This window comes from Aggregatibacter valvarum (assembly GCF_980468985.1).
Window position 1 is genome coordinate 230687 of record NZ_OZ413141.1, and the last position, 57671, is coordinate 288357.

The window sequence follows — 57671 nt, forward strand, 5'->3', positions numbered from 1 at the left end:
TGCGGTGAAAAACAACGCATTTTTTCACCGCACTTTAATTGGAGTCAACGATAAGTTGAGCTTATAAAATCACGTCCAATTTATCATAAGCACGACGGGCTTTTTCTAAGGCTTTTTCAACGCTGATGTCGCGCGCCAAAATCACGCCTAAACGGCGATGGCCGTTCACTTCACCTTTACCAAAAAGGCGTAAGTTGGTTTGCGGTTCGGCAAGTACTTGCTCTAAATTGGCAAATTGTACTTGGTTGGATTTGCCTTCTACCACAATGGCTTTGGAGGCGGAGGGGCTGATAAAATCGATGCTTGGAATCGGCAAGCCTAAAATGGCGCGAGCGTGCAAGGCAAACTGAGATAATTCTTGTGAGATCATGGTCACCATGCCGGTATCATGTGGACGCGGGGAGACTTCGTTAAAAATCACGTCGTCGCCACGCACAAACATTTCCACACCAAAAATCCCACGACCACCCAATGCAGCGGTGATTTTCTCCGCGATTTCTTGCGCTTTTTTCAATGCGGTTTCTGACATGGCTTGAGGTTGCCAAGATTCACGGTAATCGCCATCCACTTGAATGTGTCCGATTGGCGCAAGGAATGAGGTGCCATTCACATGGCGCACCGTGAGCTGGGTAATTTCATAATCAAATTGAATGAACCCTTCCACAATGACGCGCCCTGCGCCGGCACGTCCGCCTTCTTGGGCGTAATCCCATGCCGATTGGATTTGATCGAGGGTACGAATGACGCTTTGTCCATGACCGGAGGAGGACATAATCGGTTTGACCACGCACGGAACGCCGATTTTTTCAACCGCACTTTTGAAGTCGTCAAAGTTATCTACGAATTCATAAGGCGAGGTTGGTAAACCCAATTCTTCCGAAGCTAAACGACGAATGCCTTCGCGGTTCATGGTTAGCTTCGTGGCTTTGGCGGTCGGGATCACGGTGAACCCTTCTTGTTCCAGTTCAAGTAAGGTATCGGTGGCGATCGCTTCCACTTCCGGTACGATAAAATCAGGACATTCCTTTTCCACAACGGCGCGTAATGCCGCGCCATCCAACATGGAAATGGTGTAAGCACGGTGTGCCACTTGCTGTGCAGGCGCGTTTTCATAGCGATCTACCGCAATCACTTCAACACCTAAACGTTGTAATTCAATGACAACTTCTTTGCCCAATTCCCCTGCACCAAGCATCATCACTTTCAGTGCTTTTGGGGTTAATGGCGTGCCGATGGTGGTCATGGGGGCTCCTTATTGTTTGAGTAAACTTTCGTCTAAGGTTAAATCTTCGTTTTTATTCACACCGATACCGCGCGCTAATACGTTTTGCGCGATTTGATGGGCTTCCTCTAAAGAATGTTCGGTGTATGTTCCGCATTGGTATTCATTCAGTTCAGGAATTTCACGTTGATTTTTCACATTGAGAATATCTTGCATGGAGGCTGCCCAAGCTTGTGCAACTTGGGTTTCGTTTGGAGTGCCGATTAAGGACATATAAAAACCGGTGCGGCAACCCATCGGCGAAATATCAATAATTTCGACATCTTGACTATTGAGATGATCACGCATGAAACCGGCAAATAAATGCTCTACGGTGTGAATACCCTTGGGTGGTAGATTTTCTTTATTAGGAATGGTAAAACGCAAGTCAAAAACAGTGATGTTATCGCCTTTTGGCGTTTGCATTATTTTGGCAATTCGCACTGCTGGCGCATTCATACGGGTATGATCCACTTTGAAGCTATCAAGTAATGGCATAATCTCTCCTTAATTGGTGTCATTTGGGGCTAAAAAACAGCGGTTATAAAAAATTTATAAAATTTTTTAAATTTCTGCGAACTTTTTCCGTTATACTGCAGTCTTAGATAGCGAGCAACTTGCAGTTGTTTTAATAAAATTGGTTCCTTAGGTTATTCGCCTCTCCTTGTGAGAGGCATTTTTTTCGCCATTCTACAGGAAAATCCTAGCGTTACAGAATAGCGAGTCCAAAAAATAGCAAAAAAACATACCGCACTATTTTGCCCAGTGTCATAAAGATCAAACAGCGTAGCCAATTTAATCTCAACCAGCCTGCCACGGCACAAAATAGATCACCGACGATCGGTAACCAGCTAAAAAATAACATCACACTACCGTAACGTTGTGTTTTTGCTAATACCCACGAGAGTTTGGCATTTTGTGGTGGCGGATTAAACGTCGGAAGCCAACGCCCAAGTGCATAGGTAGTCAGGCTGCCCAGCGTGTTTCCGGCGATTGCCGTCCACAATAGGCTTTGAATATCCAAAGAAAAATAAGGGGAACCCGTCCATAAGCGCGGTGTGACGAGGGTGAGAAAAACAATTTCGGAATTGCCGGGAAGTACAGTGGCACTGAGAAAAGCGCTGGCGAACATAATCCACAATCGATGCTCGCCAAATAAGGCGAACCATCCATCCCAGCTAAAAAGATCAAACATGATGTAATAGGTCAAAAATCAGAGCATTAGTCATTTTTAGTATTGACGCGGAACGGGTTTCATCACGCCGGGCTACGTAATAATTTATTCACTCGCACATCAAACACATCCATGCCCGCATTTAATCCAGCCTGAATACCCAAATAGCCATCTTCAAACACTAAACAGCGTTGCGGTTTCACTTGAATCAATTCAGCACAACGCAAAAACGTATCCGGTGCCGGTTTGTGATGTTGAATATCTTCGGCAGTAACAATCGCGGAAAAATATTTCTCAAAATCAAACTTATCCAACAAAATTTGGGCGATGGGACGATAAGAGCCTGTGCCAAGGGCTAGCGGTTTTTTATTATAAAAATGACGAACAACATCCGCTGCAGGAAGCAATGTGGCGTGTTTCATGATCAGCTGTTTGCCATATTCTCTTTTTAATTCAATCACATCATCTAATTTATCTAACGGCATGGCATGACGTTTCATCATTTCTAGCGCAATGGCTTTCACCGGCGCGCCACCCATTTCATACAATAAATTGCCATCAAATGGATAACCAAAATGTTGTCCGACCATTTCCCATGCTTTGGCGTGGCTGGGCATGGTGTCGATGACCGTGCCGTCCATATCAAAAATCAAACCGTCATATTCATTAATGAAATTATTCTGTAACATCTCGCTTTCCGAATTATTTTAAATAAGAAGAGTGCGCTATTTTCCTACAAATTTGTGATCAATGCACCGTTTAATTCATACGAATTTCGTTATACTGAGATCATTTTATTGAGAGTGAACAAATGGATCTTCAACAGCGACTTGGGGCGTTTCAAGCCCGAGAATTAATTGACGAACATATTGTACAAACGGTATTGAACGTACGTTGCCACTTGCAACAAGATTGGTTGGCGGACGTAGAAACCGAGCAGGTTAAAATGATGTTAGTACATCTCGCCAGTGCCTTGGGGCGGATTCAACGTGGACATTGTGTTTCACCGTTGTATGCCGATTTTTTAGCAGAAATTCAAAGTGCGGTGGTTTTTCCGCAAGTTTTGCAAATTCACCAAAAGATATTGAAATTAATTCCGCTGGCGGTTCCCGAAGAAGAACAAACCTATTTTCTCGCCAATGTGTATGCCTTAGTGCTGGATCAGCCACAGGTGCTGGCTTTTGTGGACAAAACTGCTTGAGAAAATGACCGCACTTTAGGCAATGCGACTATCCGTTATGGCGTTATCATGTCCCTATATTAATAAAGACAGGCATAAAGCCTGTCCCTATAATGTTTATTTTAATAAGGTTTTATCCCGCACAGCGCCTTTATCTGCGGACGTGGCGAAGTGACCAAATACTTTTAAGGCGAAAGACACTTCACGTTCGCGGTTTGCCGGTTGCCAGCCTTTGGCATCTTGTTCGGCGCGGCGTTTGGCTAATTCTTCATCGCTGATCTTGAGGTTAATCGCACGATTCGGAATGTCGATTTCGATAATGTCGTTATCCTGTACTAAACCAATCGCACCACCGGAAGCCGCTTCAGGCGAAGCATGACCGATAGATAAGCCGGATGTGCCACCGGAGAAACGACCATCCGTTAATAAAGCACATTTTTTACCTAAGCCCATGGATTTTAAATAGCTGGTTGGATACAACATTTCTTGCATGCCGGGGCCGCCTTTTGGACCTTCGTAACGGATAATCACAACGTGACCTTCTTTGACTTTGCCGCCTAAAATCCCGGCAACAGCGTCTTCTTGGCTTTCAAACACGATGGCACGACCGGTGAATTTCCAGATAGATTCATCCACGCCCGCGGTTTTGACGATACAACCGTCTTCGGCAATGTTTCCGAACAAGACGGCTAAGCCCCCTTCTTGAGAAATCGCATTTTCTTTGTTGCGGATACAGCCGTTTACACGGTCATCGTCCACGCTATCCCAACGGCAATCTTGTGAGAAGGCTTGCGTGGTACGTATGCCTGCCGGGCCGGCGCGGAAGAATTTGTGTAATGCTTCGTCTTGGTTACGGATAATGTCGTATTGATTGAGCTGCTCGCCCATGGTTAAGCCCAACACGGTGTGAGTGTTTTTGTGAATTAACCCCGCACGATCTAATTCGCCCAATAAGCCCATAATGCCGCCTGCGCGGTGTACGTCTTCCATATGGTATTTATTGGTGTTCGGCGCAATTTTACTTAAGCAAGGCACGACGCGAGATAAGCGGTCGATGTCTGCCATTTTGAAATCTACGCCCGCTTCTTGAGCCGCTGCGAGTAAGTGTAAAACGGTGTTACTGGAACCGCCCATGGCGATATCTAAGCTCATGGCGTTTTCAAAGGCATCAAAGGTGCCGATGGAACGAGGCAATACGCTTTCGTCGTCTTGTTCGTAATAACGTTTGCACAATTCGACAATTTGGCGACCGGCTTTTAAGAATAAGTCTTTGCGGTCAGCGTGGGTGGCTAGCATAGAGCCGTTGCCCGGTAAAGATAACCCTAAGGCTTCTGTTAAACAGTTCATGGAGTTGGCAGTAAACATCCCTGAGCAGGAACCGCAAGTCGGGCAGGCGCTACGTTCAATAGCATCAATACGCTCATCACTGACATTAGGATCCGCCGCTTCAATCATCGCATCAACTAAGTCTAAACGAATCAGTTGATCCGATAACTTGGTTTTGCCGGCTTCCATTGGACCGCCTGATACGAAGATAGTCGGGATGTTCAAACGCATTGCCGCCATCAACATTCCCGGGGTAATTTTATCACAGTTGGAAATACACACCATGGCATCGGCGCAGTGGGCGTTGACCATATATTCCACGCTGTCGGCGATTAAGTCACGGCTTGGTAAGGAGTAAAGCATCCCGCCATGTCCCATGGCAATACCGTCATCCACCGCAATGGTGTTGAATTCTTTCGCCACGCCACCGGCTTTTTCAATTTCCGCTACGACCAGTTGTCCCATGTCTTTTAAATGCACATGCCCCGGCACGAATTGGGTGAAAGAGTTCACCACCGCAATAATGGGTTTGCCGAAGTCATTTTCTTTCATTCCTGTGGCACGCCATAAGGCACGTGCGCCTGCCATATTACGACCTTGTGTACTGGTCGCTGAACGTAGTTTTGGCATAAATAAGTTCTCCGAGTAAGTTTTCGTTAAGGTTTATATGAATTTCTTCGTTAATTGAGACTGCTAAATCTCCCCTAACCCCTCTTTGCTAAAGAGGGGGATTTCTTTAGCTGTTTAATTTATCTGGCTCATTTATGTCTCATTTTATTGATATTTTAATATTAAATTCGCGAGATAATATTCAAATTTTTCAAAATATTCCCCTCTTTAACAAAGAGAGGAATTTTCTTTAGCTATTAATTTTGACTGGCTGATTTACGTCTCATTTTATTGATATTTTAATCTTAAATTCATGAGATGATATTCAAATTTTCAAAATATTTCCCTCTTTAACAAAGAGAGGAATTTTCTTTAGCCATTAATTTTGACTGGCTGATTTACGTCTCATTTTATTGATATTTTAATCTTAAATTCATGAGATGATATTCAAATTTTCAAAATATTTCCCTCTTTAGCAAAGAGAGGAATTTTCTTTAGCCATTAATTTTGACTGGCTGATTTACGTCTCATTTTATTGATATTTTAATCTTAAATTCGTGAGACCATATTAAAATCTTCCAATGTATTCCCCTCTTTAGCAAAGAGGGGTTAGGGGAGATTTACTCGCTTTGCTCGCACTTCGTGCCGTTGCTAATGCAACGTTCAAACGCAAGCGTTTGTGGCAGAAGATAAAACGGAGAAATTATTCAATAAAATATTGTCTTATTTAATCTCCATCACATCCGGCAACTTCTCCAACTGACTAACCAACAAATCCAAAGTGCGGTCGGATTTTACGGTGAATTTTAACCGCACTTTGCCGTCAATCAGTTGCATATCCATTTGAGTCACGGTAAAACCACGGTGGCGGACAACACGGAGAATGCGCTCTAATACTTCGGGGCGGTGTTGGGCGGTGAGGTCGATTTGGTGTTCCATGTGATTACTCCATACTTTCCAACATATCTGCGTTGCACGCGCCCGGCGGCACTAGCGGCCACACGTTTTCATCGGAATGGATGCAAATATGCAATAAATAAGCCTCTTGGCTGTTGAATAAGCGTTCTAGCGCGGCATCCACTTGATGGGCGGAATCAATGCGTTCCCCTTTAATGCCGAAAGCCGAGGCGAGCACCACGAAATCCGGATTGTCGTCGAGAATCGTGCTGCTGTGACGGGCATTGAAAAAGAGGGATTGCCATTGGCGCACCATGCCGAGGCGTTGGTTATCCAATAACACGATTTTAATTGGGGCTTTGCCGCGACCAATGGAGCCGAGCTCTTGAATATTCATCATGATGGAACCATCTCCGGTGACTAAAATCACTTCATCTTCCGGGCGGGCTTTTTTCGCACCGATGGCAGCGGGCAAGCCGAAACCCATGGTGCCGAAACCGGCGGAGGTGATGAAGTTTTCCGGGGCGTGATGTTGCACGTGTAATGCAGACCACATTTGATGTTGTCCCACGTCAGTGACGACGATGGTTTCCGGTGTTTTTTTGCGTGAAATGCTGTTGAGCAACCATAACGGGTTGATGAGCTGTTCGCCGCTATGTTCGCCATAGCTGAACGCAAATTGTTGTTTATATTGTGCGACGGTTTGTTGCCAAGGGGCGATATCAAGGGGCACACTGAGGCTTTCTAGCGTGGCGATGAGATGGCCGCGTAATGCTACATCTGGTCGGCGTAATTTGCCTAATTCGGCGCCGTCGATATCCACATGAATCACTTTGGCGTGTGGCGCGAAGGTGTCGAGTTTGCCGGTCACGCGGTCATCAAAACGCGCGCCGAACACGAGCAATAAATCGGCTTCTTGGGTGGCATAGTTGGCGGCTTTGGTGCCGTGCATACCGATCATGCCGAGATAATAAGGATCGTCAGGCGATACCGCGCCAAGCCCTTTTAACGTTACGATACTTGGCATTTGAGTCGTGTGTAAGAAATAACGCAATGCCGGCACGGCGCCTGCCATGCCCACACCTCCGCCGATGTACGCCATTGGGCGTTTGGCCTGTTTTAATAGCTCAAGCGCCTGGGTTAGTTGCTTGTCGCAAAGTGCGGTCGTTTTTGGCGGCGAATTCACGATGGGTTTTGCCGTGGTTGGCGCAACTTGGACGTCTTTCGGCACATCGATCAATACCGGGCCCGGTCTGCCACTTTTGGCGATTTCAAAGGCTTTGGCAATAATTTCCGGTAATTCGTCGATATTTTGTACGATAAAGCTATGTTTGGTGCAGGCGAGGGACAAGCCAAGTACATCTGCTTCCTGAAAGGCGTCAGTACCGATAAGTGGCGAAGCTACTTGACCTGTGATCGCTACAATTGGAATAGAATCCATTAAGGCATCGCCTAGTCCGGTGATGAGGTTAGTTGCGCCGGGGCCGGAGGTGGCAATACATACGCCAACTTTGCCTGATGCACGCGCATAGCCAATAGCCGCCATGGCGGCACCTTGTTCATTACGGCAAAGTAAATGGTCTAAGCCGGAATCATAAATTGCATCATAGGTCGGCATGATGGCCCCACCGGGATAGCCGAAAATGGTATCCACGTGATGTGCTTTTAAGCACTCGATGATTAAATTTGCACCGTTCATATTCGTAGCTGTGTTCAATTGTTAGGGAAGCGATTTTTTCGTGTGAAAGGTTTAATCTTTTATTACATTTCCTGAAAAAATTCAAGAAAACCGCCAATATTTTTATATAAAATTTGCTACCATTAGCCATTATGTCATTTAAGGTGAAAAATTATGCAAAAACGTCCCTATCGCGCCATTGTGTCGGACATGGATGGAACCTTGCTGAACGAACATCATGTTATCGGTGATTTTACTGCGCAAACCTTGGAACATCTGTATGACAACAAAGTCGATATTATCCTTGCCACAGGGCGTAATTACTTTGATGTATCCAGTATTTTAAAGAAAACCGAGGTGAAAGAGGCGGTGTTAATTACGTCAAATGGCGCACAAGCGCATAACTTGCAAGGAGAGTTGTTGCTAAATAATTCCTTGCCGGAAGAGATTGCATATCAAGTGATGAATTTGCCCTTTGACGACAACCGCGTCTGTGTCAACAGCTATCAGGCTGATGGCTGGTTTATCAACAAAGACATTCCTGAGCTTTACAAGTATCACAAAGATTCCGGCTTTTTATACAATGTGGTAGATTTTAAGCAACATCACGGACGAGACACGGAAAAAGTGTTTTTTATCGCCCGTACACCCGCAGATTTGGTGGAATTGGAACAGCGTATTCATCAGGACTTCGGCGAGAAAATCAGCATGACTTATTCCACGCCGATTTGCTTGGAAGTGATGAATAAAAATGTGTCAAAAGCCACCGCACTTGCTCAAGTTGTACAGGCTAGGGATTATGGTTTACAGGATTGTATCGCCTTTGGTGATGGCATGAATGACGTCGAAATGCTGGCAGAGGTGGGCAAAGGATGTATTATGGGAAATGCCGATCCCCGTTTGATACAACGTTGTCCACAGTTGGAAACCATCGGTTGCAACACAGACGAGGCTGTCGCGTCTTACCTTCGTGCGATTTTCGGGATTTATTAATGCCGCTATTATCTTCTTTACTCTGGATTAGTGGCGGTGCCGTACTCGGTGCTTGCCTGCGTTGGAGTCTGGGCTTGTTGCTCAATCCGTGGTTTAGCGCTTTTTCTTTTGGCACCTTGTTCGCCAATTATTTAGGTAGTTTTATTATTGGCGTGTTGTTTGCCGTTTTTTGGTCTTTCCCATCACTTTCTTCGGAATGGAAGCTCTTTTTAGTCACCGGATTTCTGGGCAGCTTGACCACCTTTTCAGCATTTTCGATCGAAGTGGTGGAAAATTTGTTGAACGGCAAATTCGCTGTTGGCATTGGATTAATTGCCGCTCATGTCTTTGGCTGTCTGCTTTTTACCGCCTTTGGTGTGTGGCTTATGCGTTGTGTGTTGAAGTAAAAAATGCCTGAATCTGCTGTAACACCGGTGAGCGAATATCGTTGGTTTCAAACAGAATTTCATGTTTCGCTCTGGCAATTTTCTTTAAACTGCTATGCATAAAAAGTGCGGTGAGTTTTTCCAACGTTTTATTATTGACGATTTGTTCTTGTTCCGCCTCTAATACCAATACCGGTGTTTCGATGCGTGGCAATATTTTCGGCAAATGTTTAATGGCGATCAGACACAAATACGCCCAACGGAACGTCGGTCCACCCAAACGAATCGCTGGATTTGCCAAATTAATGTCATTCATTCTTTGCATTCGCTTACTATCATGGCTTAACAAATTTTCCTGCACATCCACCGGTTTATACGGCCCTTTACCAAACACATAACGCTTTCCTTGCCCAAATAACATCATCAGACTTAACAGCATTTCATCACGCACAGGGTGCTTTAAAGGCATGCCAAAAAACGGCGCAGAGAACACGGCACGTTGAATGCGATGATCACAATTTGCCAAATAATAGGTCGCCACTAACGCACCGAGCGAATGCGCCAAAATATATTGATTAGGATAGGGATAAAGTGCGGTCAGATTTTCAATAATTTCTGCCATGTCCTCGACATAAAAACGAAATTCATCCAAATGGCCTTTTTCGCCATCGTTTAGTAAATGCTGGGAATAACCTTGTCCGCGATGATCAAAAATCAGTACATCATAGCCTTGTTGATAAACATCGTAAGCCAATTCCGTCCATTTCAACATATTTTCCGCCCGACCATTGACCATGATCACCAACTCACGTGCTGTCGGATGATGAATAAAATGACGATATGCCAGCCGACAGCCGTTTTTTCCATGAAGATATTGTAAGGGATATTGTGCGGCGAATTGAGAAAATTGAAAGGACATCATTGTATGCAAATTCGTAGTATAATAGTCAGAGCGCAGCATTCTATCATGCGCCGCACCATCAGAACATGGACTCCAACAGAAAGGGATTGCCTTAACGTGATGAAGAATCGGAACACGGGTTGATCTAGAACAAGTTAATCATAAAATTTAGGGAAAATACCTCTTTATGGTGATGATTCTGGTGGGGCAAGTAATTATTATGCAACATTCAAAAATGGCTCATCGGACCTTATGTCAAAGATGACAATAAAATAGATTATCTGAACAATGAATAAAACTGAAATCTTATCAATGGAAGAAGCGAAAGACTGGCACGTTGTCGGTTTGGTGGTGCAAGGAAACCCCAAAAAAATACCGGCAATTCGTACCGCACTTTTAGCTATTCCACACACAGAAGTGCCAACTTTTGATGAAAAAATCGGCAAGATTGTTGCGGTAATGCAATCTCACGATCAGCATATTTTGCTTAATAACATGGAATCTGTGAAAGATATTGACGGTGTTATTACCGTCTCGCTGATTTATCATCAACAAGATGAACAGCCTGAATAACTCAAAAATCATATAGTGGGGGGAAAACACTATGAATTTAAGTCGTAGAGACTTTATGAAAGCGAATGCTGCTATGGCTGCAGCAACCGCAGCCGGACTTGCAATTCCGGTGAAAAATGTAGAAGCCGCTGAAACCGAAATCAAATGGGATAAAGCGGTATGTCGTTTCTGTGGTACCGGTTGTGCTGTATTAGTGGGAACAAAAGACGGTCGTGTTGTGGCGTCCCAAGGTGACCCGGATGCAGAAGTAAACCGTGGTTTAAACTGTATCAAAGGCTATTTCTTACCGAAAATCATGTACGGTAAAGACCGCTTAACCCAGCCGATGCTACGTATGAAAGACGGCAAATACGATAAAAACGGTGACTTCACACCGGTTAGCTGGGATGTCGCCTTTAAAACCATGGCAGAAAAATTCAAAGCTGCTGTGAAAGAATTAGGGCCAAACGGTGTGGGTATGTTCAGTTCCGGTCAAAGCACCATCTTTGAAGGTTATGCTAAATCTAAACTTTGGAAAGCCGGTTTCCGTTCTAATAATATCGACCCGAATGCTCGTCACTGTATGGCGTCTGCAGCCACTGCGTTTCTGCGTACTTTCGGTATGGATGAACCGATGGGTTGTTATAACGACATCGAAAATGCCGAAGCTTTTGTGCTTTGGGGTTCCAATATGGCGGAAATGCACCCAATTTTGTGGTCTCGTATTACCGACCGCCGTTTATCCAATCCGGATGTGAAAGTGGCGGTACTTTCCACCTATGAACACCGTAGTTTTGAATTAGCCGATTATGGTTTAATCTTCAAACCGCAAACGGACTTGGTTATTTTAAACTACATTATCAATTACTTAATTCAAAACGATGCCATTAACTGGGATTTCGTTAATAAACACACCAAATTTAAACGTGGTGAGACCGATATCGGTTATGGTTTACGTGATAATCACCCATTACAAAAAGCCGCTAAAAATCCAAACAGCGGTAAGATGTATGACAGTAACTTCGAAGAATTAAAAGCTTTAGTTTCTGAATACACCTTAGATAAAGCTCACGAAATGTCAGGTGTGCCAAAAGATGTATTGGAAGAGCTTGCGAAATTGTATGCGGATCCAAAACGTAAAGTGGTTTCTTATTGGACCATGGGTTTCAACCAACACACTCGCGGTGTGTGGGCAAACCACTTAATCTATAACATCCATCTATTAACCGGAAAAATTTCTATTCCGGGTTGTGGTCCGTTCTCCTTAACCGGTCAACCGTCTGCGTGTGGTACAGCCCGTGAAGTAGGTACCTTTATTAACCGCTTGCCGGCAGACTTAGTCGTGACCAATCCAAAACACCGTGAAATTGCAGAAAAAATTTGGAAATTGCCTGCAGGATTAATTACAGATGTGTTAGGTTTCCATGCCGTTGCACAAAGCCGTGCATTAAAAGACGGTAAAATGCGTGTGTTATGGCAAATGTGTACTAACAATATGCAAGGTGGTCCAAACATTAATGAAGAAACCTTCCCAGGCTGGCGTAATCCGGACAACTTTATCGTGGTATCCGACCCATACCCAACCGTTTCTTGTTTAGCGGCTGACTTAATGCTTCCAACTGCTATGTGGGTAGAAAAAGAAGGGGCTTACGGTAATGCTGAACGTCGTACTCAATTCTGGCGTCAACAAGTGAAAGCACCGGGTGAAGCCAAATCTGACGTATGGCAATTAGTGGAGTTCTCTAAATATTTCACCACTGATGAAATGTGGCCGGCAGAAATTTTAGAGAAAAATCCGGAATATAAAGGCAAAACCTTATATGAAGTGTTATACCGCAATGGTCAAGTGGATAAATTCCCACTCAGCGATCTTGCAGAAGGCCAATTAAATGATGAGTCTTACCACTTCGGCTTCTATTTACATAAAGGCTTATTTGAAGAATACGCGTCATTTGGCCGTGGTCATGGTCATGACTTGGCACCGTTTGATATGTACCACAAAGCACGCGGCTTACGTTGGCCGGTTGTTGACGGTAAAGAAACCTTATGGCGTTACCGTGAAGGCTTTGACCCGTATGTGAAAGAAGGCGAAGGTGTGGCGTTCTACGGCTATCCGGATAAAAAAGCGATTATCCTTGCTGTGCCTTATGAGCCACCTGCAGAATCACCAGATGAAGAATACGATTTATGGTTATGTACCGGTCGTGTGTTAGAGCACTGGCACACAGGCACAATGACCCGTCGTGTACCGGAATTGCACCGTGCTTTCCCGAATAACGTAGTTTGGATGCACCCGAACGATGCACAAAAACGCGGATTACGTCATGGCGACAAGATTAAAATCGCTTCACGTCGTGGTGAGATGATTTCTTACTTAGATACCCGTGGCCGTAATAAAGTGCCGGAAGGCTTGGTTTACACCACTTTCTTTGATGCCGGTCAGTTAGCCAATAAGCTTACCTTAGACGCAACCGATCCGATTTCCAAAGAAACCGACTTCAAAAAATGTGCGGTGAAAGTGGAAAAAGCTTAATAAACAATGAAAAAAACGACCGCACTTCGGTGCGGTCATTAAGACAATGAAAAAACCGACTGTCACGCCTGAACGCCGAAAATTTCTCAAAGATGCAACCCGTACTGCGGGGGGGCTAGTGGGTCTTGGACTCTTATTAGGTTTACAACAAAAACAAAGCTTAGCCCGTGAGGGGGTGGCATTACGCCCACCATTTGCCATTGAGGATGATGAAAAGTTTGCTGCTGCCTGCATTCGTTGCGGTCAGTGTGTCCAAGCTTGCCCATATGATATGTTGCATTTGGCCTCCTTGCTTTCGCCAATGGAAGCCGGTACGCCGTACTTCATTGCGCGAGATAAGCCTTGTGAAATGTGTCCGGATATTCCTTGCGCGCATGCCTGTCCAAGTGGTGCTTTAGATCGTGATGCACAGGATATTAACCAATCCCGTATGGGACTTGCAGTCTTGTTGGATCATGAAACTTGCCTGAATTGGCAAGGGTTACGTTGCGATGTTTGCTATCGGGTTTGTCCGTTAATCGACAAAGCCATTACGTTAGAAAGTCATCGTAATGAGCGTACCGGAAAACACGCCATGTTTATTCCGACCGTACATTCAGATGCTTGTACTGGTTGTGGTAAATGTGAAGAGGCTTGCGTATTGGAAGAAGCCGCGATCAAAGTGCTTCCAATGTCCTTAGCGAAAGGTATGCTAGGCAAACATTACCGATTAGGTTGGGAAGAAAAATCCAAAGCTGGGCATTCACTTGCGCCAAATGATTTGATTTCCATGCCGACCCGATTACCGGACGGCGTCGCTCCACCGGCAGGAGCCATTCCTGCAGCAGGTGTAGAAGAGATCCCGGAACCTATTTTGGCACCGGTATTAGGAGGTAAGTAATGGCTAATGCACCAAAATTTGCCGGACGAGAAGCCAGAGAAAAGCTAGGGTGGTGGCACGCCAATCGTTTCTTATTTTGGCGACGTCTAACCCAATTAGGCATTTTGTTGATGTTTTTAAGTGGACCTTACTTCGGCGTTTGGATTTTAAAAGGCAATTATAGTGGAAGCTTGCTATTTGATGTGATTCCATTAAGCGATCCGTTAATTACCTTAGAAAGTCTTGCCAGCGGTCACTTACCGGGAATTCTCACACTCAGTGGTGCATTAATTATTTTTATCACCTATGCGTTACTGGGCAGCAAAGTATTCTGTGGTTGGGTTTGTCCGCTAAATGTCGTCACCGATTGTGCTGCTTGGATTCGCCGTAAGTTAGGCATTCGCCAAACGGCAAAAATTCCACGCAGTTTACGCTACGCCATCTTAGTGATGATTTTAGCCGGTAGTGCCGTCAGTGGCTTATTATTATGGGAATGGGTCAATCCCGTTGCCGCCTTAGGAAGAGCCTTAATTTATGGCTTTGGCGCAACAGTGTGGTTAATCCTCGTTGTCTTCTTCTTTGATTTGTTCATTGTTGAACACGGATGGTGTGGACACCTCTGCCCAATCGGGGCAACTTATGGCGTTATCGGTGCAAAAAGCTTGCTTCGGGTCAAAGTCATTGACCGCGCAAGATGTGATAATTGCATGGACTGCTACAACGTTTGCCCGGAACCGCAAGTGTTACGCTCACCATTACACGGAAAAAATAGCGAAAGCCTCCTTGTGCTTTCACAAGATTGTATCAGTTGCGGACGTTGTATTGACGTTTGTCCTGAAAAAGTATTTACCTTTAGCCATAGGTTTAATAACGATATTCCTGTCGTCACATTAAACCAATAAAAATAAAAAAATTTCCATCATTCGGGGGAGTGATTAAAAATGACTAGAAAAAACCTCTTTACTTTTGGTAGTGCTGTATTGACGGCATTGTTTGCAACATCCGTCATGGCAGACCAAGCCAACACAGGTGCCGGCGACTTTTTCAATAATTCACCGGAGAGTGTCAAACCGGCATTCCACGATGCACCAAAACAAAGCGAATTGCCGGCATTAAACTATGTCAACCAACCACCAATGGTACCGCATAGTGTAAAAAACTACCAAATCACAAAAAATGTTAACCAATGCTTAAACTGCCACAGCGTTGAAGCGTCTCGCGTTACCGGTGCAACACGCATCAGCCCAACGCACTTCGCCGATCGCGAGGGTAACATTGGCGCTAGTGCATCTCCACGTCGTTATTTCTGTTTGCAATGTCACGTATCTCAATCGGATGTTGAGCCAATCGTGCCAAACGAATTCAAACCAATGAAAGGTTACGGACAATAAGAGGTGACTATGTCAGACAAAAAAAGCAACATCCTCAAGAGATTCTGGCATTGGTTTAGATCGCCTAGCCGTATCGCAGTAGGAACTATCATTGTATTGTCATTTATCGGCGGTATTCTATCTTGGGTAGGATTCAACTATGGTTTAGCACAAACAAACACGGAAGAATTCTGCGCAAGTTGCCACACCAATGATGCCTATCCGGAATATTTGCACAGTGTACACTATCAAACCCGTACCGGTGTGGGCGCAAGCTGTCCGGACTGCCACGTTCCGCATGAATTTGGCCCGAAAATGTGGCGAAAAGTGGTGGCGGCAAAAGAAGTGTATGCTTATTACATGGGCTTAACCGATACCCTTGAGAAATTTAATGCCCGTCGTCCGCACATGGCAGAAAATGAATGGGCACGGATGAAAGGCAACGATTCACAAGAATGTCGCAACTGCCACAAAATGGATCGTATGGACTTCTCCCAACAAAAAACCGTGGCACAAAAAATGCATAAATTTGCTCAAGAAAATGGCAAAACCTGTATTGACTGCCATAAAGGTATCGCGCACAACTTACCGGATATGAGCAAAGTGGCACCGGGCTGGTTACAAGGCGCAGAGGCTAAACCGGAAGCGTCAAAAGACAAAAAATAAATCGGTTAACTGAAAACATTACGTTTTCTCACCGCACTTTAAAAACAAATAGGCACCTTGGAGGTGCCTATTTTGATCCCACGTAAATTAATTTACCCCATCGCATCAACCTGTTACACGAAATCGTAAATACCCGAAAGGATTAAATAACGTTCCATGTGTGATTCTGTCGTGCATCAAGATGCACGCTACAATATGGAATCACGCTCCTGTAGCGTGCAACTTGATGCACGAAATGAATAACGCTCTTGACGGTGGATGATTACGTTGTCTGAAATGCACGAGAAAATCACCGCACTTTATTTCATGCTGTGGTTGATTCTGTCGTGCATCAAGATGCTCGCTACAAGGAAATCATAAATCGTAGCGTGCAACTTGTTGCACGAAATAAATAACGCTCTTGACGGTGGATGATACGTTGTCTGAAATGCACGAAAAAATCACCGCACTTTATTTCATGCTGTGGTTGATTCTGTCGTGCATCAAGATGCACGCTACAAGGAAATCATAAATCGTAGCGTGCAACTTGTTGCACGAAATAAATAACGCTCTTGACGGTGGATGATACGTTGTCTGAAATGCACGGAAAAATCACCGCACTTTGTTTCATGCCGTGGTTGATTCGGTCGTGCATCAAGATGCACGCTACAATATGGAGTTACGCTCCCGTAGCGTGCAACTTGTTGCACGAAATCGGAAATGCCGGAAAAGGGTTAAATAACGTTCCTTGTGTGGTTCGGTCGTGCAACAAGTTGCACGCTACGAGGGAATCGCGAATTACGTATCGGGGTTGATTCATTCGTGCAACAAGTTGCACGCTACATTCGAAATGAATAACGCTCTTGACGGTGGATGATTACATTGTCTGAAATGCACGAGAAAATCACCGCACTTTATTTCATGCTGTGGTTGATTCTGTCGTGCATCAAGATGCACGCTACAAGGAAATCATAAATCGTAGCGTGCAACTTGTTGCACGAAATAAATAACGCTCTTGACGGTGGATGATACGTTGTCTGAAATGCACGGAAAAATCACCGCACTTTATTTCATGCCGTGGTTGATTCGGTCGTGCATCAAGATGCGCGCTACGCGCGAAATGAATAACGCGCAATACGTTGATTGGAAAAATATTTCCAAAGATCACCGCGCTTTCTTTGTCTATCGTATGTCTCTTTGGGGAGAGTGGTGGGTTGAGATTGCCTTAATAGCACAAGCCGCTATTCCATAGACAAAAAAAGCAAGGTCATTAACCTTGCTTTAGTAATTTGGTGGAGATAATCGGGATCGAACCGACGACCTCTTGAATGCCATTCAAGCGCTCTCCCAACTGAGCTATATCCCCATAAGTGGCGGCTATGATAAATTCCGCCACTTAGTCTGTCAATATTAAATTTTTAATTCATTGCCATCAGATTAAATCTTAAGCATTTTTCCCGTGAATAAAATCAATAGCACGTTGAATTCGGCTTAATACGCGCTCACGTCCGATTCCGACTAAGGTCACATCCATAGACGGCGATTGTCCTGCACCGGTCACAGCGACGCGCAGCGGCATCCCCACTTTGCCCATGCCAACCTCTAATTCAGCGGCAGTTTGTTCAATGGCTTCGTGCGTAGAATGCAAATCCCAAGTAGAAAGTGAGGTCAGTTTTTCTTTTACTTTTTCAAGGGCTTCTACCGCGCCTGCTTTGAAGTGTTTTTTCACCGCGGCTTCATCGAAAGCGTCAAACTCTTCAAAGAAATAACGGCTGGCAAGCGCCATTTCACGTAAGGTTTTACAACGATCCGCCAACATAGCGATGATTTCCGTTAATGCCGGGCCGTTAGACGTGTCAATGCCTAAATCCTTATATTGCCATGCTAAATGTTTCGCGACATAGTCTGTCGGCAATTCACGAATATAATGATGGTTCAACCACAATAATTTTTCGGTGTTAAAGGCACTGGCAGATTTACTTACAGAATGTAAATCAAATAAATCAATCATTTCTTGGCGGGTGAAAATTTCCTGATCACCGTGCCCCCAACCCAAACGCACTAAATAGTTAATCAGCGCTTCCGGCAAATAACCTTCGTCACGATATTGCATCACACTCACTGCGCCGTGACGTTTAGACAGTTTTTGTCCATCGTCACCGTTAATCATGGAAACGTGCGCATACACCGGAATCGGTGCGCCAAGGGCTTTCAAAATGTTAATTTGACGCGGGGTGTTATTAATATGGTCTTCACCGCGCACAACGTGGGTGATGCCCATATCCCAGTCATCTACCACCACGCAGAAGTTATAGGTCGGAGAACCATCGGTACGGCGAATAATCAAGTCATCCAATTCGCTGTTGCTGATTTCAATGCGTCCACGTACCGCATCATCAAATACCACAGACCCCTCAGTTGGATTTTTAAAACGCACTACATGCGGTTCATCGGCAGAATGTTCGGAGTGTTCATGCAAGCAATGGCGGTCATAACGTGGTTTTTCTTTATTTTGTTCTTGTGTATGACGTAATGTTTCCAAACGTTCTTTCGTACAGTAACAACGGTATGCCAAACCCTGTTCAATCATTTGATCGATAACTTGGTTATAACGGTCAAAGCGCTTAGTTTGATAGTATGGACCGTGCTCCCAAGCCAAATCTAACCATTCCATTGCTTCTAAAATCGCCTGTGTAGCTTCCGGTGTGGAACGCTCTAAATCGGTATCTTCAATACGTAACACAAATTCACCGTGATTGTGTTTGGCGTATAACCAGGAATAAAGTGCGGTACGCGCGCCGCCAACGTGTAAATAACCGGTTGGGCTTGGCGCAAAACGGGTGCGCACTTTCACGTTGGGATCCAAATCAAATAATGCTTCTAATTTCATGTTATAACCTTTTTCTGTGCAAATAATTGTGCAGTATTGTACTACGAGTTGTTTGGATTCTTAAGGAAAAATCACGAATTATGCCTATTTTTGAAACAACTGACGGATTTTTGGTAAAAATCTGTTGACTGAAATCATTGAGCAATTATAATGCACGCTCACAACATTGAGGGCGATTAGCTCAGTTGGGAGAGCACCTCCCTTACAAGGAGGGGGTCACTGGTTCGAGACCGGTATCGCCCACCACTTTTTAGGTTTTCAATGTTGTCAATGTAACGACGTGGGCGATTAGCTCAGTTGGGAGAGCACCTCCCTTACAAGGAGGGGGTCACTGGTTCGAGACCGGTATCGCCCACCACTTCTTACATACTTCCCTATTTTAAGATTCTAACGTGGGCGATTAGCTCAGTTGGGAGAGCACCTCCCTTACAAGGAGGGGGTCACTGGTTCGAGACCGGTATCGCCCACCACTTAAAATCTTAAAATACCGATTCGTCGGGCGATTAGCTCAGTTGGGAGAGCACCTCCCTTACAAGGAGGGGGTCACTGGTTCGAGACCGGTATCGCCCACCACTTCATTTCTTATTTTATATACCTTACTTTGCTTAACACATTCTTCTTTCACGGTAAAAAGTGATAGGATGATGCTTTCACATGGATTCACAAACTCACGCTAAAAACGAAGATTTATTAAAATAACAATCAATGACATAAAAGTGCGGTCACAAAAAGCCAATTTTTTGTTGATCGCCTTTTTTGTTTCTGTGCTATATTTTTTAACCAATTTCACTAATCAAAAATCAGAGGATTCTATGGCACTTTGGGGTGGACGCTTTACGCAGGCGGCGGACAAGCGTTTTAAAAATTTTAACGATTCATTACGCTTTGACTATCGCCTTGCCGAGCAAGATATTGAAGGCTCTATCGGCTGGTCGAAAGCCTTGGTTTCCGTCAATATTTTAACCGTACAAGAACAGCAACAATTAGAACAGGCACTAAACGAATTATTGATTGAAGTGCGGTCAAATCCGCAAGCGATTTTGCAAGATGATGCGGAAGACATTCACAGCTGGGTGGAAAGTAAACTGATCGACAAAGTCGGCAATTTAGGCAAAAAACTACACACCGGTCGCAGTCGTAACGACCAAGTGGCACTCGACATCAAAATGTGGTGTAAAGAACGGGTGGCTGAATTGCAACATTCCCTTCGCGAGTTACAACGCAAATTGGTGCTTACCGCAGAAAATAACCAAGATGCCGTGATGCCGGGCTACACGCACCTGCAACGCGCTCAACCAATTACCTTTGCCCATTGGTGCATGGCTTACGTGGAAATGTTGGATCGCGATTATTCCCGTTTAGCCGATGCTTACCGCCGCATGAACAGCTGTCCGCTAGGCAGTGGCGCCCTTGCCGGCACAGCGTATCCTATCGATCGCGAACAGCTCGCTAAAGATTTAGATTTTGCTTTTGCAACTCGTAACAGCTTAGACAGCGTCTCCGACCGAGATCATATCGTTGAACTGCTCTCTGCCGCCTCGCTGAGCATGGTGCATTTGTCCCGTTTCGCCGAAGATATGATTATTTTCAACAGTGGTGAATCTAATTTCGTGGAACTCTCCGATCGCGTGACGTCCGGCTCTTCCCTCATGCCACAGAAGAAAAACCCCGATGCCTGCGAATTAATTCGCGGCAAAGCAGGACGGGTTATCGGTGCATTAAATGGTATGTTAATGACATTAAAGGGATTACCGTTGGCCTATAACAAAGATATGCAGGAAGACAAAGAAGGCATTTTCGATGCATTGGACACTTGGCAGGATTGCGTGGACATGGCCACCCTAGTGCTTGATGATATCAAGGTGAACGTGGAGCGCACCCGTGAATCTGCCCTGAAAGGCTACTCCAACGCAACCGAATTGGCAGACTATTTAGTTGCCAAAGGCGTACCGTTCCGTGATTCCCATCACATTGTGGGCGAAACCGTGGTGTATGCTATCAAGCAACACAAAGCCTTAGAAGACCTGACGATTCCTGAATTTCGTCAATTCTGTGAAAAAGTGTCAGACGATGTGTACGACATTCTTTCTTTACAATCCTGCTTAGACAAACGCGCCGCCAAAGGTGGAGTATCACCGTTGCGTATCGCAGAAGCCATTGCAGAAGCAAAAGCAAGATTGGCATAAAACTATTCACTTTTAAAAGTGCGGTGTTTTTTCGCAATATTTACGGCTCATGAGATCGCCTAGGTCAATAGCCTAAGATTAGCGTATAATGACCGCACTTTTTTATTCTAACAAGGATTCCTTATGTTGCCGCTATCCCAAGCACTTGAACAAATGTTAAATCAACTTCCTTCTCCAACCTGTACAGAGATGCTGCCAATACATCAAGCCAGTCAACGAATTTGTGCTGAAAATGTCATTTCTCCGATTAATGTGCCTTCTTTCGATAACTCTGCGATGGACGGCTATGCCGTGCGTTTGGCAGATTTAGCCGAATCTATGACACTAACTGTTGCAGGGAAAGCCTTTGCCGGTGCACCTTTTGAGGGAGAATGGACGGCACAAAGTGTGGTCAGAATCATGACCGGCGCGATGATTCCACAAGGCGCTGACGCGGTGGTGATGCAAGAAGAGGTTCAAGTGAACGGTGATGGCACGGTGACGTTTACCAGCCTGCCTAAATTGGCTCAAAACATTCGCCGTGTTGGTGAAGATGTGAAACTGGGTGATGTGGTATTACAGCAAGGCGCATTACTCAATGCCGTTTCTTTGCCTTTGCTCGCCTCTCTTGGCATCGAAAAAATTAAGGTTTTCCCACGCTTAAAAGTGGCGGTGCTTTCGACCGGTGATGAATTGGTTCCGGTCGGTCAACCGTTACAAGCCGGTCAAATTTATGATACGAACCGTTTCACTGTAAAACTGTTGTTAGAGAAACTCAATTGCGACGTATTAGATTTCGGCATTTTACCGGACAACGAAGCGCAATTTGAAAAGGCCTTTATAGAAGCGCAACAACAAGCGGATTTGGTCATCACCAGTGGCGGGGTGTCTGTGGGGGAAGCGGATTTTACCAAACATATTTTAGAAAAAGTCGGAAAAATCAACTTCTGGAAAATCGCCATTAAACCGGGCAAACCGTTTGCCTTCGGAAAATTAGAAAAAGCGTGGTTCTGTGGTTTACCGGGCAATCCGGTGTCAGCCTTGGTGACCTTCTATCAATTAGTACAGCCAGCAATCGCAAAACTAAGCGGTTACAGTCAATGGAAAGCGCCAATGCGTTTACCGGCGATTGCAGCAACTAATCTGAAAAAAGCACCGGGACGCTTAGACTTCCAACGAGGTTTCTACCAACTCAATGCACAAGGTCAAATTGAAGTACAACCGGTAGGCTTCCAAGGCTCGCATTTGTTTAGTTCCTTTGTGAAAAGCAACTGCTTTATCGTGTTAGAACAAGAACGTGGTAACGTTGCCGCGGGTGAAACCGTCACCATCGAACCGTTTAACGATTTATTACGCTAATACATTGAGTTTGCTATGGAATTAAGCCATCAGGAAGAATTGCGTTACAACCGTCAAATTGTGTTGAAAGACATTGATTTTGACGGACAAGAAACGTTAAAAAGTAGCAAAATGCTGATTGTTGGTCTCGGCGGATTAGGTTGTGCTGCCGGCCAATATTTGGCTGTTGCCGGTGTGGGTCATTTAACCTTACTGGATTTCGACACCGTGGATTTATCCAATTTACAACGCCAAGTGTTGCACGACGACAGTCGCCTTGGGATGCCGAAAGTGGAATCTGCTAGGCAGTCTCTACAACGTCTAAATCCACATATTGAAGTCAATGCAATCCATCAATTATTGGATGAGCAACAACTTCATGATTTGGTTGGTAAATTTGATGTGGTGTTGGATTGTACCGATAACGTCAGCACACGCAATCAATTAGACACGGCTTGCGCCGCCCATAAAATTCCGCTGGTTTCCGGCGCGGCTATTCGTATGGAAGGACAGGTTTCCGTTTTTACCTATGAAGACAATACGCCGACTTATCACACCCTCAGCCGCTTATTTGGCGACAACGTGTTAAGTTGCGTAGAAGCCGGTGTGTTGGCACCGATTGTCGGTTTGGTTGGTTCGATTCAAGCCTTAGAAGCCATCAAAGTGCGGTTAAAAATCGGCAAGAATTTATGCGGCAGATTGTTGTTGATTGATGGAATGACGATGTCGGTAAGAGAAGTCAAATTGCCAAATAGCAATATACGGTAACGTTATCAATGGTTTCGTGTATTTTGATGCCCGAATAATCCCCTCCGCACGGGATTCCAAATTCAACGTAGCGTGCATCTTAATGCACGACCGCACTACGCACGGCTCATTATTCATTTCGTGCAACGAGTTGCACGCGACAGTCCCCAGTGAGTGTGATTTCGAGCTCAACGTAGCGTGCATCTTGATGCATGACCGAATCACGTACGACACCTTATTTATTTCGTGTAACGAGTTGCACGCTACAGACTACACCACGTACGGCGCATTATTCATTTCGTGCAACAAGTTGCACGCTACGGGGCGTTATTTAATTCTGTAGCGTGCATCTTGATGCACGAATGATTGCCTGACGAACAACGTTTATACCACTGCGTAATACGAGTAGGCTCAAAATACTGCTGGCGACAAGGTCAACCCATTGCCAGTTTAGTAGCCATGCGCTTAATCCGGCGATAATTGCCGCCAGAGAGCCAAACAGGTCAGCTAATACGTGTAAATAGGCGGCTTTGATGTTTAAGTTTTCATGATCGCCTTTCATCATTAGCCAAGCTACGAAAATGTTTACCAAGAGTCCAGTGATGGCAACGCCTAGCATAGGCAACGCCAACATTGTCGTTGGGTATTGCCAACGTTCTGTCGCTTCCACCAAAATCCATACTGCCACCACAATCAGAGAAGTGCCATTTAACAGCGCGAACCTTTTTTGGTTTTGTGCATTTAAAAACAAAGCAATGAGGGCGAGGAGCAACGATAGGCTGTCATTTGCCATGTGCCCGGCGTCAGCCATTAAGGCGAGGCTATTAAAATAATAGCCACCTAAAAACTCGATGATCATATAGCTACTGATAATGACCAAACTGGTGCTTAAAATCTTTTTATTTGTTGGTGTATGAGCGTGTGAATGTTCGTGTTTGTGTTGATGTGGCATCTCGTTCCTTACTTAATTTGTTTGAGTGCATAACAGCTTAAAGCCCGTAGGAACTACGGGATCAAGTATTTTTTGTTAGAATGGTAAAAATTTTTGGGGAGGAAGAAATGAAAGTCAATGAGCTGAGTAAACGCACGGGGATTAATTTAGAAACCATTCGTTACTATGAAAAACAAGGTATCTTACCGGAACCAAGACGACAGGCTAATGGTTATCGATCGTATGACGAAGAAAGTGTGGCACAGCTTATGTTCATTAAAAATTGTCGTCGACTTGGTTTTTCTTTGGAAGATATTAAACAACTTAACGCACTCAAATTTCATACCACTAATCATTATCATGCGGACAAATTGGTGCTTAAGCAACTGGCGTTAGTAGAAGAAAAAATTTCTCAATTACAAGATATTAAAGCGTTTTTACAATCCATCGCGATTAAGGGTAAACATAGCGAGGATGAATGCAAGGCTATAGCCGGGCTTCAGGCAAAAATAAAGGAGACGGTTTAAGGTGTCTCCTAACAAAATGTGTTCACGATTTTAGTTCGTGCAACGAGTTGCACGCTACGGGAGATTCCTCACTGAGTGTGATTTCGAGTTCAACGTAGCGTGCATCTTGATGCACGACCGCACAACGCATTATTCATTTCGTGCAACAAGTTGCACGAATTGGAGAGATTTCCACACCGAACGTGATTCCAGTTAGCGCACCTCAGTACACGAATTAGATCTCATAGGCCGTCATTCTGCTTCATTTCAATCTTTTCAACGCTTCCCGCACGCTTAACGGTGCCATTTTTTCCTTGTATTGTTGCACGAAATTTTTCACCCAATCCGGATTGGTTTTTCCGTATTCACGCAACGCCCAGCCAATGGCCTTGTTAATGAAAAATTCTGACTGACCGAAATTATTTTGGATTATTTCGCTAAGTAACGCTTTATCTGTTTGTTGCTTCAGTGATAATTGGCAATCAATAGCGACTCTCCGCAACCAGATATTGTCGTGTTGGCTCCAACGAATTAACTGCGGTCGGATTTCAGGAAAGTTTAAAAAGATACCACCGATAACTTTGTCTAACGCATCAATGGTGTCCCACCAGGATTTACGGGTGATTAATAGCTCAATTCGAGATAAATCCCGCGGCGTAAGTTGCTCGATCAACGAATTTAAGTAATCTGTCGCAACATATTGCATTTCGCGATAGGGATTGGCCCAACAATCTTCCACAAAATCCCAATCGGGGGCTTGTAATGTTTCATCTTTAAAGAACGGTTTGCAAAATTTACGACGCAACGGCGTAGGAATACCAAGAAAATCAAACTGATTTTTCATATACGCCGCCATTTCAATGGCTTTGTCAGAATTTGCCGCATGTTGTAGCAGGGCTAAAATCGGTTGTATTGTGGGCATATTCACTTTCTGCTTGGTGTTATTTAAAAGTGCGGTCTTTTTTGACTACGTTTTTAATTAAACAACATGAACGCCCAGGTTATCGCGACAATAACCAGTGCAACAAACACGGCAGCAGAACCTTGATCTTTGGCGCGGCCGGAGAGTTCGTGGCGTTCTGTGCCGATACGATCCACTACGGCTTCGATGGCGCTGTTGAGCAGTTCCACGACCAATACTAGCAACACGGAAGCGATCATCAGTGCTTTTTCAACCGCATCATCGCCAAGCCATAGGGCAAGTGGAATCATGAAAAGGCAGCAAAAAAGCTCGTGGCGAAAAGCAGTTTCATATTTGACCGCACTTTTTAAGCCTTGCATGGAATATTGAGTGGATTTGATTAAGTGGGTTAACCCCGTCGTTTTGTCCATTAGGTTTTCCTTTGTTTCTTTATTGTTATTAGAGGCGTTTAGCTTCAATGACATCATCCAGTTTTTCCAAACGGGACAGAATCTTACTCAACATTTCCACGTTGTTCAGCTCAATTTGCATGTCGATGTTTGCCACTTGGCGTTTCGTATCCGTACGGGAAGACACGCCGAGTACGCTGATTTTGTCGTTTGCCAGCACGGTGGTGATATCGCGTAATAAACCGTTGCGATCTGACGCCACAATGCGAATGTTGAGATGGAAGCCGTTAGAATAATTGTCGCCCCAACGGGATTCCACCACACGTTCCGGGTGAACGGTTTGCAGTTCGAGGAATTGTTCGCAATCACAACGGTGAATGGAAATACCACGCCCCATGGTGATGTAACCCACAATGCTGTCGCCCGGAATCGGTTGGCAACAACGTGCAATGTGGTGCATTAAGTTGCCGACGCCTTCGACGATAACGCAATCTTTGCGTTCCGTTTTTTGTTGGGCATTAGCCGCACTTTTGGTGCTGACGTGACGCAAGATTTCTTCATCCACTTCCTGCGCAGAAATTTTGATGAATTTGTTTTGCAGGAAGTTGATTAACGGCCCGATACGAATATCACCGCCGCCAATGCCCGCATATAAATCGTCGAGGTTTTTCAGGTTATAACGCGGCAAGGCTTGTTGTTCTACTTGTTTTAAGCTGATGCCCAGGCGGTTAATTTCGCTTTCCAACAATTCTTTGCCGGCCGGAATATTTTTATCACGATCCTGTTTTTTGAACCACGCGTGTATTTTTGCACGGGCTTTTGCCGTGTGGGTAAAGCCGAGGTTCGGATTCAGCCAGTCGCGACTCGGGTTCGGGTTTTTCTGGGTGATGATATCTACCTGATCGCCCATTTGGAGTTGATAGGTGAATGGCACAATGCGTCCGCCCACTTTGGCGCCGATACAACGGTGACCGATTTCACTGTGAATGGCGTAGGCAAAATCGAGTGGTGTTGAGCCTGTTGGCAAATCCACCACTTCGCCTTTCGGCGTAAAGACATACACGCGATCATCGAACACTTGGCTGCGTAATTCCGCCATGACTTCGCCGGAGTCCGTAATATCGTCTTGCCACGCCAAGAGTTTGCGTAGCCAGGCGATTTTTTCTTCGTAACCGGAGCGGCCGGCGCTGGCGCCTTCTTTGTATTTCCAGTGTGCCGCAACACCAAGTTCGGCATCATCGTGCATTTGTTGGGTACGAATTTGCACTTCTATCGGTTTGCCGCCTTTACCCAACACCACGGTGTGAATAGATTGGTAGCCGTTTGGTTTTGGGTTGGCAACATAATCGTCGAATTCTTTTGGCAGATGTTTGAAATGGGTGTGCACAATGCCAAGTGCGGTGTAACAATCTTGTAATTTTTGCACGACGATGCGCACCGCGCGGACGTCATATAAGTCAATGAACTCTAAGTGCTTTTTCTGCATTTTTCGCCAAATGCTGTAAATATGTTTCGGGCGACCGTACACTTCGACTTGTGGGATATTTTCTTGTAAATAACCGGAAAGTTCGGCGACAAAATCGGCAATATATTGTTCGCGGTCAAGACGACGTTCTTTTAATAATTTGGCGATGGCGCGATATTGTTCCGGGTGCAGATAACGGAAACAGTAGTCTTCCAGTTCCCATTTGAGCTGTCCGATGCCTAAGCGGTTGGCAAGCGGGGCGTAAATATTGGCACATTCTTTGGCGGCGAGGACGCGTTCTTCTTCCGTATAATTTTTTTCAGCATCACGCAAAAAGGCGATACGCTCCGCTAATTTGATAATCACACAGCGGAAATCATCTACCATAGCGAGTAGCATTCGACGCACGTTATCCACCTGTAAGCTGCTGGCAGAATGGGTGATGTTGAGTTGGCGGATATTGTCCATTTCGATAACACCGCGTACCAGTTTGCTGATCTGGGCGCCGAAATCTTCTTCAATTTGGGCTAAATCCACCAGTTGATCGCGGACGATAGGGAAAAGCATGGCGGTGAACAAGCTATCGGCATCCATGTTTAAGCTGTTGAGGATTTCCACCATTTCCACGCCGAAGGTCAGCAAATGGGCTTCTTCCTGCTGATGTTCGGCACGCAAGGTCATTTTCTGTTGCGAATAATGCCATGCCGTCATTAAGTTGGCTTTGACATTTTCCGCTACATTCAAATTAGCGCACCATTTTTCAATCTCAAAATCTTTAGGATTTAATAAATGAGATCCTCTCACAGCGACCATAATGAATCCTTATCTTTTTCGAAATAAACTTATCGACTCCAAATGACCGGTTTGTGGGAACATATCGATCATGGCGACTTTATCTAATTGATAGCCTGCGTCACGCAAGATTTCCGTATCTCGCACGAGTGTTGCAGGATTGCAAGAAACATACAGGATGCTTTCAGCCTGTAATTGACAGAGTGCATTTAAAGCAAATGCTGCCCCTGTGCGTGGTGGATCGAGCAAAATCTTATTGAAGGGTTGCTGCGCCCACGGTTGATTGATAAAAGGTTTATCTAAATCCGTCCGGTAAAATTGGACATTATGACAACCGTTTCGTTCGGCATTGGCACGGGCTTTTTCCACCATCGCAGAAACGCCTTCAATGCCTACCGCACTTTTTACTTTGCGACTCAGTGGTAAGGTGAAGTTGCCCATACCACAGAACAAATCTAACACATGATCCTGCGAATTCAGCGCCAACCAGTCTAACGCCGTTGCAATCATTTGACGGTTTAATTGTGCATTAATTTGAATGAAATCGCGAATATCAAATTGCAAGGTGAGGTCATCGTCCAAGCGGTAAAAAGGCTGTTCACCTTGCCAATGTTCAATGCTGTCATGTTCTTGTACAAATAACATGAGTTGGTGTTGCTCGGCAAACCGTAATAATAAAGTGCGGTCGGTTTCACTGATGTTTTTTATATGGCGTAATAACATGGCGATGCCATTGTCTGCTGCCACAAGTTCAATATGCCCCAGTTGTTGTGGGGTTGACCATTGCTTGAAAAGTGCGGTCAGTTTTGGCAATAAATCATTCAGCGGTTGTTCCAGCACCAAGCAATGTTCAATGGGAATAATTTGCTGTGAATTTTTACGCCGTAAGCCGATATTCAGTTTACGATTTTTGCTGTCAAACAATACGCTTAAACGTACCCGACGGCGGTAATGCCAAGGCTCGCCTTGCAATAACGGCATGAAATGAATAGGCACCGACTGTAAACGGGATAAGCGTTGAACCAATGCAGTTTGCTTGGTAGAACGTTGTAATTCAATGGGAATATGTTGATTTTGGCAACCACCGCATTGTTCAAAATAAACGCATGGCGGTGTTTGGCGCTGAGGACTTGGGCGTAAAATACGCTGCGCTACACCTTGACCGTATTGGCGTTTTTCTTCCAATACGCGAACTTCTACGCTTTCTTGCGGCAGCGCGTTTTCAATAAACCAAGTTTTGCCGTTAATTTTAGTCACGCCTAAGCCTTGATAATCCAAATCAAGAATGTGTGCGATGAAATTTTCGGTCTTTTTCTTTGGTTTGGTGTCGCTGTAAAGTAATGCCATGTTATTTTGAATATAAGCTGTGTTGGGTGAATAATTCTCGGCTTTTCAAGGGCTTGTCGCCTAAATACGGTTTTAATGCAATGCGCGTGAAGCGTTTGGCTGCCGATAATACAGAGGGTTCGTCAAATTGTGTTTGTTCAAAGGCCAATAATTCCCGCCCGTAAAAGGTTAAATTATCTTTGATTAAGGAAGCAATAAAGCCTTTTTCTTCGCGGTAACGATAGGTCATGTCCGCTTCCACGGCTTTACCGGAACCTGCACAATGAGTGAAATCAATGCCATAGCCTAAGGTGCGCAATAATTGAAATTCAAAGGTGCGTAGCGCAGGCTCCACGTGAGTTTGTGATACGGCTAATTGCGTTAAACATTGCAAATAGTGTTGGAACAGTTGCGGATAGGCTGTTTCCGGTTCCAATACGCGGCAAATGAGTTCGTTTAAATAAAAGCCGCTGTATAAGGCAACATTTTGTAAGGGTAAGGCAATGGCGGCAGGTTCTGCTTTGGTCAGGATTTTCAGATCACCGCGACCGCTCCAACGTAGCAGGAGCGGTGTAAAGGGTTGTAGCACGCCTTTTAGCATGGAGCGCTTTGCCCGTGCGCCTTTTGCCAATACGCTGATACGCCCGAAATCTTCGGTGAGTAAATCTATCAATAAACTGGTTTCGCTGTAAGATTTGCGATGTAGTACGAAACCGCGTTGCCAATTTTCGATGATGTCGCCCTTTCGTCAATAAAAAACCGGTGTTTATTTTAGCAGATTTCCCACCGCACTTTGTGGGATTTTGTAGGCGATTTTAGAAGAAAAGGAAATGGGATGACGGCATGGCTGACACAAAACGCCGAAATATCACTCAAGCCAAGATCGTAGCCCATTCTTCACAAGCGACGATCTCCAGCCTTGCTATACCTTAAAGCAATATTCCGTCCATTGATAATACTCACTGTCGGCTTTTACAATACCGCCGTAATTTTGCCATTCGGGGTGATTTGGCGTGTCGGGAAGACATTGGGTTTCCAACGCAACGCCACTGTAATCCGCGTATTGCGTGCCATGTCGAGTAGGTGTACCGGCGAGAAAATTGCCAGTATAAACTTGCAATGCCGCTTGTGAAGTCAGCACTTCTAAATGCAAATCATCATTTGGTGAACTCAGCAAAACACAAGGTTTTTGCCAGGCTTTGTTGACGATAAAAGAATGATCGTAACCTTTGGTGGCTAGCTGTTCGCCTTGCATAAAATCCTGTTGAATCGGCTTGGCAACGCGAAAATCAAAACTGGTGCCGACAACGTGTTTTAACGGCGAATTTGGAATCCCTTCGTTATCTACCGGCAAATAGAAATCTGCATTCAGACGCAAGCGATGATGACGAACATCGGTCCCCTGCTCAGCGTTTTCTAAATTAAAATAAGCATGGTTGGTTAAATTCAATGCCGTATCCTGATCGCTTTTCCCTGCATATTCAATTATGACTGAATTTTCTTCCGTTAAGGTGTAAGTCACCGTCACATCCATATTGCCGGGAAAGCCTTGATCGCCATCGGCAGAATACAAGGAAAAACACACAAAATTTTCACCGCACTTTTCTAATGCCCAACGGCGTTTATCAAAGCCGTTTACACCGCCGTGAAGTTGATGCTTTCCTTGGTTGGCGGTTAAGGTCACAATTTTATCATTAAGCGGAAATTGTGCATTCGCAATGCGATTGGCATAACGTCCAACACTCGTGCCTAAATAGGCTTGCTGAACCGGATACGCTTCCAATTTGCAACCCAGCAACACTTCTCGCAATTCTCCGTTGACCGGCACGCGACAAGACATCCACGTTGCGCCCCAATCGGTAAATTGCACGCGCATCCCCTGTGCATTTTGCAACGTGAAAAGCTGAAACGGCAAGCCGTCCGGCGCAGAGCCTTGCGCGTGTTGTTCTAGCATACACGTACTCCTTGTGAAGCCGTGCAAACATAGAAGTCTTCTTGCAAGCCTGTTTGTTTTTCATAATTGTCTGCCACGATTTTGCGTACGGCTTCTACTTTATCGTGTGGCGCAAGAGCAACGATACAACCGCCGAAACCACCTCCGGTCATGCGTGCACCACCCTGTTTACCGATGACCAACTGTGCCAATTCCACTAAATAATCAATTTGTGGCACAGTGATTTCAAAATCATCGCGCATAGAATCATGTGACTGCCCCATTAATTCGCCAAGACGGGTTAAGTCATTATGTTTCAAGGCCTCTACCGCATCTAATACGCGTTGATTTTCTGTCACCACATGGCGGGCACGTTTTGCCACTAGCGGATCAAGTGCGGTCAATTCTGCTTCTTTTTCTTTAAACTGTGCCACGGACACATCACGCAAGGCTTTCACACCGAAAAATTCTGCCGCACGTTCACATTGCTGACGGCGGGTGTTGTATTCGCCGGTGACTAAATCATGCGGTACGTTAGAGTTCACAATAATCACCGCCACATCTTGTGGCACTGGCGTTGGTTGGGTCTCAAGACTACGGCAGTCAATCATCAATAAATGATCTTGTTGTCCGAGCGCAGAAATCAGCTGATCCATATTGCCACAGTTGGCACCAACAAATTTGTTTTCCGCTTTTTGTCCGATAAGCGCAATGTCTGTATGGCTTAAAGGCAAGTCACTCAGTTGCTGACAAAATTTTCCTGTTGCCACTTCTAACGCAGCAGAAGAACTCAAGCCGGAAGAATGCGGCACGTTACCGGAAATCACCAAATCCGCCCCTTGTTTAAAATCAGGGCAACGTTCCTGAATGAATTTCACCACACCACGCACATAGTTCGCCCATTTTTGTTCACTTTGTGGGATTTCTTTATCTAGTGAAAACTCATCAGACAAATCCAAATCGGCGGCATACACATTCCAAACATGATCGTTGCGTTTCGCTCCGGCAATCGCCGTGCCATAGTTAATGGCGCATGGCATCACAAAGCCATCGTTGTAGTCGGTATGTTCGCCGATGATATTCACGCGACCGGGCGCATACACGGTCAACTCAGGTTGTTTGTTATATTTTTGGGTGAAAATGTGTTGGGATTTTTGGATTGGGGTCATGTTATTTCCTTCTAAATTTCTCATAAATTTGGCTCTAAATGCGTAGGGACAGGCTTTATGCCTGTCCAATATTAGACACCTAGGTTTTGATAGGACAGGCATAAAGCCTGTCCCTACAAAAACACCATAAAATTTCACCGCACTTTATAATGTACTTCACTCAACGCACGCAGTCTTTCTGCGGCTTGTTCTGCCGTTAAATCACGTTGGCTTTCGCCGAGCATTTCATAGCCCACCATAAACTTGCGCACGGTAGCGGAACGTAACAGCGGCGGATAGAAGTGGGCGTGCAGTTGCCAATGTTCATTTTCTTCACCATTAAACGGCGCGGCGTGGAAACCCATGGAATACGGGAAAGAGGTTTCAAATAAGTTGTCGTATTTGGTCGTGAGTTTTTTCAATATCACCGCCAAATCTTTCGCTTGAGCGTCAGTTAATTCCGTTAAGCGTTTAACCTGTGCTTTTGGTAACAACAAGGTTTCAAACGGCCAAACCGCCCAATACGGCACTACAGCAACCCAATGTTCTGTCTCCACAACGATACGTTCCTTGCGGGCTAGTTCTTGTTGGACGTAATCCACCAACAGCACGGAACCGTGTTTCTCATAATATTGGCGTTGTGCTTTATCTTCTCTTGCCACTTCGTTCGGCAGGAAGCTGTTTGCCCAGATTTGTCCGTGTGGATGTGGGTTAGAACAGCCCATCGCTGCGCCTTTATTTTCAAAGATTTGTACCCATTGGTATTTTTGACCAAGCTCACGGAGTTGTTCTTGCCAGACTTTAATGACTTCTTCGATCTCAAGTGCGGTCAATAATGGCAACGTTTTACTGTGGTCGGGTGAAAAACAAATCACGCGACTTTCCCCGCGCGCTTGCGAGCTTTGGAATAACGGATTGTCATTATGTTGCGGTGCAGGCGTGTCTTCTAACAGCGCGGAGAAGTCGTTTTTAAACACATAAGGTTTGTGATAATCGGGATTCGGCTCACCGGTAATGCGTTTATTGCGTGGACAGAGGTAACAATTCGGGTCATGGCTTGGCTTTTGTTCTTCATTGACTTTCTCTTGTTGTCCTTGCCATGGACGCTTAGCGCGATGAGGAGAAACTAAAACCCATTGGTCGGTTAAGGGGTTATATCTGCGATGCGGGTGATCGGTAGGTTCAAAAACAGTTGTCATAATACGCCTCTATATCTGCTTCTATGCGTGTCTTCTTTATTTATGAAAACGATTACAAAAATATGACATAAAATAGCATATTTCACAAATTAAACTGTTATCAAGATCACAAAAATGCATTTCTATTTATTTAAGCTATAAAGCGCTCAGAAAAACTGTGACAGAAACGACACTTTTAAAAGTAAACGTTTCCAAAAAGTCTTTTTTCCGATTATGATTCCTTCGGTTTTAGTCACACATAATGAAAGGATATCTATGGTTACTATTCGAGATGTTGCTAAACAGGCTGGCGTTTCTGTCGCGACAGTATCTAGGGTGTTAAATAATCACCCTTGTGCGAAAGAACACACCCGTGCCGCTGTACTGAATGCGATTGAGCAATTAGGCTACCGTCCGAATGCCAATGCGCAGGCGTTGGCTTCGCAGAGTTCGGATACATTAGGGGTTGTGGTGACCGATGTAACGGATGCTTTTTTTGCGATTTTAGTAAAAGCGGTAGATCACGTTGCCATGGAACATGGCAAAAATATTTTGATCGGTATGGGGTACCACCAAGCGGAAAAAGAGAAAGAAGCCATTGATACCCTACTGCGTAAACGTTGCCATTGTTTGGTCGTGCATTCCAAAGCGTTAGATGATCAAACTTTAGCAGATTATTTAGAAAGTGTGCCGGGCATGGTGATTATCAACCGCTGTATTAAAGGTTATGAATCCCGTTGTGTCGGCTTGGATAATCAAAAAGGCACCTATATTGCGACCAATACGCTGATTAACGCAGGGCATCGCCATATCGGTTATATTGGTTCGAACCATAGAATTAACGACGAAGCTGAGCGTAAACAAGGTTATTTGAATGCGCTTACAGAACAGGGGATCCCCATTGTCGAAAATGCCATTGTGCATAGCACCCCGGATTTTGAGGGCGGGGAGGAGGCCATGATTAACTTATTGAGTTATAACGATAATTTAACAGCAGTCGTTGCCTACAATGATTCCATGGCGGCAGGTGCGCTATCTGTCCTTAATGAAAACAATATTAACGTGCCGAAACAATTCTCTATTATTGGTTTTGATGATATGCCGATTGCACGTTATTTGGTGCCAAAACTTACAACCATTCGCTATCCTATTGATCTTATGGCAAATTATGCCGCAAAACTGGCGTTAAGCTTGGTGGATAAAAGCTTATCTATGCCTATTAATCCGCAATTTAATCCAACATTAGTCAGACGTTTTTCAGTAGCAAATAGAGAAGCACGGGAAAAATAGGATTAAAACTGCATTATTTTTAAGCGAAAAGATGTAATCGTTTTCATAAATGTGAATATGATCACATTCTTTCCCCAAAAAACAAGGTATCCTTACTGCCAATTACCCGAGTAGCGATTGCAGTGTAAAAAGGTAAGATGATTGATAATAATGCTTTAATGAATTATCACTGAAACAAAGCCCTCTTATTATTTATACCCACAATGAATGGAGAACATGCATTATGAAAAAAACCGTATTAAGTGCAGTTGCTTTAGCCGTAGCTTTCGGTGCCGGCATCAGTGCAGCACAAGCAGAAACCCGTATCGGTGTGACAATCTATAAATATGACGACAACTTTATGTCTTTGATGCGTAAAGAAATTCAAAAAGACGCAGATCAATTAAAAGACGTGAAATTATTAATGAATGACTCTCAAAACGCACAGTCTATTCAAAACGACCAAGTTGACGTATTACTTTCAAAAGGCGTAAAAGCGTTAGCGATCAACTTAGTTGACCCATCTGCTGCACCAACCATCATTGGTAAAGCAAAACCGGACAATATTCCTGTTGTGTTCTTCAACAAAGACCCGGGTGCAAAAGCAATCGCTTCTTATGATAACGCTTACTTTGTCGGTACCGATCCGAAAGAATCCGGTATTATCCAAGGTGACTTAATTGCCAAACAATGGAAAGCCATGCCGGCATTAGACTTAAACAAAGACGGTAAAATCCAATACGTTTTATTGAAAGGCGAACCGGGTCACCCGGATGCAGAAGCGCGTACCAAATATGTGATTGAACAATTAAATGCACAAGGTATCCAAACCGAACAACTCTTCATTGATACCGGTATGTGGGATGCAGCCTTAGCGAAAGATAAAGTGGATGCCTGGTTGTCCAGCTCTAAAGCAAATGACATTGAAGTGATCATTTCTAACAACGACGGTATGGCATTAGGTGCATTAGAAGCGACTAAAGCACATGGTAAAAAATTACCAATCTTTGGTGTTGATGCGCTACCTGAAGCATTACAACTGATCAAGAAAGGTGAACTTGCCGGTACTGTGTTAAATGACGGTGTAAACCAAGGTAAAGCCGTTGTTGAGTTATCGAATAACTTAGCGAACGGCAAACCGGCTACCGAAGGCACCAAATGGGAACTTAAAGACCGTGTGGTACGTGTTCCTTATGTGGGCGTAGATAAAGATAACTTATCTGAATTCTTAAAATAAATTTGTTTTATTAATGTAAGGGGAAGCGTAGGACAATACTTATGTCCCTTCCCCTTTATTTATGAGGTTGGATATGACAGAGCAAATTCACAGTCAAAGCGGAAGCCAAAATGGCGAAGTTCTGCTTACCATGACTAATGTCAGCAAGTCCTTTCCGGGCGTAAAAGCCTTAGATCACGCAAACTTAAGCGTCCGTTCGCATTCTGTACACGCATTGATGGGGGAAAACGGTGCGGGTAAATCCACGTTGTTAAAATGCTTGTTCGGCATTTACGCTAAAGACGAAGGTGAAATCTTGTTTTTAGGCAAACCCGTGAATTTTAAAACCTCAAAAGAAGCTTTAGAAAACGGCATTTCCATGGTGCACCAAGAACTTAACCTTGTGCGTCAAACCAGTGTAATGGATAACCTATGGCTAGGTCGTTACCCGCTGAAAGGGCCTTTTGTGGATCACGCGAAAATGTACCGTGATACCAAAGCGATTTTTGATGAATTGGACATTGATGTTGATCCAAGAGAAAAAGTCGCCAAACTTTCTGTTTCACAAATGCAGATGATCGAAATCGCGAAAGCGTTTTCTTACAACGCGAAAATCGTGATTATGGATGAACCAACATCCTCACTTTCCGAAAAAGAAGTGGAACATCTGTTTAAAATCATTCAAAAATTAAAAGATCGCGGTTGTGGCATTATTTATATATCTCACAAAATGGACGAAATCTTCAAAATTTGTGATGAAATCACCATTTTACGCGATGGCAAATGGATTAACACCATCCCGGTAAAAGGCACAACCATGGATCAAATCGTGTCCATGATGGTAGGCCGTGAACTGACTCAACGTTTCCCGGAAAAAACTAACGTTCCAAAAGAAATCACCTTAGAAGTGGAAAACCTGACAGCGTTAAACCAACCTTCTATTCAAAATGTGTCTTTCAATTTGCGTAAAGGGGAAATTTTAGGGATTGCAGGTCTCGTCGGCGCGAAACGTACGGATATCGTGGAAGCCATTTTCGGCGTGCGTGAACTGAAAAGTGGCACGATTAAACTCAACGGAAAAATAGTAAAAAATCACACCGCACTTGAGGCAATCAATAATGGTTTTGCGCTCGTGACCGAAGAACGTCGTTCAACAGGGATTTACTCTAACTTAAGCATTGAGTTCAATTCGTTGATTTCCAACATGAAATCTTATTTAACCCCTTGGAAACTGCTCAGTAATAAGAAGATGAGCAGTGACACACAATGGGTCATTGATTCCATGAATGTGAAGACACCATCGCACAAAACAACGATTGGCTCACTGTCCGGCGGTAACCAACAAAAAGTCATCATCGGTCGTTGGTTATTAACCCAACCGGAGATTCTGATGTTGGACGAACCGACCCGCGGGATCGATATCGGTGCAAAATTTGAAATTTACCAATTAATTCAGGAACTGGCGAAAAAGGATAAAGGCATCATCATGATTTCTTCCGAAATGCCTGAACTCCTTGGGGTAACCGACCGCATTCTCGTCATGAGTAACGGTAAAGTTGCCGGTATCGTTGAAACGGCAAAAACCTCTCAAGAAGAAATTTTGCAACTTGCCGCAAAATATTTATAAATAACAAAGGAACAAATTATGAGTGCCTTAGAAAAAAATAAATCATTCGATTTCCTAAAACAAAATGCGATTTATTTTGTGTTGTTGATTTTACTTGGCATCATCATCGCACAAGATCCGACATTTCTTAACTTGGTTAACTTCAGTAACATTCTGACCCAATCCTCCGTGCGTTTAATCATCGCTCTTGGGGTTGCTGGCTTATTGGTCACTCAAGGTACCGACTTGTCTGCCGGTCGTCAGGTTGGTCTCGCCGCGGTAATCTCCGCGACCATGTTGCAATCCATGGAAAACATGAACCGTGTTTTCCCTGACCTCGGTGAAATTCCAATTCCGGTAGTTATCCTTGCTGTTTGTGCTGTGGGTGCAGTCATTGGTTTAGTCAATGGTTTGGTTATCGCTTACTTAAACGTAACGCCGTTTATCGCCACCATGGGTACTATGATTATCGTTTACGGTTTCAACTCCCTTTATTACGATGCCGTAGGCGGCTCCCCTATCGCCGGTTTCAGCGAAAACTTCTCCACCTTTGCACAAGGCTTTATCCGTCTAGGTTCGTTTAAGCTTTCCTATATCACCATTTATGCCGCTATTTGTGCTTTCGGTGTGTGGGTGATGTGGAATAAAACACGCTTTGGTAAAAACATTTTTGCTATTGGTGGTAACCCTGAAGCGGCAAAAGTTTCCGGTGTAAACGTTGCTCGTAACCTTGTTGTCATCTATATGATTGCCGGTATGTTCTATGCGTTCGGTGGTATGTTGGAAGCCGGTCGTATCGGTTCAGCAACCAATAACCTCGGTTTCATGTATGAATTGGATGCTATCGCAGCCTGCGTGGTAGGCGGTGTGTCTTTCGCTGGTGGTGTGGGTACGGTTATCGGTGTGATTACTGGGGTAATCATCTTCACCGTCATTAACTATGGTTTGACGTATATCGGTGTAAACCCTTATTGGCAATACATCATCAAAGGTAGCATCATCATCCTGGCTGTGGCTATCGACTCCTTGAAATACGCGAAGAAAAAATAATCTTCCGATTCATGAAACGTTAAAAAACGCCATAAAAAACGACCGCACTTTATATGTTATGGCTCGATGGCATAAAAAGAAACCCGATGTAATATCGGGTTTCTTTTTTATCAGTTAATCTTTTACCAGCCCTAAATTGCCGATTTTAATTCCCAAATGTCCCAATGCTACCGGAGAGATTTGCTCACTCAGGTAAATAAATAATTCGTCCACGTCAGTAAAAACTTTTTTGATTTTAATTTGCTCTTCTACTTTTCGGGTAAATTCATATTGCACGTTATCGCCGTGAATATGCGCTTCCAAAGTTATGTAAATGGTTTCAAAGAAATGACTTTGTGCACCTTCTTCTCCCGGATCGCTGATTCTGACATTCCATGTGTTGTTAAATAAAATTTCTGTTTTCACTGTCATAATAACCTCATTTATATCAATACATTACATAAACTTTACGAATAGAAAAAGCCCGATAATAAAATCTCTTATCATAGAAATCTTATTATCGGGCTTTTCGTAATAACGATTCGCATGTTTCGCTTGACGTTGATAGCTGCCTTTGCCTTTCTTATTTCGTTCAATGCGTTGGCGAAAGAGTTTATCGTGTAATAACGCTTGAATTGCATTCTCTTTAATCACACCGCTCTGATGCTGATAGGTCATTGTTCCTTGCGAATGTTGAGGCGGTGTCTGCAAGGCATGTTTTTGTTTTGCCATGATTTTTCCTCTTGTGAATGAAAATATAATGTGTTTTTTAAGGGCTAAAAACGGCACACATTATAGCGGATTCCACTGAAATGAAAAGCCGTTGCACGGAAAGCGAAACGCGAAAACCCAATTTTTATTGGCATTTCACTGTCGCCTTTTTGTACAAAAAAAGGTAGAATTAGCCCCTTTTTTATTACCGCGATAGACTTTTTGAGAAAATTTATGAGTTCTACCCCAAACATCGGCTTTGTCAGCCTTGGTTGTCCCAAAAATTTAGTGGATTCAGAACGTATTCTGACGGAATTACGTTCCAACGGTTATAACATTATTCCAAGCTATGAAAACGCCGATTTAGTGATCGTTAACACCTGCGGCTTTATTGACAGCGCCGTACAAGAATCTTTGGAAGCCATTGGCGAAGCCTTGGAAGAAAACGGCAAAGTAATTGTGACCGGTTGCCTTGGCGCAAAAGAAGATCAAATTCGCCAAGTTCACCCAAAAGTGTTGGAAATCAGCGGCCCACACAGTTATGAAACCGTGATGAACCAGGTGCAAAAATATGTTCCGAAACCGGCCTATAATCCGTATGAAAGCCTGCTGCCGGCGCAAGGTGTGAAACTTACGCCAAAACATTACGCCTATTTAAAAATTTCCGAAGGCTGCGACCATCGTTGCACGTTCTGTATTATCCCGTCTATGCGTGGCGATTTGGACAGCCGTCCGATTACTCAAGTCTTAGATGAAGCCAAACGTTTGGTGGATGCCGGCGTAAAAGAGCTGTTAATCGTGTCCCAAGACACGTCCGCTTACGCCTTAGACCAAACCAAAGAAAACCAAAACAAAACCGTCTTCTGGAACGGTATGCCGATTAAGAATAACTTGATCAATTTGTGTCAACAATTGGGCAATTTGGGCGTTTGGGTGCGTTTGCATTATGTGTATCCCTATCCGCACGTAGATGAACTCATTCCGCTCATGGCGGCAGGCAAGTTGTTGCCTTATTTAGATATTCCACTGCAACACGCCAGCCCGAAAATTCTGAAAGCCATGAAAAGACCTGGCAAAATCGACCGCACTTTAGAGCGCATTAAAGCATGGCGTGAAATTTGCCCGGAATTAACCTTACGCTCCACCTTTATTGTTGGCTTCCCGGGGGAAACGGAAGAAGATTTCCAAATGCTGTTGGATTTCTTGAAAGAAGCACAGCTAGACCGCGTGGGCTGTTTCAAATTCAGCTCGGTAGAAGGCGCGCCGGCGACAGATATGCCGGATCAAGTACCGGAAGACGTGAAAGAAGAACGTTATCATCGTTTCATGCAACTCCAACAAGCCATTTCCGCGGCCCGTTTACAACAAAAAATCGGCAAAACGTTGAAAGTCATTTTGGATGAAATCAATGAAGAAGGCATTATTGGTCGTTCCATGGCAGATGCACCGGAAATTGATGGCTTGGTGTATGTAGATAATCAAAGCCAAAGTGCGGTCAATATTGGCGATGTGATTTCTGTGCATATTACGGATGCCGATGAATACGATTTATGGGGAACCTGTTAATTCCTTCAACAAAAATCCTCGCCATGAGGATTTTTTTATCACGTTAGGAGAAAAAGAATGCAACAAATCAAAATCCTTTTCGTCTGTTTAGGCAATATTTGTCGTTCCCCGATGGCGGAATATTTAATGCGGGAAAAAATTAAACAAGCCCATTTGCAAGATAAAATTTTTACTGCCAGCGCCGGTACCTCCGGTTGGCATGACGGTGAAGGCATGCACTGTGGCACGGCCGACATCCTGGATCAACATAAAATCGCGTCAAATGATTTTGTTAGCCGCAAAGTGCGGTCAAAAGATTGGGCAGATTTTGATTATCTGATTGCTATGGACAATGAGAATCTACGGGATTTGGAAACGCTATTTGGACATCATCCGGAAAAACTGTTTCAAATCACCGCACTTTGCCCAGATTTAGGCATCGATCACATTCCGGATCCGTGGTTTACCAAAAATTTCAATCAAACCTATGAGTTATTAGATGCGTGTTGCGATGCGTTATTAGATAAAATTAAGCAAGAACACAGACTGTAATAAGCGTTATACGTTATACACTTATTTTGTGATCTCTCGCACATTTATTTTCAGTGAGATTTGCTACTATAACCCTAACATAACAATCGTTATGTCGAATCAAAACTTGATATGAGGTATTTCCACTATGTTTCCTGAATTTAGAGATCTAATTACTAAACTTAAAACTGAAGATGCACATTTTGCCAATTTGTTTGATAAACATAATGAGCTCGATCAACGTATTAAAAACATCGAATCCAATATTGAATTGGGCACGCACAATGAAGTGGAATTGTTGAAGAAGGAAAAATTACGTTTAAAAGATGCCATGTACGAAGTGTTGAAAAAGGCTGACGCAAAATAAGTTAATGGCAGAGAATGCACGTGTAAAGTGCGGTCAAAAACTCAGTAATTTATCGCTGACTGCGGCACGATGAAGCGCATTATGCCAACGTGTCTTAAGTAAGATTTAAGCGCCACGGCACGGAATCCAATGTGGAACGTGCATGATGGCGCTTAATTAATGTAAGAAAGACAAATGCTGAGGTTGTTAGCATTACGTTAAGTGATTATATCGCGGCTCACTTCAACAGAAATAAAAAGGACTGATTTCGATGTAATATCGTTATCAGTCCTTAATTTTATTGTCTCGTTTTTCGTGGGCGGATTCAATTCTTAATTATTTTCCACCGCACTTTTGGTGTCTCGTCGTTGGCTTATTTAATTACACCACATGCCATACGTGCACCGCCACCGCCAAGTGGTGCTGGATGATCAGAGTGATTGTCGCCACCGGCATGGATCATGATGGAATGACCACGAACCTCATCAAGGTGTTTAAGGCGTGGCGCAAGAACCGGATTGGTGGCTGTGCCATCATGTAATACGGTTAATGCCGGTAAATCCCCTAAATGGGCGTCATCTTGCCATGGATAGCCATGTTGTTTTGTGCCTTTAGGATCCCAGTGACCGCCAGCGCCTAAGCCCGCGGTGAGTTTTCCTTCTTTTTCTTTTGGTTCACAACTTGGATTTTCATGAATATGAAAACCATGTAATCCTTCGCTTAATCCTTGTAAATTCGGGGTAAACACTAAACCGTAATTGGATTCGGTAATGGTAACGGTCCCCACATCTTTATTACCGTTTACCGGATCAAGTTGTTGCACTTTCACTTCAATGGAAGCACCGGCAGGTGCCATATGATCGTGTTTATGTTCATGCGCATTGGCGACAGCGCTCGCACAGATTGCGCTGATGCTTACGGCTAAGAGCGTTTTAAATTTCATTTATGTACTCCTTTTATGTTAAAAGTCTTTCTTATTCTAACTAAAATGAGGCATAAATTGAATGTTTTTTAAGAAGTTATTGGCTATCAAAGTTATTTGGCATTTTTATCTAACAGAGTTTTATCTTTTTCTTTCATCAAAATAGGATTGATTTATAATAGGAATCGTTACGATTTCATTTAGGAGGAATACGATGGCGAAAGAAGAAGTGGGCCATAATTTTTTGGCACGTCTAGGTAAAACCCGTTTACGTCCGGGCGGTCGCAAAGCGACAGAATGGTTAATTGCGAGCGGTGACTTTAATAAAGAGAAAAAAGTCCTCGAAGTGGCTTGCAATATGTGTACCACCGCCATTGGTTTGGCAAAACAATATGGTTGTCAGATTGAGGGTGTTGATTTAGATGAAAACGCCTTGGAAAAAGCCAAGGCCAATATTGCAGCAAATAACTTGCAGGACAAAATTCATGTGCAACGCGCCAATGCGATGAAATTACCTTTTGAAGACAATACGTTTGACATTGTGATTAATGAGGCGATGCTTACCATGTTGCCTGTTGAAGCCAAAATGAAAGCCGTTGCTGAATATTTTCGCGTATTGAAACCGGGTGGCTTTTTGCTGACTCATGATGTGATGTTAGTGGGGGATGACCATAAAACCATTTTGGAAAATATGCGTAATGCCATCAATGTGACGGTCACGCCATTAACCAAAGACGGTTGGAAACAAGTGTTTTTAGACAGTGGTTTTCGTAATATCGAAACCTTTTCCGGTGAGATGACACTGTTGTCGCCAAAAGGCATGATCTATGACGAAGGCGTGTTAGGCACATTGAAAATTATTAAAAATGCTATGAAAGCAGAAAATCGTGAGCAGTTTAAGCGAATGTTTAGCACGTTTAATGACCCTGAGCATAAATTGCATTTTATTGCGGTTTGTAGTCAGAAGTGATCGACTTTTTTGAGATTAGCCTCCCAAACTGGAGGCTAATTTCTTTTATAACAATTCAATTTTCCCTGACTCAATCTTAAAAGTGCGGTGCTTTTTCGGTTGCATTTCTTTGAGCTGGTTTTGTGTAATGGCGGTGACAAAAACTTGGGAGCCACTGTTTTGTAAGCGTTCAGCAAGAAGACTACGTTTTGTTTGGTCTAGCTCGGAGGCAAAGTCATCAATGAGGAAAATACAATGGCGCTGTTTTTGTTGCATCAAGTGCTCGCCTTGAGCTAAACGTAGTGCGCACATTAATAATTTCAACTGACCGCGCGATAAAATATCTTCTACCGGTAATCCGTTAGCTTTAAAGCGAAAATCGGCTTTTTGCGGACCGGACACCGTATAGCCTAATGCACGATCCCGTTCAAAATTACGCGCCAATAATTCGGCATAGTTTTGTTCTTTTTCCCAGCCTTGATGAAAGCTCACACTAATGTCGAGTTCCGGTAGAAATAAACGGCAGGTTTGTTCAATTTCTGGTTGCAAGGCTTGTGCATATTCAGATCTTAGCTGACTTACCTGCTCAGCAAGTTTGACTAATTCCACATCCCAAATTTTCATTTGTTGATAACCGGAAACTTGCTGTAAGGCGGCATTTCGTTGTTTGAGTAAACGACTTAAACTCGCCCACAGAGTATAAAAACTCACGTGATGATGAAATAAGCCCCAATCCAGAAAGGCGCGACGATAGCTTGGACCGCCATTGAGCAAATTTAAACCTTCCGGCGTGATGATTTGCATGGGCAACAGGTGTGCGAGGTCGGAAATTTTATTGCCGTCTTCGCCGTTGATTTTCACGAGCGTGTTGCCTTGGCGGAGTTTTTGCAAGCCTACCGACCATTGGTGTTTCTGTTCTTGAATTTGTCCGAAAAGGGTAAAGTGCGGTTGATCGTAAGAAATAATCCGATTACTGACCGCACTTTTAAAAGAGCGTCCGTGACCTAAATAGAAAATGGCTTCCAGTAAGCTGGTTTTGCCACTGCCGTTGTTACCGACCAAAAAGTTAAAGCCGTGATCCAATTCCAGATCCACGGCTTGTAAATTACGAAAATTTTCAACGGTTAAACGTGAAATCGCCATACATTATAAACGCATTGGCATAATCACATATTCTGCGCTAGCGTCTTCACAGTCTTCAATTAAGCAGCTGGAAGAAGCATCGGTTAAGCGCATACGCACTTGGTTGCATTTCAACGCATTCAACACGTCGAGAATGTAGCTAACGTTAAAGCCCACTTCCATTTCTTCGCCGCTGTAAGACACATCAATGATTTCTTCCGCGACTTCTTGTTCCGGGTTGGTGGCGGTGATTTTCAGTTGATTTTCACTCAGTTGTAAGCGTACGCTACGGAAACGTTCGTTAGATAAAATTGCAGCGCGTACAAAGGCTTGTTTTAAGGTTTCCCAACTGGCTTCAACGATGCGGGTTGCATTGCGTGGCAACACACGACGGTAATCCGGGAAACGACCGTCAATAAGTTTTGACGTAAAGGTGATGTTATTTAATTGAATACGTAGGTTATTTGTGCCGATTTGCAAACGCGCCGGTTGATCGCTTGGTTCCAACAAACGTGCCAGTTCTAACACACCTTTACGCGGTAAAATCACGGAATGGGTTTGTAAATCTTGTTCTAATGGAATGGTACAAACTGCTAAACGATGACCATCGGTTGCAACGGTGCGTAATAAATTGCCTTCCGTTTCAAATTTCATACCATTTAAGAAATAACGCGCATCTTGATTCGCCATGGAAAATTGCGTAGCTTCAATTAAACGGCGTAGGGTCGCTTGCTCAAGGGTGAAATCCACTTCTGATTGCCAATCCGTGAGATTTGGATAATCTTCCGCCGGCAAGGTGGATAAATTAAATTTACTGCGATCTGAGCGCACAATGGCGCGATCTTCTTCAAATGTGACGGTAATTTCTGCATTGTCCGGCAAGCTACGACAAATATCTAAGAATTTCTTTGCCGGCATGGTGAATTTGCCGTCTTGTTCGGCATGAAGCAATGGTGTTTTGGTGGAGAGTTCCACTTCTAAATCTGTGCCGGTAATGCTTAATTGATGATTCTCAATGTGCAATAAGACGTTATTTAACACGGGAATATTCGGACGGCTATTTAATACGCCACACACTTGTTGCAATGGCTTCAATAGATTTTCGCGAGAAATAATAAATTGCATTTGGTGACTCCTATACGGATAAAATTCGAATTAAATTAGCCCAATCTTCTTGGATATCCAGCTCGGATTCTCGTAATTCAACCACTTTACGACACGCGTGTAATACTGTCGTATGATCGCGATCCCCGAAAGACTTGCCGATTTCCGGCAGACTACGGTTAGTTAATTCTTTCGCTAAAGCCATTGCTACTTGGCGTGGGCGAGCCACTGAGCGGGAGCGGTTTTTCGATTTTAAATCGGAGACTTTAATACGATAGTATTCCGCCACCACTTTTTGAATATTGTCAACTGTGACTAATTTATCTTGCAGTGCCAGCATATCTTTCAGGGTTTCACGTACAAAATCGATGGTAATCGGTTCACCTTTAAATTCCTGCATGGCTTTTACTCGGTTTAAGGCACCTTCCAATTCACGCACGTTGGTGCGTAATTTTTGACCGATGAAAAACGCCACATCGTGGGGTAAATCTACGTTATTTTCTTCCGCTTTTTTCATCAAAATGGCAACACGGGTTTCAAGATCCGGCGGTTCAATGGCGGTTGTCAGTCCCCAACCAAAACGAGATTTTAGGCGTTCTTCAATTTTTTCAATTTCCCGTGGATAACGGTCTGAAGTCAAAATGATTTGGCGACCACGTTCAAATAAGGTATTGAAAATATGGAAGAATTCTTCTTGGGTTTTTTCTTTATCGCTGAAAAATTGAATGTCATCCACTAACAACGCATCTAAAGAGCGGTAGAATTTTTTAAATTCTTCCATTTTGTTGTCACGAATATATGCCACAACCTGTTGCACAAAACGCTCGGAGTGAATATATACCACACGCGCCGCCGGATTATTGGCGATAATGCCGTTGCCGATGGCGTGCAGCAAGTGGGTTTTACCTAATCCTGTGCCGCCGTATAAGAAAAGTGGATTTGCGGTTTGTTCGCCGGGATTATCTGCCACTTTTTGTGCCACAGCACGTGCCAGTTGGTTGGATTTCCCCTCAACGAAGTTATCAAATACCAATTTAGTGTTTAAGTTGGAATTATAAGGCGTTTTACTGGTGTTTTTTTCTTCCGTAAAACCGACCGCACTTTGTTTTTTCGTAGGTTTCTCTACTTTGGGTGCAGTGGGTTTAATGCCTTCAATCACGGATACATTGAGATTGGGGTTTGCGCTGGCTTGACGGGCAACATCCAGAATTAATGGCAGGTAATTATCGATCACCCATTTTTGCACAAAGGCATTTGACGCATAAAGCAAAAGGCTCTCAGTCGTTGCCTCAGCTTGCAACGGATAAAGCCAAATTTTGAAATCGTCTGCAGGAATTTTATCTTGAATTTGTAACAAACAGCTTTGCCAAAGTGCATCAGACCGGTTTTCCACTTTATGTATCCCTAATTAATAGTAATTGATGATTTTCATAGGTGTTTAACCAACCGGCGATATGTTTGTTTTTATGTTGTCTAGCTGGCAACAGAATATCCTAAAACGCGGATTTTCGGCTGAAAGTGCGGTTGGAAAGAGAGGCATTTTACAACAAAGGGAAAAAAAGATCTTTAACCGATGATCAAAAAATGCAAAAAAGGTTGCTTGCCATTTTTTGTTAAAAACGTATAATTTCGGAGCTTCTAAATGCATGAGTTGGGGAAAATTTAAACAGTTTTTAGATTTCTCCTTGATTCTTATTTGACGGATGGCGAGTTTACGATTAAAATTCGACTCCTTAATTTTTGAATATTCTTATTTTTTGCGTGTTTTTAAAACATTCAAAATAGAAACTGTTAATTCACTATTTTTTAGGTACATAATAATGAAACGCACATTTCAACCTTCCGTATTAAAACGCAACCGTACTCACGGCTTCCGTGCTCGTATGGCTACGAAAAATGGCCGTCAAGTTTTAGCTCGTCGTCGCGCTAAAGGTCGTAAAAGTTTATCTGCCTAATCGCATATTAATGTGGTTAAGCTAAACTTTCCTAGGGAGTTACGTTTGTTAACTCCCGAACATTTTAAATACGTCTTCCAACAGCCGTTTCGCGCTAGTTCACCTGAAATCACCATTCTTGCCCGCCAAAATCACCTTGAGCACCCACGCTTAGGTTTAACTGTGGCAAAAAAACACCTCAAACGTGCCCATGATCGTAATCGTATTAAGCGTTTATGCCGTGAATCCTTTCGTTTGAGCCAACACCGTTTACCGTCTTATGATTTTGTTGTTGTCGCTAAACAAGGAATTGGTCGTTTAGACAACCGCACTTTATGGCAAATACTGGATAAATTATGGCAACGACACATTCGTTTGGCGCAAAAATCCTGATCGGATTCATTCGGTTCTATCAAGTTGTTATCAGCCCATTAATCGGCCCTCGTTGCCGTTTTACTCCGACTTGTTCCTGCTATGGCATTGAGGCGTTAAAAAACCATGGCATGGTAAAAGGAGGTTGGCTTACGATAAAACGTATATTAAAATGTCATCCCTTACACGCGGGTGGATACGATCCTGTTCCACCAAAGATCAATAATAACAAAACAGAGAATAAATAATGGATTCAAGACGAAGCCTGCTAGTCATCGCACTACTCTTTATGTCTTTTGTTGTTTATCAGCAATGGCAACTTGATTATCACACGCCAAAACCAACGGTTACCGAGCAAGTAAAAAATGCCGTTTCTGATGTTCCCTCTTCAGCAAATTTAAATGCCGTTGCAGCAACAAACGAAACGTCAACCAACGGTCGTATTATCACCTTAGAAAATGATGTATTCCGCTTGCAAATCAATACAGCTGGTGGCGATGTTATCCGTTCAGAATTATTAAAATACGATGCCGAATTGAATTCCAATACGCCATTCGTATTATTACAAAATACACCGGAACACCAGTATGTTGCGCAAAGTGGGTTAATCGGTAAAGACGGCATTGATACCAAAGCCGAACGTGCCTTATACCAAGTGGAAGGCGACACCTTTAAATTGGCAGAAGGACAAAATGAATTGGTGGTTCCTTTTACCTATGAGCGTAACGGGGTAACCTATCGCAAAATTTTTGTGTTGAAACGTGGCGAATATGCGGTTGCGGTTAATTATGAAATTAATAACCAAAGTGATACTTCAATTGAAGTAGAGCCTTATGCCCAATTAAAACATCGTTTAGTGGACAGTTCCGATAGCATAGCGATGCCAACCTACACCGGTGGTGCCTATTCTTCTTCTGAAACTAACTACAAAAAATACAGTTTCAGCGATATGGAAAATGCCGATCTCTCTATTCAAACAAAAGCTGGTTGGGTTGCGGTATTACAGCATTACTTTGTTTCTGCTTGGATCCCAAATCAAGATGTAGATAACCAGCTTTATACCCGAACTGATAAAGCGAATAATGTCGGCTCAATTGGTTATCGTAGTCCGGTGGTAGTGATTCAACCACATAGCACTGAAACCTTAACCAGCAAATTATGGACAGGTCCAAAATTACAAAATGAAATGGCACAAGTGGCCGATCATTTAGATTTAACCGTGGACTATGGTTGGGCATGGTTCATTGCAAAACCGCTTTTCTGGTTACTTACGTTTATTCAGCAATTAGTCCATAACTGGGGCGTTGCCATCATCTGTATTACATTAATCGTGAAAGCCATTTTATATCCGCTTACGAAAGCGCAATACACGTCTATGGCCAAAATGCGTATGTTACAACCGAAATTGCAAGAAATGCGCGAACGTTTCGGTGATGATCGTCAACGCATGAGCGAAGAAATGATGAAATTGTATCGAGACGAAAAAGTGAATCCATTAGGCGGTTGCTTCCCGTTATTGTTACAAATGCCGATTTTCATCGCTTTATACTGGACGTTCATGGAAGCGGTTGAACTACGCCATGCGCCATTCTTTGGCTGGATTCAAGACTTGTCTGCACAAGATCCGTATTATATCCTACCGATCTTAATGGGGGCTTCCATGTTTTTGTTGCAAAAAATGTCGCCAACACCGGCTGCTGACCCGATGCAACAAAAGATCATGAATTTCATGCCGTTAATGTTCATGGCATTCTTCCTTTGGTTCCCAGCTGGCTTAGTACTTTACTGGTTAGTGTCTAACCTCATCACGATTATCCAACAACAGCTGATTTATCGTGGTTTAGAGAAAAAAGGGTTACATACCCGTCATAAAAAATAAACCTTACGTTTTCAATGAAAGTAAGTAACATCGGGACTGGTTTCTAAGAAACCAGTCCTCTTTTTATCTCAGTTCCCAAAAGAACGACATAGAATCGGAGATAACACATGGCAAAACGCAAACAAGATGATTTTGAATGGCAAAATGAAGAACAAGAAGAGATTATTTGGGTTAGTAAAAGTGAAATAAAACGTGATGCCGAAGCATTAAAAAAACTCGGTGAAAAATTGGTTGAGTTAACACCGGCAAAATTAGACAAAATTCCACTTGATGATAACTTACAAGAGGCGATTTGTCTTGCTCAGCGTCTGCAAAAAGAAGCACGTCGTCGCCAGTTACAATATATTGGTAAATTATTGCGAAATACAGACGTTGAACCTATTCAAGAGGCACTTGATAAGATTGAAAATAAACACTTACAACAGCAGGTAGTCCTACATAAACTAGAATTATTGCGTGATGAACTTATCGAACAAGGCGACACGGCATTAACTCGCCTACTTAATGACTATCCACAAGCCGACCGACAACAATTACGCAATCTTATCCGTTCAGCCAAAAAGGAAAAAGAGCAAAATAAACCTGCCAAAGCGTATCGTGAACTTTTTCAATGTTTAAAGGAGATCTTTCTTACGGAGTCGCTTTAGTAGGCGGTGATAAGGCTTTAAAAGCGTGAATGTGGAGCTTAATACCGTCAAATAGTTTTTTGATTGGTTATGCCACAATAAACTACTGAATAAATAAAAAGCCCTCGTCACAGGGACAAGGGCTACGATCAAAATCAGTTAAAAACTAACCCATACCGTATTTTTTTAATTTTTTACGCAAAGTGCCGCGGTTAATACCGAGCATAGTTGCAGCACGAGTTTGATTGCCGCGAGTATATTGCATAATCATATCTAACATTGGGTGTTCGACTTCTGCCAGTACCAATTCATACAGATCATTCACATCTTGACCGTCCAATTGGGATAAATAATTTCTTAACGCTTGTTTTACAGAGTCGCGCAATGGTTTGTTAGTGACTTGAGATTGAGAATTCAGCACTGAAACAGTTAATGCTTCTGCCGGATTACGTTGTTCTAGCATTTTTCTATCCATTAATTAAATCAAATTAAACTAAAAAATCGCTCTAATGCGGACAATTGTGCCGAAGCAGAGGTGAGCGCATTAAAATCTTGTTTAAAAACAGAATCGGGTTGAATGTCCTGTAAATACCAAGCAATATGCTTGCGTGCAATTCGGTAGCCTTTTTCTTCTCCGTAAAAGCGATGCAATTCACGGATATGCTGTAAAATTACACGACATTTTTCTTCTAAGCTTGGCGCCTGAATAATCGAATGATGTTCCACCAGTCCCACCACAGATTGAAACAACCAAGGTCGGCCTAGTGCACCACGTCCGATCATAATGCCATCCGCACCCGTGTCATCGAGTACCGCTTTGGCTTTTTGGGCAGAAGTAATATCACCGTTAGCAATCACTGGAATGGAAACTTGCTGTTTCACCAATCGAATATGTTCATATTCCGCCTCGCCTTCAAATTTGCAGGCGCGGGTACGACCATGAATGGTTAACGCTTGAATACCACTTTGTTCCGCGATTTTGGCGATTTCTACACAATTTCGATTTTCCAAATCCCAACCTGTGCGAATTTTTAAGGTTACCGGAACCTCAACAGACTTCACCACAGACTCAAGAATTTGTCGAACAAGTCGGGGATATTGCAAAAGTGCGGAGCCCGCCATTTTACGATTCACCTTCTTTGCCGGACAGCCCATATTAATATCAATAATTTGAGCGCCGTATTCCACATTAACTTGAGCGGCTTGTGCCATTTCATCGGGATCGGAACCCGCAATTTGTACGGCGTTTATACCGGCGTCTTGGTGATGAGCCAGACGCAATTTTGATTTTTCGGTATGCCACACCTGCGGGTTGGTTGACATCATTTCTGAGAAGGTCAAACCTGCGCCATACATAGCACAAATTCGACGAAAAGGTTGATCAGTAATGCCGGCCATGGGCGCCAATAAAATGCGATTTTTTAATTGATAATGACCAATCCGCATTATGACTCCCAAATTTCCAACGACTTGACCAAGCTCGGTTGCCAACCGACAAGGTGCGCTATCATACGCACTTTTCGAACGTTTGCAAAGGGTAATTTTTATACAAAATAGATTTTTTTGATCATCCGGTGAAATTGGCTGTAATGCAAGGAGAGGTGAAGGCAAAATAAGTCATGGTGAATTCAAAAATCCGCCGAAAAAGTCGTTTCAAAAAAGGGGAGGCACTGAAAAACAGAGTGGTCAGATGCTCGTTATTATGAGCGTTCAGGAGATGTTGATAACATCCAAAGTGCGGTTGTTTTTCTCATTTTTTTCGCAAAATAAAGGGCCTGATGATGTTCAGGCCCGAAGTGATTGTTCACGAAGGATTAACGCATAGTTACGAATTCTTCCGAACCGGTCGGGTGAATAGCCACTGTGTTGTCAAAATCCGCTTTTGTCGCGCCCATTTTAATAGCAACAGCAAAACCTTGGATCATTTCGTCCACACCAAAACCGATACCATGTAAGCCCACGATTTTTTCCTCTTTACCAACGCACACCAATTTCATGCGGCAAGCTTGTCGGTGTTGGGTAACAGCCGTGTACATAGAGGTAAAAGAAGATTTATACACTTTCACATTTTCCGCACCATATTGCTCAATGGCTTGTGGTTCGGTTAATCCGACAGTACCAATTGGCGGATGACTGAACACCACGGACGGCACTAAATTATAGTCTAAATGTTCGTTCGGTTTATGGTTAAACAGGCGTTCGGATAGACGACGTCCGGCTGCAACTGCCACCGGCGTGAGTTCAATACCACCCTCAATAATATCACCTACTGCATAAATACCCGGCACATTGGTGTTTTGGTATTTATCTACCTTGATGAAACCACGTTCATTCGCTTCTACACCGGCGGCGTGTAAATTAATTTTATCAGTCGTCGGCTCACGTCCAATGGCCCAAATCAGGCAATCGATGGTTTGCTCACGACCGTCCTCGAAGTGAAGCGTCACCGAACCATCTGCATTTTTCACCACCTCTTTTGGAATGGCATGGGTGTGTAGCGTAATGCCGTCTTGTTGCATAGATTCCACTAAGGTTTCCACCATCATCGGATCAAAATTACGCAACGGCGCGTGTTTACGCACAAATAAATGGGTTTCCACACCAAGGCTGTTCAAGACGCCTGCCAACTCCACAGCAATATAACCGGCACCAACAACGGCGACACGTTTAGGCAGCTCGGTTAACGCAAAAACACCATCAGAATCAATACCGTATTCCGCGCCTTTTATTGCAGGAATACTTGGACGTCCACCGGTAGCAATCAAAATATGATCTGCTGTCACTTGTTCGGTGGAACCATCGTCGAAAGTCACTTGAAGGGTATTTTTATTGACAAATTGAGCAAAACCGCGAATCACATCCACGTTATTTTTGGCTAATACGTTATCGTATGAGGTATGAATGCGGGAAATATAAGCTTGACGGCTTTCTACCAACTTGGCGAAATCAAATTTTTTCACATCCACATCAAAGCCATAATCCGGTGCATAATGATGGATGGCTTCTGCAATTTGTGCACCATAAAACATCACTTTTTTCGGCACACAGCCTACGTTAACACAGGTACCGCCTAAATGTTTGGCTTCAATAATGGCACATTTTTTGCCATAGCTTGCTGCACGGTTAACGGAAGCGATACCGCCACTGCCACCACCGATGGCAATATAGTCATAATGTTTTGTCATAGTCTGTCCTTAATTAATAAAATTGCGGCATATTCTCTAATAAACCGCGTTTTTCATGCAAACTGAATAAATAAATCGGTCTAATCGGTGTTATCTCAGTCAATAACATTATTCCGGCGTAATCCAATTGACCGACCAACTGCCTGTGCCTTGTGGCACAAGTGCGGTGGTTAAATACGGCAAAATGGATTTCATCTGCTGTTCTAACATCCAAGGGGGATTCACCACAATCATATCGCTAGCTGTCATGCCACGTTGATCAGAATCCGGGCGCACGGCCAATTCAATTTGCAAAATTTTACGAATTCCTGAGGCTTCCAACCCTTTTACAATCCGTTTGGTTTGCTGACGTAACACCACCGGATACCAAATCGCATACACACCGGTTGCAAAACGTTTGTAACCTTCTTCAATGGCTTTCACCACCAAATCATAGTCATCTTTCAGTTCATAAGGCGGATCAATCAGCACTAAGCCACGACGCTCTTTCGGCGGCAAGGTGGCTTTGACTTGTTGAAAGCCATCGCCGATTTTCACCGTCACATTTTCAAATTCTTTGAAATTATTGCGTAATAACGGAAAGTCGCTTGGGTGTAATTCCACCATCAATGCGCGATCCTGTGGGCGCAATAAATTGGCAGCTAATAACGGGGAACCGGCGTAATAGCGCAATTCTTTCCCGCCATAATTCAGCTTTTTAATCAGTGCCACATAGCGCGCCACTTCCGGCGGTAAATCCTCTCGTTCCCACAAACGGCCGATGCCATCCACATATTCAGCCGTTTTCTCCGCTTCTGCGCTAAATAAACGATAACGTCCCGCGCCTGCATGGGTATCTAAATAATAAAAACCTTTTTCTTTTTTCTGTAGGCTTTCAATAATCAGCATTAACACGATATGTTTCAACACATCCGCATGGTTGCCGGCATGAAAACTATGGCGATAACTTAGCATAAATCCTACTTATAACCGTTTCAAAAACGTTGTAAAAAACCACCGCACTTTTGTGCAGAAAAAAGAAGCCCAACAGCTGTCGGGCCTCCTATAATACACTAGAATAATTCTTCCGGTTGACCACCGACAGGATTGTTTAACAACTCACTTGGTACATAATAGCCACGCTCTTCAACATAAACACGGGTTGGTTCAGTGCCTTTAATAAAATATTCCACACGCCCACCGTTGGCTAGCAAACCAGAACGCACATCAATGCGTTTTTCCACAATATTCGCCGGTGTCGGTAAATTACGCTCAGGCGTATCTTTCAAAATAGCCTTCATATAACTTATCCATGCCGGCATCGCACTTTTCGCACCTGCCTCACCGCGACCTAAATCGAATTTATTGTCATCAAAACCAATATACACAGCCGTCGTTAAGTTCGCACCAAACCCAGCATACCATGCCACTTTGGAGTTGTTGGTCGTCCCGGTTTTACCGCCAATGTCTTTACGTTTAATTTCATTTGCCATGCGCCAACTGGTGCCTTTCCAACCCAATCCTTGTTCACCGTAGATGGCGGTATTTAATGCGCTACGAATCAAGAACGCCAATTCACCGCTAATGACGCGTGGAGCATATTGTGTGGCGGATGAGCTTGTTTTCGCTTCTGCCATCAAGTTCAAATTTTCTTCTTTTACGGCATCGGCACGTGGCTGTAATTCCGGAATATCTGGGACATTTTCCCCTTGCTCGATTTCTTCTTCTCCGTTGGTCGCCTCATCACTGCGTTTTAAATTGTCCGCAACCGTCAAATCCGTATTTTTAAAGCCATCTAGCTTCTCCGTTTCACCATAAATAACCGGCACATTATCACAAGTTGGGCAAGCTAATTTCGGATTTGCCACAAAAATTTCCTTGCCGGTGTTATCTAAGATTTTATTGATAATATAAGGATCGATTAAATAACCGCCATTATCGAACACCGCATAACCGCGCGCCATTTCAAGTGGCGTAAAGGAGGCCGCACCTAATGCAAGGGCTTCACTGGCAAAATATTGATCCCGCTTGAAACCGAAACGTTGTAAGAAATCCGCCACGAAATCAACACCGGTCATTTGCATGGCACGGATCGCAATCATGTTTTTAGATTGCCCCAATCCTACTCGTAAACGTAATGGGCCATCATAACGATCCGGGGAGTTTTTCGGGCGCCATTCTTTTTGTCCCGGTTTTTTCAATACAATCGGCGTATCTTGCAACACACTGGATAGGGTTAAGCCTTTTTCCAAGGCAGCAGCATAAATAAACGGTTTAATGGAAGAGCCTACTTGCACTAAAGATTGTGTTGCACGGTTAAATTTACTTTGTTCAAAACTAAATCCACCCACAATGGCTTCAATGGCGCCATTGTCACTGTTTAATGACACTAACGCGGAGTTAGCTTGCGGAATCTGGCCTAAGACCCATTCACCCTTGTCATTTTTACGAATCCAAATTTGATCCCCAGTTTTTACCGGATTGGTTTGTCCGGTCCAACGCATGGCGCTACTTGGCAATGTCATCTTTTCCTCAGATGCTAACAGCAATTCTGCGCCGGATTTGGAAATGCTGATGACGGCGGCGGGAATAAACGGTTCAGAATTCGGTAATTTTTTCAAGAAGCCAATAATGGTGTCGTTATCCCAAGGGGTTTCGCCTTTTTTCCACAATGGTGCACCGCCACGGTAGCCATGACGCATATCATAAGCGATTAAATTATCACGCACGGCTTTTTGTGCGACTTCTTGGTCGTTAGAAAGCACGGTGGTATAGACTTGATAACCTTTGGTGTAGGCATTTTCTTCACCAAAGCGTTTTACCATTTCCTGACGCACCATTTCTGTCACATAATCCGCACGAAAATCTAATTTCGCACCATGATAGCTGGCGACAATCGGCTCCTTTAGGGCAGCATCGTATTCTTGTTGTGTGATGTATTTTTGATCCAACATACGCCACAACACAACATTGCGACGTTCCAACGCACGTTTTGGCGAGGAAAGCGGATTCATTGTGGAAGGGGCTTTTGGCAAACCGGCAATGACAGCCATTTCAGATAAGGTTAATTGATTTAATTCCTTACCAAAATAGGTTTTTGCCGCAGCCGCAACGCCGTAAGAACGGTAGCCGAGATAAATTTTATTGAGATACAGCTCTAAAATTTCTTGTTTGTTTAACGCATTTTCAATTTCAATCGCCAAAATCGCTTCTTTGGCTTTACGCGTGAAGGTTTTTTCTGACGTTAAAAAGAAGTTTCGCGCCAATTGTTGT

56 protein-coding genes and 5 tRNA genes (1 of these 61 cut by a window edge) are annotated in these 57671 nt (G+C 43.7%); 31 read left to right on the forward strand and 30 right to left on the reverse strand.

The annotated features are described in order from the left end of the window. Nucleotides 1-61: 61 nt before the first annotated feature. The 4 genes from purT to AC30SF_RS01040 form a co-directional block, all read right to left on the reverse strand. Nucleotides 62-1243, reverse strand: coding sequence for a formate-dependent phosphoribosylglycinamide formyltransferase (purT, locus tag AC30SF_RS01025; RefSeq protein WP_489607273.1), 1182 nt, complete (start codon nt 1241-1243; stop codon nt 62-64). 9 nt (nt 1244-1252) lie between these two features. After that, complete coding sequence (luxS, locus tag AC30SF_RS01030) at nt 1253-1759, reverse strand: S-ribosylhomocysteine lyase (RefSeq protein ID WP_489607274.1); 507 nt, start codon at nt 1757-1759, stop codon at nt 1253-1255. Nucleotides 1760-1970: 211 nt separating this feature from the next. Next, complete coding sequence (locus tag AC30SF_RS01035; RefSeq protein ID WP_489607275.1) at nt 1971-2456, reverse strand: YqaA family protein; 486 nt, start codon at nt 2454-2456, stop codon at nt 1971-1973. Nucleotides 2457-2518: 62 nt separating this feature from the next. Beyond that, entirely contained in the window at nt 2519-3124 is a 606-nt protein-coding gene (locus tag AC30SF_RS01040) for a beta-phosphoglucomutase family hydrolase (RefSeq protein WP_489607276.1), read from the reverse strand. A gap of 122 nt (nt 3125-3246) precedes the next feature. On the opposite strand from AC30SF_RS01040, the gene AC30SF_RS01045 reads away from it, so the two are divergent. After that, nucleotides 3247-3636 (forward strand): hypothetical protein, encoded by a 390-nt coding sequence (locus AC30SF_RS01045; protein WP_489607277.1) that lies wholly within the window; start codon nt 3247-3249, stop codon nt 3634-3636. A gap of 96 nt (nt 3637-3732) precedes the next feature. On the opposite strand, the gene ilvD is transcribed toward AC30SF_RS01045, so the two are convergent. The 3 genes from ilvD to ilvG form a co-directional block, all read right to left on the reverse strand. Beyond that, nucleotides 3733-5571 carry a dihydroxy-acid dehydratase gene (gene ilvD / locus AC30SF_RS01050; RefSeq protein WP_489607278.1) on the reverse strand — a complete coding sequence of 613 codons (1839 nt, stop codon included), beginning with the start codon at nt 5569-5571 and terminating at the stop codon, nt 3733-3735. Between the two features lie 702 nt (nt 5572-6273). Next, a complete protein-coding gene (ilvM, locus tag AC30SF_RS01055; RefSeq protein ID WP_489607279.1) occupies nt 6274-6489 on the reverse strand; it encodes an acetolactate synthase 2 small subunit in 216 nt (71 codons plus the stop codon). 4 nt (nt 6490-6493) lie between these two features. Continuing rightward, nucleotides 6494-8146: an acetolactate synthase 2 catalytic subunit gene (gene ilvG, locus AC30SF_RS01060; RefSeq protein ID WP_489607280.1), complete on the reverse strand. Its 1653-nt coding sequence runs from the start codon at nt 8144-8146 to the stop codon at nt 6494-6496. A gap of 153 nt (nt 8147-8299) precedes the next feature. Here ilvG and AC30SF_RS01065 point away from each other — a divergent pair, with 153 nt between their 5' ends. Further along, on the forward strand, nt 8300-9118 hold the full coding sequence (locus AC30SF_RS01065) for a Cof-type HAD-IIB family hydrolase (RefSeq protein ID WP_489607281.1): 819 nt from the start codon (nt 8300-8302) through the stop codon (nt 9116-9118). After that, nucleotides 9118-9504 carry a fluoride efflux transporter CrcB gene (gene crcB, locus AC30SF_RS01070; protein WP_489607282.1) on the forward strand — a complete coding sequence of 129 codons (387 nt, stop codon included), beginning with the start codon at nt 9118-9120 and terminating at the stop codon, nt 9502-9504. Before AC30SF_RS01065 ends, crcB begins: the two co-directional genes overlap by 1 nt. Here crcB and AC30SF_RS01075 read toward each other — a convergent pair. Beyond that, nucleotides 9482-10444: an alpha/beta fold hydrolase gene (locus tag AC30SF_RS01075; RefSeq protein ID WP_489607283.1), complete on the reverse strand. Its 963-nt coding sequence runs from the start codon at nt 10442-10444 to the stop codon at nt 9482-9484. The two genes, crcB and AC30SF_RS01075, sit on opposite strands and share 23 nt — an antisense overlap. A 228-nt stretch (nt 10445-10672) precedes the next feature. Here AC30SF_RS01075 and AC30SF_RS01080 point away from each other — a divergent pair, with 228 nt between their 5' ends. From AC30SF_RS01080 to AC30SF_RS01110, 7 genes are all read left to right on the forward strand, one after another. Continuing rightward, a complete protein-coding gene (locus AC30SF_RS01080) occupies nt 10673-10957 on the forward strand; it encodes a chaperone NapD (RefSeq protein ID WP_209363500.1) in 285 nt (94 codons plus the stop codon). Between the two features lie 31 nt (nt 10958-10988). Beyond that, complete coding sequence (gene napA / locus AC30SF_RS01085) at nt 10989-13469, forward strand: nitrate reductase catalytic subunit NapA (protein WP_489607284.1); 2481 nt, start codon at nt 10989-10991, stop codon at nt 13467-13469. A 46-nt stretch (nt 13470-13515) separates the two neighbouring features. Next, nucleotides 13516-14349: a ferredoxin-type protein NapG gene (gene napG / locus AC30SF_RS01090; RefSeq protein ID WP_209363496.1), complete on the forward strand. Its 834-nt coding sequence runs from the start codon at nt 13516-13518 to the stop codon at nt 14347-14349. Continuing rightward, nucleotides 14349-15230 carry a quinol dehydrogenase ferredoxin subunit NapH gene (gene napH, locus AC30SF_RS01095; protein WP_489607285.1) on the forward strand — a complete coding sequence of 294 codons (882 nt, stop codon included), beginning with the start codon at nt 14349-14351 and terminating at the stop codon, nt 15228-15230. The genes napG and napH overlap by 1 nt, the downstream gene beginning before the upstream one ends. 39 nt (nt 15231-15269) lie before the next feature. Continuing rightward, nucleotides 15270-15719, forward strand: coding sequence for a nitrate reductase cytochrome c-type subunit (locus tag AC30SF_RS01100; protein WP_209363494.1), 450 nt, complete (start codon nt 15270-15272; stop codon nt 15717-15719). Between the two features lie 9 nt (nt 15720-15728). Further along, nucleotides 15729-16364: a NapC/NirT family cytochrome c gene (locus AC30SF_RS01105; RefSeq protein WP_296025643.1), complete on the forward strand. Its 636-nt coding sequence runs from the start codon at nt 15729-15731 to the stop codon at nt 16362-16364. 1012 nt (nt 16365-17376) lie between these two features. Then, nucleotides 17377-17595, forward strand: coding sequence for a hypothetical protein (locus tag AC30SF_RS01110; RefSeq protein WP_489607286.1), 219 nt, complete (start codon nt 17377-17379; stop codon nt 17593-17595). Nucleotides 17596-17633: 38 nt separating this feature from the next. On the opposite strand, the gene AC30SF_RS01115 is transcribed toward AC30SF_RS01110, so the two are convergent. Beyond that, nucleotides 17634-17709: transfer RNA gene (locus tag AC30SF_RS01115), tRNA-Ala, on the reverse strand. A gap of 78 nt (nt 17710-17787) precedes the next feature. Next, nucleotides 17788-19233, reverse strand: a complete 1446-nt coding sequence (gene gltX / locus AC30SF_RS01120; protein WP_489607287.1) for a glutamate--tRNA ligase — start codon at nt 19231-19233, stop codon at nt 17788-17790. Nucleotides 19234-19403: 170 nt separating this feature from the next. Here gltX and AC30SF_RS01125 point away from each other — a divergent pair. From AC30SF_RS01125 to moeB, 7 genes are all read left to right on the forward strand, one after another. After that, nucleotides 19404-19479, forward strand: a tRNA-Val gene (locus AC30SF_RS01125). 36 nt (nt 19480-19515) lie between these two features. Beyond that, a tRNA-Val gene (locus tag AC30SF_RS01130) sits at nt 19516-19591 on the forward strand. A gap of 36 nt (nt 19592-19627) precedes the next feature. Then, nucleotides 19628-19703, forward strand: a tRNA-Val gene (locus tag AC30SF_RS01135). A gap of 27 nt (nt 19704-19730) precedes the next feature. Continuing rightward, nucleotides 19731-19806 (forward strand) — tRNA-Val (locus AC30SF_RS01140). A 239-nt stretch (nt 19807-20045) separates the two neighbouring features. After that, nucleotides 20046-21419, forward strand: a complete 1374-nt coding sequence (gene argH, locus AC30SF_RS01145) for an argininosuccinate lyase (protein WP_489608295.1) — start codon at nt 20046-20048, stop codon at nt 21417-21419. Nucleotides 21420-21542: 123 nt separating this feature from the next. After that, nucleotides 21543-22757, forward strand: coding sequence for a molybdopterin molybdotransferase MoeA (gene moeA, locus AC30SF_RS01150; protein ID WP_489607288.1), 1215 nt, complete (start codon nt 21543-21545; stop codon nt 22755-22757). 15 nt (nt 22758-22772) lie between these two features. Next, nucleotides 22773-23504: a molybdopterin-synthase adenylyltransferase MoeB gene (moeB, locus tag AC30SF_RS01155; protein WP_489607289.1), complete on the forward strand. Its 732-nt coding sequence runs from the start codon at nt 22773-22775 to the stop codon at nt 23502-23504. 310 nt (nt 23505-23814) lie between these two features. Here moeB and AC30SF_RS01160 read toward each other — a convergent pair whose 3' ends face one another. After that, a complete protein-coding gene (locus AC30SF_RS01160) occupies nt 23815-24435 on the reverse strand; it encodes a cation diffusion facilitator family transporter (RefSeq protein ID WP_489607290.1) in 621 nt (206 codons plus the stop codon). Between the two features lie 107 nt (nt 24436-24542). Between AC30SF_RS01160 and AC30SF_RS01165 the strand changes: the two genes are divergently transcribed. Then, on the forward strand, nt 24543-24941 hold the full coding sequence (locus AC30SF_RS01165) for a MerR family transcriptional regulator (RefSeq protein WP_376922329.1): 399 nt from the start codon (nt 24543-24545) through the stop codon (nt 24939-24941). A 241-nt stretch (nt 24942-25182) separates the two neighbouring features. Here the strand turns inward: AC30SF_RS01165 and AC30SF_RS01170 are convergent, their stop codons facing one another. From AC30SF_RS01170 to galT, 8 genes are all read right to left on the reverse strand, one after another. Continuing rightward, nucleotides 25183-25842, reverse strand: a complete 660-nt coding sequence (locus AC30SF_RS01170; RefSeq protein ID WP_489607291.1) for a DNA alkylation repair protein — start codon at nt 25840-25842, stop codon at nt 25183-25185. Between the two features lie 53 nt (nt 25843-25895). Continuing rightward, nucleotides 25896-26252, reverse strand: a complete 357-nt coding sequence (locus AC30SF_RS01175; protein ID WP_489607292.1) for a diacylglycerol kinase — start codon at nt 26250-26252, stop codon at nt 25896-25898. A gap of 28 nt (nt 26253-26280) precedes the next feature. Continuing rightward, entirely contained in the window at nt 26281-28509 is a 2229-nt protein-coding gene (gene relA, locus AC30SF_RS01180; protein WP_489607293.1) for a GTP diphosphokinase, read from the reverse strand. A gap of 9 nt (nt 28510-28518) precedes the next feature. Further along, entirely contained in the window at nt 28519-29835 is a 1317-nt protein-coding gene (gene rlmD, locus AC30SF_RS01185; RefSeq protein WP_489607294.1) for a 23S rRNA (uracil(1939)-C(5))-methyltransferase RlmD, read from the reverse strand. Between the two features lies 1 nt (nt 29836). Then, nucleotides 29837-30550 (reverse strand): DNA repair protein RecO, encoded by a 714-nt coding sequence (recO, locus tag AC30SF_RS01190; RefSeq protein WP_489608296.1) that lies wholly within the window; start codon nt 30548-30550, stop codon nt 29837-29839. A 186-nt stretch (nt 30551-30736) separates the two neighbouring features. Then, nucleotides 30737-31768, reverse strand: a complete 1032-nt coding sequence (gene galM / locus AC30SF_RS01195; protein WP_489607295.1) for a galactose-1-epimerase — start codon at nt 31766-31768, stop codon at nt 30737-30739. Continuing rightward, nucleotides 31762-32916, reverse strand: a complete 1155-nt coding sequence (gene galK, locus AC30SF_RS01200) for a galactokinase (protein ID WP_489607296.1) — start codon at nt 32914-32916, stop codon at nt 31762-31764. Before galK ends, galM begins: the two co-directional genes overlap by 7 nt. A gap of 134 nt (nt 32917-33050) precedes the next feature. Beyond that, a complete protein-coding gene (gene galT / locus AC30SF_RS01205; protein ID WP_489607297.1) occupies nt 33051-34094 on the reverse strand; it encodes a galactose-1-phosphate uridylyltransferase in 1044 nt (347 codons plus the stop codon). A gap of 255 nt (nt 34095-34349) precedes the next feature. Here galT and AC30SF_RS01210 point away from each other — a divergent pair, with 255 nt between their 5' ends. The 4 genes from AC30SF_RS01210 (at nt 34350) to mglC (ending at nt 39214) form a co-directional block, all read left to right on the forward strand. Beyond that, a complete protein-coding gene (locus AC30SF_RS01210; protein ID WP_489607298.1) occupies nt 34350-35363 on the forward strand; it encodes a substrate-binding domain-containing protein in 1014 nt (337 codons plus the stop codon). 223 nt (nt 35364-35586) lie between these two features. Further along, on the forward strand, nt 35587-36579 hold the full coding sequence (gene mglB / locus AC30SF_RS01215) for a galactose/glucose ABC transporter substrate-binding protein MglB (protein WP_021616310.1): 993 nt from the start codon (nt 35587-35589) through the stop codon (nt 36577-36579). A gap of 73 nt (nt 36580-36652) precedes the next feature. Continuing rightward, nucleotides 36653-38185: a galactose/methyl galactoside ABC transporter ATP-binding protein MglA gene (gene mglA / locus AC30SF_RS01220; RefSeq protein WP_489607299.1), complete on the forward strand. Its 1533-nt coding sequence runs from the start codon at nt 36653-36655 to the stop codon at nt 38183-38185. 18 nt (nt 38186-38203) lie between these two features. After that, nucleotides 38204-39214 carry a galactose/methyl galactoside ABC transporter permease MglC gene (mglC, locus tag AC30SF_RS01225; RefSeq protein WP_021616308.1) on the forward strand — a complete coding sequence of 337 codons (1011 nt, stop codon included), beginning with the start codon at nt 38204-38206 and terminating at the stop codon, nt 39212-39214. Nucleotides 39215-39328: 114 nt separating this feature from the next. Here the strand turns inward: mglC and AC30SF_RS01230 are convergent, their stop codons facing one another. Together AC30SF_RS01230 and AC30SF_RS01235 are read right to left on the reverse strand one after the other, a co-directional pair. Next, nucleotides 39329-39625, reverse strand: a complete 297-nt coding sequence (locus tag AC30SF_RS01230; protein WP_489607300.1) for a DUF5377 family protein — start codon at nt 39623-39625, stop codon at nt 39329-39331. A gap of 24 nt (nt 39626-39649) precedes the next feature. Next, nucleotides 39650-39925: an alternative ribosome-rescue factor A gene (locus tag AC30SF_RS01235; RefSeq protein WP_489607301.1), complete on the reverse strand. Its 276-nt coding sequence runs from the start codon at nt 39923-39925 to the stop codon at nt 39650-39652. A 213-nt stretch (nt 39926-40138) separates the two neighbouring features. On the opposite strand from AC30SF_RS01235, the gene rimO reads away from it, so the two are divergent. The 3 genes from rimO (at nt 40139) to AC30SF_RS01250 (ending at nt 42347) form a co-directional block, all read left to right on the forward strand. Then, nucleotides 40139-41470 carry a 30S ribosomal protein S12 methylthiotransferase RimO gene (gene rimO, locus AC30SF_RS01240; RefSeq protein WP_489607302.1) on the forward strand — a complete coding sequence of 444 codons (1332 nt, stop codon included), beginning with the start codon at nt 40139-40141 and terminating at the stop codon, nt 41468-41470. A gap of 57 nt (nt 41471-41527) precedes the next feature. Next, the gene (locus AC30SF_RS01245) at nt 41528-42001 is read left to right on the forward strand and encodes a low molecular weight protein-tyrosine-phosphatase (protein ID WP_489607303.1); all 474 of its coding nucleotides are present in this window, start codon (nt 41528-41530) and stop codon (nt 41999-42001) included. A gap of 127 nt (nt 42002-42128) precedes the next feature. Then, nucleotides 42129-42347 (forward strand): HP1242/YdcH family protein, encoded by a 219-nt coding sequence (locus AC30SF_RS01250; RefSeq protein WP_021616303.1) that lies wholly within the window; start codon nt 42129-42131, stop codon nt 42345-42347. 352 nt (nt 42348-42699) lie between these two features. Here the strand turns inward: AC30SF_RS01250 and sodC are convergent, their stop codons facing one another. Beyond that, nucleotides 42700-43269: a superoxide dismutase family protein gene (sodC, locus tag AC30SF_RS01255; protein ID WP_021616302.1), complete on the reverse strand. Its 570-nt coding sequence runs from the start codon at nt 43267-43269 to the stop codon at nt 42700-42702. A gap of 193 nt (nt 43270-43462) precedes the next feature. Between sodC and AC30SF_RS01260 the strand changes: the two genes are divergently transcribed. Further along, a complete protein-coding gene (locus tag AC30SF_RS01260) occupies nt 43463-44218 on the forward strand; it encodes a class I SAM-dependent methyltransferase (protein WP_489607304.1) in 756 nt (251 codons plus the stop codon). Between the two features lie 45 nt (nt 44219-44263). Here AC30SF_RS01260 and recF read toward each other — a convergent pair whose 3' ends face one another. From recF to dnaA, 3 genes are read right to left on the reverse strand one after another with little or no spacing between them, the layout of a single operon-like run. Continuing rightward, a complete protein-coding gene (gene recF, locus AC30SF_RS01265) occupies nt 44264-45340 on the reverse strand; it encodes a DNA replication/repair protein RecF (RefSeq protein WP_489607305.1) in 1077 nt (358 codons plus the stop codon). Between the two features lie 3 nt (nt 45341-45343). Beyond that, nucleotides 45344-46444, reverse strand: coding sequence for a DNA polymerase III subunit beta (gene dnaN / locus AC30SF_RS01270; protein WP_489607306.1), 1101 nt, complete (start codon nt 46442-46444; stop codon nt 45344-45346). Between the two features lie 10 nt (nt 46445-46454). Further along, nucleotides 46455-47816, reverse strand: a complete 1362-nt coding sequence (gene dnaA, locus AC30SF_RS01275) for a chromosomal replication initiator protein DnaA (RefSeq protein WP_314116592.1) — start codon at nt 47814-47816, stop codon at nt 46455-46457. A 427-nt stretch (nt 47817-48243) separates the two neighbouring features. On the opposite strand from dnaA, the gene rpmH reads away from it, so the two are divergent. The 5 genes from rpmH to yjgA all read left to right on the forward strand — a co-directional run bounded on the left by rpmH (nt 48244) and on the right by yjgA (nt 51255). Further along, nucleotides 48244-48378, forward strand: coding sequence for a 50S ribosomal protein L34 (gene rpmH / locus AC30SF_RS01280; RefSeq protein ID WP_007241546.1), 135 nt, complete (start codon nt 48244-48246; stop codon nt 48376-48378). Nucleotides 48379-48390: 12 nt separating this feature from the next. After that, nucleotides 48391-48750, forward strand: a complete 360-nt coding sequence (gene rnpA / locus AC30SF_RS01285; protein WP_209363443.1) for a ribonuclease P protein component — start codon at nt 48391-48393, stop codon at nt 48748-48750. Further along, the gene (gene yidD / locus AC30SF_RS01290) at nt 48714-48977 is read left to right on the forward strand and encodes a membrane protein insertion efficiency factor YidD (protein WP_209363441.1); all 264 of its coding nucleotides are present in this window, start codon (nt 48714-48716) and stop codon (nt 48975-48977) included. The genes rnpA and yidD overlap by 37 nt, the downstream gene beginning before the upstream one ends. Continuing rightward, entirely contained in the window at nt 48977-50608 is a 1632-nt protein-coding gene (yidC, locus tag AC30SF_RS01295; protein ID WP_489607307.1) for a membrane protein insertase YidC, read from the forward strand. The genes yidD and yidC overlap by 1 nt, the downstream gene beginning before the upstream one ends. 107 nt (nt 50609-50715) lie before the next feature. Continuing rightward, nucleotides 50716-51255, forward strand: a complete 540-nt coding sequence (gene yjgA, locus AC30SF_RS01300) for a ribosome biogenesis factor YjgA (RefSeq protein ID WP_489606199.1) — start codon at nt 50716-50718, stop codon at nt 51253-51255. 145 nt (nt 51256-51400) lie between these two features. Here yjgA and fis read toward each other — a convergent pair whose 3' ends face one another. The 5 genes from fis to AC30SF_RS01325 form a co-directional block, all read right to left on the reverse strand. Further along, nucleotides 51401-51697: a DNA-binding transcriptional regulator Fis gene (gene fis / locus AC30SF_RS01305; RefSeq protein ID WP_011608721.1), complete on the reverse strand. Its 297-nt coding sequence runs from the start codon at nt 51695-51697 to the stop codon at nt 51401-51403. Between the two features lie 20 nt (nt 51698-51717). Beyond that, the gene (dusB, locus tag AC30SF_RS01310) at nt 51718-52680 is read right to left on the reverse strand and encodes a tRNA dihydrouridine synthase DusB (RefSeq protein ID WP_489607308.1); all 963 of its coding nucleotides are present in this window, start codon (nt 52678-52680) and stop codon (nt 51718-51720) included. 368 nt (nt 52681-53048) lie between these two features. Next, nucleotides 53049-54419: a glutathione-disulfide reductase gene (gene gorA / locus AC30SF_RS01315; RefSeq protein ID WP_489606200.1), complete on the reverse strand. Its 1371-nt coding sequence runs from the start codon at nt 54417-54419 to the stop codon at nt 53049-53051. A 108-nt stretch (nt 54420-54527) separates the two neighbouring features. Beyond that, nucleotides 54528-55373 carry a 23S rRNA (adenine(2030)-N(6))-methyltransferase RlmJ gene (locus AC30SF_RS01320; RefSeq protein WP_489607309.1) on the reverse strand — a complete coding sequence of 282 codons (846 nt, stop codon included), beginning with the start codon at nt 55371-55373 and terminating at the stop codon, nt 54528-54530. A 98-nt stretch (nt 55374-55471) separates the two neighbouring features. Further along, nucleotides 55472-57671, reverse strand: partial view of a penicillin-binding protein 1A gene (locus AC30SF_RS01325; protein WP_489607310.1) — the 3' portion only. Its footprint extends 365 nt past the window's final position; 2200 of the gene's 2565 nt are visible here — the last part of the coding sequence; its start codon lies beyond the right edge, outside the window; the stop codon is at nt 55472-55474.

Excerpts from the sequence above, each read along its gene's own strand:
- yidD (WP_209363441.1), top strand. The coding sequence starts at position 48,714 with ATGGCAACGACACATTCGTTTGGCGCAAAAATCCTGATCGGATTCATT.
- mglA (WP_489607299.1), top strand. The coding sequence starts at position 36,653 with ATGACAGAGCAAATTCACAGTCAAAGCGGAAGCCAAAATGGCGAAGTT.
- AC30SF_RS01080 (WP_209363500.1), top strand. The coding sequence starts at position 10,673 with ATGAATAAAACTGAAATCTTATCAATGGAAGAAGCGAAAGACTGGCAC.
- dnaN (WP_489607306.1), bottom strand. The coding sequence starts at position 46,444 with ATGCAATTTATTATTTCTCGCGAAAATCTATTGAAGCCATTGCAACAA.
- AC30SF_RS01170 (WP_489607291.1), bottom strand. The coding sequence starts at position 25,842 with ATGCCCACAATACAACCGATTTTAGCCCTGCTACAACATGCGGCAAAT.
- galT (WP_489607297.1), bottom strand. The coding sequence starts at position 34,094 with ATGACAACTGTTTTTGAACCTACCGATCACCCGCATCGCAGATATAAC.
- AC30SF_RS01035 (WP_489607275.1), bottom strand. The coding sequence starts at position 2,456 with ATGTTTGATCTTTTTAGCTGGGATGGATGGTTCGCCTTATTTGGCGAG.
- AC30SF_RS01040 (WP_489607276.1), bottom strand. The coding sequence starts at position 3,124 with ATGTTACAGAATAATTTCATTAATGAATATGACGGTTTGATTTTTGAT.
- AC30SF_RS01160 (WP_489607290.1), bottom strand. The coding sequence starts at position 24,435 with ATGCCACATCAACACAAACACGAACATTCACACGCTCATACACCAACA.
- AC30SF_RS01100 (WP_209363494.1), top strand. The coding sequence starts at position 15,270 with ATGACTAGAAAAAACCTCTTTACTTTTGGTAGTGCTGTATTGACGGCA.
- ilvG (WP_489607280.1), bottom strand. The coding sequence starts at position 8,146 with ATGAACGGTGCAAATTTAATCATCGAGTGCTTAAAAGCACATCACGTG.
- yjgA (WP_489606199.1), top strand. The coding sequence starts at position 50,716 with ATGGCAAAACGCAAACAAGATGATTTTGAATGGCAAAATGAAGAACAA.
- AC30SF_RS01175 (WP_489607292.1), bottom strand. The coding sequence starts at position 26,252 with ATGGACAAAACGACGGGGTTAACCCACTTAATCAAATCCACTCAATAT.
- AC30SF_RS01165 (WP_376922329.1), top strand. The coding sequence starts at position 24,543 with ATGAAAGTCAATGAGCTGAGTAAACGCACGGGGATTAATTTAGAAACC.
- AC30SF_RS01210 (WP_489607298.1), top strand. The coding sequence starts at position 34,350 with ATGGTTACTATTCGAGATGTTGCTAAACAGGCTGGCGTTTCTGTCGCG.
- AC30SF_RS01245 (WP_489607303.1), top strand. The coding sequence starts at position 41,528 with ATGCAACAAATCAAAATCCTTTTCGTCTGTTTAGGCAATATTTGTCGT.
- AC30SF_RS01065 (WP_489607281.1), top strand. The coding sequence starts at position 8,300 with ATGCAAAAACGTCCCTATCGCGCCATTGTGTCGGACATGGATGGAACC.
- ilvD (WP_489607278.1), bottom strand. The coding sequence starts at position 5,571 with ATGCCAAAACTACGTTCAGCGACCAGTACACAAGGTCGTAATATGGCA.
- relA (WP_489607293.1), bottom strand. The coding sequence starts at position 28,509 with ATGGTCGCTGTGAGAGGATCTCATTTATTAAATCCTAAAGATTTTGAG.
- rpmH (WP_007241546.1), top strand. The coding sequence starts at position 48,244 with ATGAAACGCACATTTCAACCTTCCGTATTAAAACGCAACCGTACTCAC.
- gltX (WP_489607287.1), bottom strand. The coding sequence starts at position 19,233 with ATGAAATTAGAAGCATTATTTGATTTGGATCCCAACGTGAAAGTGCGC.
- yidC (WP_489607307.1), top strand. The coding sequence starts at position 48,977 with ATGGATTCAAGACGAAGCCTGCTAGTCATCGCACTACTCTTTATGTCT.
- AC30SF_RS01075 (WP_489607283.1), bottom strand. The coding sequence starts at position 10,444 with ATGCTGCGCTCTGACTATTATACTACGAATTTGCATACAATGATGTCC.
- crcB (WP_489607282.1), top strand. The coding sequence starts at position 9,118 with ATGCCGCTATTATCTTCTTTACTCTGGATTAGTGGCGGTGCCGTACTC.
- AC30SF_RS01230 (WP_489607300.1), bottom strand. The coding sequence starts at position 39,625 with ATGACAGTGAAAACAGAAATTTTATTTAACAACACATGGAATGTCAGA.
- AC30SF_RS01235 (WP_489607301.1), bottom strand. The coding sequence starts at position 39,925 with ATGGCAAAACAAAAACATGCCTTGCAGACACCGCCTCAACATTCGCAA.
- mglB (WP_021616310.1), top strand. The coding sequence starts at position 35,587 with ATGAAAAAAACCGTATTAAGTGCAGTTGCTTTAGCCGTAGCTTTCGGT.
- sodC (WP_021616302.1), bottom strand. The coding sequence starts at position 43,269 with ATGAAATTTAAAACGCTCTTAGCCGTAAGCATCAGCGCAATCTGTGCG.
- galK (WP_489607296.1), bottom strand. The coding sequence starts at position 32,916 with ATGACCCCAATCCAAAAATCCCAACACATTTTCACCCAAAAATATAAC.
- AC30SF_RS01320 (WP_489607309.1), bottom strand. The coding sequence starts at position 55,373 with ATGCTAAGTTATCGCCATAGTTTTCATGCCGGCAACCATGCGGATGTG.
- fis (WP_011608721.1), bottom strand. The coding sequence starts at position 51,697 with ATGCTAGAACAACGTAATCCGGCAGAAGCATTAACTGTTTCAGTGCTG.
- moeA (WP_489607288.1), top strand. The coding sequence starts at position 21,543 with ATGTTGCCGCTATCCCAAGCACTTGAACAAATGTTAAATCAACTTCCT.
- dusB (WP_489607308.1), bottom strand. The coding sequence starts at position 52,680 with ATGCGGATTGGTCATTATCAATTAAAAAATCGCATTTTATTGGCGCCC.
- napH (WP_489607285.1), top strand. The coding sequence starts at position 14,349 with ATGGCTAATGCACCAAAATTTGCCGGACGAGAAGCCAGAGAAAAGCTA.
- recF (WP_489607305.1), bottom strand. The coding sequence starts at position 45,340 with ATGGCGATTTCACGTTTAACCGTTGAAAATTTTCGTAATTTACAAGCC.
- napA (WP_489607284.1), top strand. The coding sequence starts at position 10,989 with ATGAATTTAAGTCGTAGAGACTTTATGAAAGCGAATGCTGCTATGGCT.
- rlmD (WP_489607294.1), bottom strand. The coding sequence starts at position 29,835 with ATGGCATTACTTTACAGCGACACCAAACCAAAGAAAAAGACCGAAAAT.
- napG (WP_209363496.1), top strand. The coding sequence starts at position 13,516 with ATGAAAAAACCGACTGTCACGCCTGAACGCCGAAAATTTCTCAAAGAT.
- galM (WP_489607295.1), bottom strand. The coding sequence starts at position 31,768 with ATGCTAGAACAACACGCGCAAGGCTCTGCGCCGGACGGCTTGCCGTTT.
- gorA (WP_489606200.1), bottom strand. The coding sequence starts at position 54,419 with ATGACAAAACATTATGACTATATTGCCATCGGTGGTGGCAGTGGCGGT.
- AC30SF_RS01260 (WP_489607304.1), top strand. The coding sequence starts at position 43,463 with ATGGCGAAAGAAGAAGTGGGCCATAATTTTTTGGCACGTCTAGGTAAA.
- AC30SF_RS01105 (WP_296025643.1), top strand. The coding sequence starts at position 15,729 with ATGTCAGACAAAAAAAGCAACATCCTCAAGAGATTCTGGCATTGGTTT.
- mglC (WP_021616308.1), top strand. The coding sequence starts at position 38,204 with ATGAGTGCCTTAGAAAAAAATAAATCATTCGATTTCCTAAAACAAAAT.
- argH (WP_489608295.1), top strand. The coding sequence starts at position 20,046 with ATGGCACTTTGGGGTGGACGCTTTACGCAGGCGGCGGACAAGCGTTTT.
- luxS (WP_489607274.1), bottom strand. The coding sequence starts at position 1,759 with ATGCCATTACTTGATAGCTTCAAAGTGGATCATACCCGTATGAATGCG.
- AC30SF_RS01250 (WP_021616303.1), top strand. The coding sequence starts at position 42,129 with ATGTTTCCTGAATTTAGAGATCTAATTACTAAACTTAAAACTGAAGAT.
- ilvM (WP_489607279.1), bottom strand. The coding sequence starts at position 6,489 with ATGGAACACCAAATCGACCTCACCGCCCAACACCGCCCCGAAGTATTA.
- purT (WP_489607273.1), bottom strand. The coding sequence starts at position 1,243 with ATGACCACCATCGGCACGCCATTAACCCCAAAAGCACTGAAAGTGATG.
- AC30SF_RS01045 (WP_489607277.1), top strand. The coding sequence starts at position 3,247 with ATGGATCTTCAACAGCGACTTGGGGCGTTTCAAGCCCGAGAATTAATT.
- moeB (WP_489607289.1), top strand. The coding sequence starts at position 22,773 with ATGGAATTAAGCCATCAGGAAGAATTGCGTTACAACCGTCAAATTGTG.
- rimO (WP_489607302.1), top strand. The coding sequence starts at position 40,139 with ATGAGTTCTACCCCAAACATCGGCTTTGTCAGCCTTGGTTGTCCCAAA.